Origin of the sequence: uncultured Methanobrevibacter sp., assembly GCF_902769175.1 — an archaeon.
Lineage (GTDB): Archaea > Methanobacteriota > Methanobacteria > Methanobacteriales > Methanobacteriaceae > Methanobrevibacter.
This window is the reverse complement of sequence record NZ_CACXNW010000030.1, coordinates 1-57,671: the sequence shown is the minus strand read 5'-3', so window position 1 is coordinate 57,671 and position 57,671 is coordinate 1. Positions and strand designations below refer to the sequence as shown.

The window sequence follows — 57,671 nt, the reverse complement described above, 5'->3', positions numbered from 1 at the left end:
AAGCGCCAACCTCAATAGAAGATTATAATGCTTTGCATATTCCCATTTCATATCCAATATATAATAGGTCAGTGCTTGCAAAACATTATAGCGGATATGATGGTGGATTGACAGTGGTGGAAGATGTAGTAAGCGGATTCGTAGGTCCTTTATAATAGGGGCCTTAAATCCAAAAAAAACGGATTTGGTTAAGCCAAATCAATAATCAACTAAAAGGTGATATTCATGCCAAAACAAATAGCAATTTATGGAAAAGGTGGAATAGGTAAATCCACCACAACTTCAAATTTATCTGCAGCATTATCTGATTTAGGTTATAGCGTAATGCAAATAGGCTGTGACCCTAAAAACGATTCAACTACAACATTAAGAAAAGGTAAATCCATTCCTACAGTATTAGATACTGTAAGGCAAAGATCAAGCGATTTGGACAATCTTGTACATGAAGGATATAATGGAATTTACTGTGTTGAAGCAGGAGGTCCAGAACCAGGTGTTGGCTGTGCCGGAAGAGGAATTATTGCAGCTATTGAATTATTGAACAATAATGGAATCATAGATGAATATAGTCCAGACATCATTATTTATAATGTTTTGGGAGATGTAGTATGTGGTGGTTTTGCAATGCCTATACGTAAAGGAATTGCAGACCAAGTGTATACTGTAACTTCATCTGATTACATGGCGATTTATGCTGTGAATAACTTATTCAAAGGTATTTTAAAATACTCCAACAATGGTGGTGCTTTACTTGGAGGAGTAATCGGAAACTCCATTAAGTCATCCCTCCAAGAGGATATGATAAAGGATTTCACAGAACAGACAAACAGTGATGTAATTCAGTTTGTTCCAAGGTCTCCTACAGTAACCAGATGTGAATTGGATGGAGTGACAACTATTGAAGGAGCACCTGATTCCAAACAAGCTGAAGTTTACAGAGAGCTTGCCAGAAAAGTAATTAATAATAAGGATAAATACTTGCCAACCCCATTTGATAATGATGATTTAGCCGATTGGGCTTCTGGTTGGATTAATCAGTTATTATTAAACAGAAAAGTTGAAGTAGACAATATTCAAGAGGAAGCATCTGGAATTTAGTCTTAAAAACATGATAATTAAATATTCGTTCCATATTTAATTATCCTTGCTCATTTTTGTTAACCTCCTTATTTTGCATTGCAAATAGTATTGATGTGAGTAATGAAAAAAATAATTTAAACCCATTTTAATCACTTATCCCCCTATTCACATCAAACACCTCGATTAAAAACTTTTTTTGAAAAAATAGTTAAAATGCATTATAATAATTAAAAAATGCTAAAAAAATTAAAAATATTAAAATAATTAAAAAATGCTAAAAAAATTAAAAATATAAAAATAATTAAAAATATTAAAATAAGAAAATTAAGAGCTAAACACTCTTAATTATAAAAAAATAGTCAAATTATTAGTTAATGACTAAAAATTTTGTTATAATCCTAATTTTTTATTTATGCTTCTTGCCTCAAGAGCATAATAAATGTAAAATCCTAACCAGAATACTGCAGCAAAGATGCAGGCTATTACAACCCAAGTGATTATTGGTCCAATGCCTAAGCTAATTGGCATCCACTGCAAGTAAACTGCCATTGCAAACAAAACACCCATACCTATTGCCATTTGGAATATGACTTGAAGCGGGAATGGAACCTCTTCCTTTTCATAAATCAAACCGCTTAAACTAAATGCCCATCCAACTACAATAGATCCTAAAAAGGCATTAATTACCTCCAAACCACTAAATGATACATTTTCAGGACCTGCAGCATAAGATCCTAAAACCATAACAAGCATTACAACAAAGCATCCTACAAATGCTCCCAATGCCAATCTTTCAATTAATTTAATTTCCATGAAACCACCTTTACACTAAAAAAAACTTATTAATCTAAAACCTATTTGAACTATTCTTAACCAATAACTCATAAATCTAAAGCCTTTTTGAAATCAGACAAATACTTTCTTGAAATATTATCCTTTAATCCGTTTTAAGCTCAATGAACATCATTCCCTTTAAAGAAGGAGCTACTCTCTTTATCTTTCTTAAATTAACAATGGCTGCTTTAGAAACCCTTACAAAATTAGAGTCTAAGCTTTCTTCAATTTGATAAAGAGGCTTTTTGATGACATATTCCTTATCCTCAGTATAGACTTTGGTTTGCTTGTCTTCAACTCTAATCATAAAAATGTCTTCAAAATCCAATAGGACGATATCCTGACCTTTCTTAACAGCTAAGATAGAGTTATCTCCAATTCCTTCTTCCTCTTTTTCAGATCCCTCATTCTCTAAAAGAACCATAGCCTTTTGAATATTGTCAGTCAATACATCAGTATAGATCTCTGCATAAGGCTCTTCCAAATCCTTTGAAACAAACAATTGCACTTTCATATAATTACCAAAAAATCTCTTTAAATATAAATAATTAAATAGATATTTGAAAAAAATAATATTTAAATTATTTTTTCATCTTTTCCATTTCCTTTTCAATCATTCTGTCTCTGTATTTTTCATCAAATTTTTCTGCAAAAATATGGGTTCTGACAAAATGGGTAACTAAACCTATTCCCCAAAAGAATGAAACCCATATAAACCACCAATGATCTGGTGAAAAAAGAATGTTTATAACAGCTAAAATCACATTTACAATAATGTAACTGTATAAATGATGGTAAAATCCGATTTTTTCATCAACTATCTTTTCTGCTCTACTGTACCTTTCGCTTTCAGACATAAAATCACAACTAAACTTTTTTAATAAATCATAAATCTTTTCTAAATTATAATGAAATTCCATTTGTCTTTAGATACTATTACTTAGTTGATTATTATATAAATGAATACTTATCCAAATTAACAAGATGCAAAAAATGCACACTGAAATGCAAATAAGCTAACTGAAATAAAAATAGAAAAACCTAAGATGCAAAAAATCGATACCAAAATGCAAAATAAGCTAACTGAAATAAAAAATGAAAACCTCAAGACGTGAAAAAATAATGCTAAAATGCAAAAAATAAGATATAAAAATAAAATAAAACCCAATATATGAAAAAATAATGCTAAAATGCAAAAAATAAGATATAAAAATAAAAAGATAAAAAGTTAAAAAAAGTTAAAAAATAAAAAGAAAAACTAAATCAAATCAATTTAAGCAATAATCGGCTCTATGAGCTTTTCATCAGAAGCGGAAACAGTAACTAAATCCCCTTTTTCTATATAGGAAAATACATAAAAGTCACCATCTTTTTTGAAATAGCCATCATGACCACTGATTGTTTTCTTAGTACCACCAGTTTCTTTTACAGCTTGTTCAGTTACATTTACACCATCATAATCACTTACAACAATTGCAAGGGCATCTCCTTTTTCATTTTCAAAACTTTGACCATTCATTGTATAAGAAACTGAACCTACTTTTGTAGTTACATTGTTTAAAAAGCTTTTTGGGTTTTTAGTATATTCCTCAGGGACAGTGAAATTGATTCCTTCAATGGTAACTTGCTCGGTAGGACCATTGGAAGAGCTATCTCCAAATAGAGAGCTTAAATCAAATGCACTTGCTGAACCTACAATTAATATTGCAAATAATGCAATCAATCCAATAAATAAAAATTTTCTTTTTTGCATATTCAAATCTCCTATTTTGAATTAAAAAATCTAAATTAATTAATAATATGTTAATTGTTATAATATTAAATTATCTATTTATTTTAAATACTGTTTACACAAAAAAAATTAATGGGATAAGTTTTCTTCATATGAAATATGATACCTGATTTTAATCAAAAAAACAGATTTGAAAAATTTAATATATCAATTAAAACATAGTAATATTTACCCTTATTTTTTTTTTAAAATTTTTATAAATTTTTAGAGATCATATTAAAAAAATCATCATTATATTCTATGAATTGGCTTGAATGGAGGTGTTAAGATAGAACCTACTGATATAAGATATTTTTACCGAAATATAGTAAAGTCTGGCAAGAAATATCGTATTAAACATAATAATAAGGATTATGGAGAATTCAGTAAATTATCTGATGCACTCTATGAAAGAGACTGTCTGTTTTTTTGCAACTTTGATTATGATCTCCTTGTGGAATGTGATTTGCCAAACAAATACGAAGATATGGATCTTCCCCCATTTCCAGAAAATCGTCCAAGGGGACGTATTGAAGGAAATCTGAAATTCAATAAGAAAGAGGCAGAAGGAGAAATCATCTTCGACCATAAGGAAGAGAAGTTCTGCGTTAAAAGAGGAGAAGAAGACTACGGCAAATACGATTCAATGGTAGAGGCGTATTTTGTTAAAAAGACCCTTATGGAACATGATTGGGACAGAGCAATACTTATTCAAAACAGAAAAATCAGAGAAGACATTTTTCTTAATCAGAAAGTCAAGCCAACTAATCCACAACTTCCTAAATACTGTCCACAATGTGGTAATAGGGTTAAGGAAGAAGATAAGATATGTAAGATCTGTGGTATAAAACTTTCTTAAAAAAGAAGTTGTTAAAAGTATTCTTCAATCAATATAATCTAATTATATACTATAAATCATCTCCACACAAGAAATCGATTATGTTTAAATGCCTTACTCCATCTTTAGAAAAGTCATGATTTTCAGTGGTTATTAATATTGATTCATATTTGTCAGGTATTCTTAATAAGGGAGCGATTTCACGGTTTAATGTTTTTTCATTGGATAACCTATAAGAAACTTGGACATATTTGTATCTGCCGGATTTTTCACATACAAAATCAACTTCACTATTGTCCCTGCTTCTGCCGACATTTACCTTGTATCCTCTTCTAAGCAGTTCAACATAAACAATGTTTTCCAGGATTTTAGTTACCTTCAACATGTTGTCTTCGATTAATGCATGATGAAAACCATGATCTGTCAAATAATATTTTCCAAGTATTTTCATTTCATTTCTTCCTTTTAATTCAAAGCATTTACATTTTGAAATGAAAAAGGACTGGTTTAAATATTCATTATATTTGAGCAAGGTATCCTGAGATGTATATATGTGATTGCTTTTTAAATAGTTCTTTATGCTTTTGGATGAAAATATTTCTCCTGTGCTGCTAATCATATACCTGCTGAATCTCTGCAGAAGATCAACATTATTTATCTTAAAGCGGGAAACCACATCCTCAAATAATATTGAATTGAAAATATCCTTAAGAGCAATTTTTCTAAATTCATCACTGCCTAAACTTAGAATACCTGGCATGCCTCCAAAGTTAAAGTAATCATCATACAATCTATTGATTGAATCCTTTGTTAATTCGATTCCTTCAATCTCATTTTTATATTGTAAAAACTCCTTAAATGAAAATGGATAAACGTTGATTGTAAGATATCTTCCAGTCAGCAGCGTTGCCAGTTCACCAGATAGTAGTTTTGAATTTGAACCTGTTATGTATATGTCGCAGTCAATGGAAACCCTGTATGTATTGATGGATTTTTCCCATCCATTTACCTGTTGGATTTCATCAAAAAACAAATATGCCTTTCCTTCAAGGTTTGCTGTTTTATTAAAAATGATCTCATCCAATTGTTGTGAATTGTCAATATATGCATATTCCCGTGATTCAAAGGAAATGAAAATTATATTTTCCTCCTTTATGCCCATTAACTTAAGCTCATCGATAATATTATACATTAAACTGGTTTTGCCTGATCTTCTAATTCCAATATATACCTTAACAAAATCAGAGTTAACATAATCTTTTAATTTATCAACATATGCATCACGCTTGATTAATCTATCTTCCATTTAAATCAACTCAACAAATTCATTAAAAATATAAAAAATTATATATGCAAAAGAAAAATTTACAAAAAATACAAAAAATTCCACCTACAAAAGAAAAATTTAAAAAAAATACAAAAAATTCCACCTACAAAAGAAAAATTTTCTTAATTATTAATATATTCCAAATAATATATAATACTTTCCACAACCCAAAATATGATAAATCAATAAAATATATAAATTTTGAAAGTATATCCACAAAATCACCAATATTTGAACAATTATCGACTACAATCTACAATATCATTGAGTTTAATGTAATTGTCTAAAAGAAACATATTTGTATAAAACCAGTAAAGGGATAGTCACTGCAGAAGTGTATTTGTCTGAAGACACCATATGGGCAACTCAAAAAGAAATTGCCAAATTATTTGATGTTAATGTAAGAACAATCAGCGACCATTTAAGAAACATAATCTAGGATGGAGAATTGGAAAAAAATTCAGTTATCCGAAAATCTTGGATAACTGCAGCTGATGGTAATAATAGATGTTATCGCAGTCCTTACTGAAAGCAAAGACCCCAATGCCTACTGGTGAAAATTAAAGCAAAGACGAATAAATGAAGGAAACCAAACCGTGACAAATTGTCACAGTTTGAAAATGCCAGCTAAAGATGGCAAAATGAGAATGACAGATGTGGCAACCAGCGAACAGCTCTTGCACCTCATACAGTCTGTCCCATCACCAAATGCAGAACCATTCAAACTCTGGTTGGCCCAAGTTGGAAGCGAAAGGCTTGATGAAATTATAATTAAAAAAAGTTTAAAATAAAAATAAAAAAAGAAATAGTTGGAAACTCCCAACTAGTAAAAAGATTTTGGTCAAGGTTTTATAGCCGAAGGCTATAAAAGCTTGTCTTTAATTGCATTATAACCGTTTTCAATAGCTTTTAAATTCATTTCATGGAATTTAGGAGCTAAATTGTTTTTCATTGCAGTTTCAACAGTTTCCTTTGAAAGTGGGAAACTCTCATTTGCAACAGCTGCACCTAAAAGCACCATATTCAATGCTAAGATACTGCCGGCATCCACTGCAAGACCATTTCCTTCGATTGGATAAACTGAATCAAAATTATCCTTAAGGTTCTTTACGATATCCTCGATTTCAGGATAGGTTTCTCCAGTTTGAGTCAATGTTGAAGGAACAATAGGGAAAGTATTGAAAATTAATGTAGTGTCCTTGTTTGCCTTATTCAATCCCCTTAAGACTTCAATAGGTTCAAATGCAAGAATCAAGTCTGCTTTGGATTTCTCTACAATAGATGACTTGAAATTGCCTATCTTAAGTTCAGTTGACACAGATCCTCCCCTTTGGCTCATACCATGAATCTCACTCATTACAACATCATAACCTTCAAGCATTGCAGCTTCTCCAATGATTACAGATGTTTTAATAATTCCTTGACCACCTACACCGGAAATGTAAATACTATAATTGCTGTTATCATTATTAGCCATCTTAATCACCTTTCTTTACTCCAATAGCTTTGTTTGGACAGACTTGTATACAAACTGTACATGACTTACAAAGGGCTTCATCAACAACTACCTTATCATTTAGATAAGAGATTGCAGGACATGCAAGAGTCTTTACACAGGTAAGGCATTTTACACAATTGTCCTTAATGACCATAGGTGCCTTTTTCTTTTGTCCCTTGATTAATGTACATGGGTATCTTGCAATTACAACAGCAACACCATCGTATTCAAGTGCTTCCTTGTAAATGTCAACAGTCTTTTTGATGTTGTGAGGATTTACAATCTTCATGAACTTGACACCGATTGCCTCTACAATATTTTCTATAGAGATTGCAGGAGCTTCATCTCCCATTCCATCAACTGGAATACCTGGGTTTGGCTGACCTCCAGTCATTGCAGTAATCCTATTATCTAAAATTGTAAGGACAAACTTGTTCTTATTGTGAACAGCATTGACAAGTGGAGAAAGACCGCTGTGGAAAAATGTTGAATCTCCAATGAAGCTCATTACATGCTGATTGGTTGCAACAGAGAATCCGCAACCGTCACCGACAGATGAACCCATTGCAAGCAAATAGTCAGCAGTTTCATATGGAGGGGAAATTCCTAATGTATAGCATCCAATGTCAGATGCAAAAATCATATCATCCTTAGCATAGCCAAGTTCTTCATAAGCCTTTACTGCTGCATAGTAAGCAGACCTATGGGAACATCCTGCACATAATGTTGGAGCTCTTGTTGGAATGTTTTCTATAAGCTGATTCAATCCATCGCTAAATTCCATCTTTTCGACTATTTCAATTAAATCTCCTTCGAAATCCTTGCCGTTTTCTGATTTGTATTCTTCTAAAAATTCCTTATCATCAGCTAAATCAGAAACTACCTTATTGATGGATTCCTTTACAATGTCTGGATTATATTCATGCACCATTGGGAAAGTTCCATCAAACTTGCCATAAACTGGGCAATCCAAATTGTTTTCACCAAGAACAGCAAGAACATCCCTTTCAAGTACAGGGTCAACTTCCTCTACAATAAATACTCCTTCCAAGTTTTTGCAGAAGTCATGAATCAGATCCTTTGGAGTTGGATAAGATAGTGCAATCTTTAATATGTCCATACCTAAATTCTCTTGAGAAACCACATCATAAGCGTAATTGAAGGCACCGCCTGATGAAATTACACCAAATTTGCCTTGAAGGGCACCTTCCTCAAACGAAATGACTTCATTGACTGGACTTTCATTTGCCACTTCTTCCATCTTTTCCATCTTTTCAGCAAGTCTTGAATGCATGGATAATGAATTGGCAGGTACAGGTACAAATTCACTTGGATTCTTAACAAAGTACCCTTTTAGCCAATGATTATCTGATTCTGCAGCTTTTGTAGTGGATTTAGGTTTTTCTATTTCACCACATTCAACAATTCTCCTCATGTGAGACACACGAGTGCTTGTCCTAAGTATTACAGGAATTCCAAACTGTTCAGATAAGTCAAATCCATAAACCATCATGTCCTTTACCTCTTGAGGAGAGGATGGTTCAAGGATAGGGATAGAAGAAAGTCTTGAGTAGTTTCTTGTATCCTGTTCATTTTGAGAGGAGAATAAGGAAGGGTCATCTGCTACAAGAATAATCATTCCTCCGTTAACTCCAGAGTAAGCAGTAGTCATGAATGAATCGGCAGCTACATTTAAACCTACATGCTTCATGAAGGTAAATGATCTAAGACCACTTGCAGCTGCAGTAGCTGCAACTTCCATAGCCACCTTTTCATTTGCAGAAAATTCAAAGTACATTTCTGCATTTTTAGCAACTACTGATAAAATATTTCCTATTTCAGAAGAAGGAGTTCCAGGATAAGTTGCTGCAACAGAGACACCAGCTTCAATAGCTCCTCTAACAGCAGCTTCATTACCTAAAAGGAAAAGTTTATCTCCTTTTTCACTAGTTACTAATTGATCATAAGCCATATAAATTCACCACACATGAGATTAATCTATTAATCTCTAAAGTTTTAATTAAATTGTAAATATAAGATAATAATCAAATTCTCTAAAATTTCATTACTTGTCAATTAAGATAATAATTAAAATTCGCTAAAATATCATAAAATTTTATAAAATTTCATAAATTATCATAATAAAGTATTAGTTTCTTTACCTATTTAATATATGGCATTTTTAAGAATAATTTTAAAGGGATTGGATGAAAAATTAAATTAAAAAAAGTGAAAGTGAAGTTTTTATCAAATCAAAAAAATAGTTCAGACACTAGATTCTATTTTCTATTTAATTGAACTTTTATTTTAAAAAAAAATAGTTCAGACACTAGATTCTATTTTCTATTTAATTGAACTTTTATTTTAAAAAAAATAGTTCAGACAATAGATTCTTTTTTCTATTTAATTGAACTTTATTTTTTAAAAAAAAAATAGTACAGATATAATTTTTATTATCTGTTTAATTTAACTTTTATTTTATTAAAGGACAATGCACAAATGGTTGATGCAATAACAATGAATAATGCTATTAATGTAACATATAAATCATTAAAAACAATGGATTTATTCACATATTTTATTAAAATCACAGTTATTGGAATTAAAAGCCATTGTGCAACATAAATTGCGGTTACATTTTTACTGACTAGCACAAATTTATTTTTCAAATTCTCTGGAATCCTTTTTGATAGCCAAAATGAAAATCCTAAATCACCATGAACCAATAATAAGCAGAATAGTGTTAGCAATGGTGACATGTAGAAGTAATATCCTTCTGGAAATGTACCAAAGGCATCATATATCAAAACCATGTAAACAAGGAAATATATGATTGAAACGATTATGAAAATTGGCCAAAACCTAAATAATTTGGATTTGTCTTTTGTCCTTATGAAGTAATGTCCATAGACATATCCTGCAATTGGAAATATTATCCAGCTGAATAATGGAAATGCTGTAAATTTATAGAAGGTTCCTATAAAGTATCCAAAGAATATATTTAGAGCTATGCTTCCAAAATCGCTGAACCTTAAAAGAAATCCAAGAACAGAAAAGATAATTCCAGCAAGCAATAGCTGCTTGTTTGAAAGGTTCATTTTCTTAAAAATCCCAAGAACAATAAATGCCAATCCGGCAAATTCTAAAATATCCACATAAAACAGTATCAATCCGCCAAAAATAGGCATTAGGTTACCTGCATTAAAAATGGATTGCAATAGAAAATGTGGAATAATGAAAGACAACACATTGACTAGAAGACCTAAAAGGAATAATTTAACGCCTCTTTTAATCATTGCGTTTGGCTGGGAGTGCCTTGAATATATTATTCCAATCCCCATACAGAACATGAATACTGGAGCACTGAATAGTCCTCCTAATATGCTTCCAACAATTACATAGTATGGGTCGCTAATCGTATTGTCAAATAGCATTGCAATAGTGATTGTGTGGATAAAGATCATGAATATGATTGATAAACTCTTAGCGATATCCAGTTCTATTTGGCGACCGGTATTTATTCTGTCTTTTGAAAATAATTCCTTCATAGTCAATGTTCTATTGAAACTAATTAAATAATTTATCGCTTTAATTTAATTGACCAATGATTGAAACTTTAAAACTGAAATTTTAAATAGAAATAAAAACTCTAAACCAATTCCAAAAACGATTGAAACTTTTAATCAAAATTTTAAATAGAAATAAAAACTCTAAACCAATCCCAAAAAGGATTGAAACTTTTAATCTAGAATATTAATGGAATTAAAAATTTAAAATCAATTTTTCAAAAATTTCAAAACTGGAAAGTTTTTCAAAGACCATAAAAATACTAACCTTTATAAAAACCAAAATAAAATATATAAATTACTATAATTTATTATATATAAAAATAAAAGCAATTAAAGGAAAATGATTATTATCATCAAAATCAATTGATAGTTTTAAAAAAGAATTTAAGAAAACGATTAAATCAATAAAATTGATAATATTAAAAGAGAATTTAAGAAAGCGATTAAATCAATTTGATAGTTTTAAAAAAGGGATTGCTATGATAACCGTTTATGTAAAAAGATCCAATAGGCAAACAGATGAAGAGCCTCATGTTGAATCTTATGAAATTGAAGAGTATCCAGGCATGAAAGTGCTGGATGCATTAGAAGCAATAAACAGAAAATATGATGCAGACATCAGCTTTAGAAGTTCCTGCTTAGCAGGCCAATGCGGTTCATGCGGTGTGAAAATCAATGGAAATGGTGCTCTTGCATGTAAGGCTGAAATAAAAGGGGACAGATTAATTGAACCATTAGACTTCCCAGTTATAAAGGATTTGGTTGTAGATAGAAGTTCAGCTGATGAAAAAGTAAAGCAATTGCAGTTAAGTTTGGATTGTGACAGCGAAACTTCCCATGAAAAGATCAATCCAAAAGACATCAAAGACACCAAAAAGGTTAGAAGCTGTATCGAATGTTATACTTGCCTATCAACTTGTCCTGTAGTGAAACACTTTAAGGAAGAATTCCTCGGACCTTACTACTTAAGATACATCTCCAAGTTTGATTTCGATCCAAGGGATGAATATGACAGACTTATAGAAGCTCTTGACAGCGGAATGTATGCATGCACAAGCTGTGGAAAATGCGGTTCAATATGTCCTAAAAACATCAACAGCTTTGGAGATGCAATAGAAAAGCTAAGAGCTATGGCTTATGCAAGAGACTTAGGACCACTTGATGCCCATAAGGTCTTTAAGGACAATGTTGTAGCTAGTGGACGTTCTGTAAGCAAACCTGAAGAACCATTTATTGAAACTGTTCATAAGAAATGGGATGAAGAAGGTAAATACTATGTTGATGAATATGAAAACAAGGAAAAAGTTGCATTATTCACCGGATGTATGGTGGATTACAGAGCCCAAAATGTTGGATATGCACTCCCTGACGTTTTAAAGGCAAACAACATAGAAATTGATATTCCTGAAGATCAAATATGCTGTGGATCCCCACTTTTAAGAACAGGTCAAGTGGATGTAGTACAAAAGCTTGTAGACAAAAACAAAGAGATTTTTAAGGATTATGATAAGGTAATCACTATCTGTGCAGGCTGTGGAGCAACCTTAAAGAACGACCATCCAAAATATGGATCAGAGCTTAATGTGCAAGACATCAGTGAGTTCTTGGTTGACAAATTAGACCCAAGCAAAATGAAAGAAGTGAACACTAAAGTGACCTGGCATGACCCTTGTCACTTGTCAAGAGGCCAAGGCATTAAGGATCAGCCAAGGGAAATCATTGAAATGATTCCAGGAATTGAATTTGAAGAGCTTGAACTTCCTTGCCAATGCTGTGGTGCAGGAGGAGGAATCAAATCTGGAAAACCTGAAATTGCATTAGAGCTTGCTAAAGACAAGGCAGAAATGGTTAGAGTGACTGGTGCAGATTATGTTACTACAATATGTCCATTCTGTCAAATCAACATTCAAGACGGATTGAATGCAATTGGTTTAGAGAATGTGAAAACATTAAATCTTATCCAATTACTTAAAATGGCTTATGAAGAATAAAAAATAAATCATATTCAATTACTTAAAATGGCTTATGATGAATAAAATTTAATCTAAACCACTTAATTCCTAAAAACAATTATAATAAAAAATTAATCCTATTCAATTATTTTAAATGACTTAAATAAAAATTACCAACAGATTCGAAGAGATAACATGAAACATAAAAACAAACCAAGTGATAGAGGCAAGCTTAAGGAAATAGTCGAAGATGAAGAGACTGTCAGACTTAAGGAAAACATCTATGTTGTTTTTGTAGAATGTGAATCTCCTGGAAATGTTGGCTTTTTAGCAAGAACCATGGGAAACTTTGGACTGCACAAATTAGTCCTGATTAACCCATGCACTCTCAAGGATGAAGCATATTATCAAGCTATGCATGCAAGGGAAACTGTTGAAAATGCATTGATTTATGATACAGTTGAAGACTTTGTAAAGGACCAAGAGATTGATTTTATAATCGGATCAACAGGTGCCCCTGGAGGAAGCTATAACATTTCAAGAATTCCAGTAAAGCCTGAAGAGCTTGCAAAGTCAATGAATTACAATGACAGAATAGCTATCCTATTTGGAAGAGAGGGAAATGGCCTTACAAATGCAGAAATAGATATGTGTGACATTACTGTAAGCATTCCAACTGACCCAAGCTATCCTATAATGAATATTTCCCATGCTGCAGCAGTCATTCTTTATGAAGTCTTTAAAAACAGAAGCAATTATCCTGTTGAAGGATTGGAAGAAAGCACTGCACTTGAAAAGGAATATTTAATAAGTGATATGAAAAAGCTAATCGATTCCTTGTCAATTCCAGACCATAAAAAGAAAAACGGATTGAAGGTATTTAAAAACATCATAAATCGGGCTTTTATCACTGGAAGAGAAGCACATACATTTAAAGGCATTTTAAGACGTTTGAATAATAAGATAGAAGAATTGGAAAATACAGACAATGAGAATGAATGAATTATTATTATCTACAATAAATAATATTTCATTAACAGTGACAACAAATATTTTAAGTATAAGTTACTATTATATTATATATTTGATAAATTAATAAAAAAAATTGAAGGGCTAAACTATGGATGACAAAGACAGACGAAAAGGATATTATGAAGATGCAACCACCACATTTGTAAAATACTTCTTCCACACAAGATTTTTCCTTTCTCGATTAACCAGAAGGTCTAAAATTGCTAAAAAAATCATCGATAAGATGCTTTTTGAAGATGATGAAGTTTATGTCCTTCCAAATAAAAATGCAATCAATAAAACCAAAAAAGATACAATCACTGCAAACATTGAAATCAATCAAAGCTTCCAGAAAGATGATTCTGAGTTTGTGCCAAGCCAAATCATCAAGGAAGTGATTAAAGAGGCTAGCGATATTGTTATTATGCATAAATGCCTTTGCAGAAGCTCTGCAAACTGTCAGGATTATCCTCAAGACTTCGGTTGTATTTTCATTGGCCCAGCATCACGTAAGATAACTTCAAAATACGGAAGAACTGCAACAGTTGAAGAAGCTTTAGCACATGTTGACAAGGCAGATGAATTAGGATTAAGCCATGTAATAGGTAGAAACAAAATCGATAGCGTTTGGATGAATGTAAGACCTAAAGAGAAACTATTAACAATCTGTCATTGCTGTCCTTGCTGTTGCTTATGGAAAGTTCTTCCAGATTTAGACGAAGACATAAGCAAAAAGGTAATGAGGCTTGAAGATGTTGAAGTTCATCCAGTAAACGAAAATTGCAGAATGTGCAAAAAATGTTTAGGAGATGATGTTTGCTTTGGTGGAGCAATCAGCCTTGTAGACTGCAAAATAACCATTGATCAAAACAAATGTGTAGGCTGTGGACATTGTGTTCAAAAATGCAATTTTGATGCAATTGAATTGAATTACAGTCAAAAATCTATTGATTCTGTATTGAATAGAATTGGAGAATTAGTTGATTATAAAAAATAATTAACTAAGATTTTCTTTTTTTTAAAATAAAAAATAGTAGCATTAAAAAAATATTTACTAATTTTCTCTTTTTTAAAAATAACAATAATATGGAATATCATAATATTTTATAATTTTCTCTTTTTTAAAAATAACAAATAATATAGAATATCATAATATTTTATAATTTTCTCTCTTATAAAAATAAATAAAATTAAAAAACCTATTTTTCTAAAAACTTAATAATATTAAAAAAGATATATAATAATGATAAATCTTTAACAATCATTATCAAACAATTTAAAGAATAATGATTAATTTAATAATCCAATTAATAGAGGCTAAAAATGGCTATTTTAAGTGATAGAGATATTAAAAAATATTTAAAGGAAGGAAAAATTGTATTTGACCCTTTAGAGGATGAAAAGCAAATACAGCCATCATCTGTTGATATGAGATTAAGTGATGAGTTTAAAGTCTTTAAAGTCATTAGAAAACCTTACATTGACCCTAAAGATCCAGAAGACCTTGCAGCATATATGGAATCTACAGTTGTTCCAGATGGGGAAGCATTCATAATTCACCCAAATGAATTTGCATTAGCTGTAACCCATGAATATGTTAAGATTCCTGATGACATTGTAGCAAGAGTTGAGGGCCGTTCCTCAATGGGAAGGCTTGGAGTAACCATGCATGTTACAGCAGGCTTTATCGACCCGGGATTTGAAGGAAGGATAACACTTGAAATATCAAATATTGGTGCAATGCCTGTTGCATTGTATCCTGGTCAAAGAGTGTGTCAAATCGTGTTTGAAACTATGACTTCACCATCTGAGATTCCTTATGGACATCCAGAACGAAACAGCAAATATATGGGTCAAAAAAGACCTGAAAGCAGTAGAATCAAATACGATTATGAATTGAAAAAAATAATTTTAAATCAATCTTATCACAAAAATAGCTATTCAAGTTTATAAATGTATTTATAAAAAGATTTGTTTCTATTAATTAAATCAAATTCCAAATAGGAAACTATTATGATAATATAAAATCATTCCATTTAAAGAAAGAATATTTATGGAGAAATATTAATGAATCACGAAAAAATGTTTAATATAGCACGTAAAAGAGGTTTTTTATGGTCATCATTTGAAATATATTCTGGAGTATCAGGATTTACTGACTATGGCCCTCTTGGAGCAAGCTTAAAAAACAACATCATGCAAAAGTGGAGAAAGCAATACATTGCAGGAGAAGGTTTCCACGAAATCGAAGGACCTACTGTAATGCCTAAAGAGGTATTGAAAGCATCAGGACACGTTGATAACTTTACTGATCCAATGACAAAATGTCTCGCTTGTGGAGAAGTCTTTAGAGCAGACCATATCCTTGAAGAGGCAATCGGCGAAGATGTGGAAAGCTTGGAAAATGAAGAGATGGATGCTATTGTAAAGGAAAACAACATTAAATGTCCAAGCTGTGGTGGAGACTTGGCAAACATCTGGAATTACAATTTAATGTTTAAAACAGAAATCGGAGCAAAAGGAGACAAAGTAGGTTACATGAGACCTGAAACCGCTCAAGGAATATTCATCTTATTCAAAAGATTATCCAGATTCTTTAAAAACAAGCTTCCATTCGGTGCTGTACAATTAGGAAAAGCATACAGAAATGAAATTTCTCCAAGACAAGGAGTTATCCGTCTAAGAGAATTCACTCAAGCGGAAGCGGAAATCTTCCTTGACCCTGAAGACAAGACTCACCCTAAATTCAGCCAAATAGCTAATGAAAAATTATACTTATCTTCACAAGATGTTCAGTTAAACGATAAGGAAACCTTGGAAATCACAGCACAGGAAGCCTTAGACCAAGGGGTCGTATCTTCTGAAACATTGATTTACCAATTATACCTTGCAAGAAAATTCCTTAAGGAATTGGGAATCCCAGATGAAGTTTTAAGATTCAGACAGCACCTTCCTGGAGAAATGGCTCACTATGCCCTTGACTGTTGGGATGTTGAATGCCTAACTGACCAATACGGTTGGGTTGAAATCATCGGTATTGCAGATAGGGGAAGCTATGACTTAACTGCACACAGCCAGTTCAGTAACGAGGAATTAAGCATTTACATGGAATATGATGAGCCTAAGCTTGTTTCTAAAACCATTGTAAAGCCTAATTTAAAATTATTCGGACCTGCATTTAAGGGAGATTCTCCAAAAATCAAAACCTACATTGAAAACCTAAGTGACGATGAAGTCATCGCCCTTAAGGAAACCATTGAAAGTGAAGGAAAATTCATCCTTGAATTAGACAGCACCTTTGAGATTCTTGCTGATCATTTGATCTTTGAGGATATTGAAGAGGAAGTCAAGGGAGAAAGAATCATTCCTCATGTAATCGAACCTTCATTCGGTATTGACCGTATCCTTTACTGCACATTATTGCATTCATTTAAAACTGAAGATGATGGATTCGAAAAGGAATACTTTAAGTTTGCAAAGGAAATTGCACCAATACAAGTAAGTGTCTTCCCATTAATGAATAAGGAAGGATTAGGAGAAATAGCTACTGAAATCACCCACAGTTTACGTGAAGCAGGTTTTACTGTAGATAACGACACTTCAGGAACCATTGGAAAAAGATATGCTCGTGCTGATGAAGTAGGTGTGCCAATAGCTATTACAGTAGACTTTGATACAAAAGAGGGCAATACTGTAACAATAAGAGATAGAGACACTGAAGAACAAGAAAGAGTAAAAATAGAAGATTTAAAAGAAGTTATTGAAGCAAGACTTCAATAAACTTTTTTAAATTTTTTTTATTTCCCAATAGAATACTCATTAAAAAAAATCGCTTTTTTAAATACTAACCATCAATTTACCAAAAATAATTATAAAAAAACTTATTTTACATCTTAGAATATAATCAAAGAATATGAAAAAAACTCATTTTACACCTTAGAATATAATCAAAGAACCTTTATGGACTGCTCTACAAATTTATCAAACAAAAGATTAGCCCAAACTATTCCATCTGCAGTTTCATTGTAAATGCAGCAGGAATTATCAAAAAGCCCATCAATGAAGAATAGATTTAAAGCCACCCCATTATTGCAAAGTATTAAAAATAACTTTAAATCACCATCCAATTTTCTTATGGATACCTTTCCTTCCTTTGAATAATCCACTAATTTCTTATAATATTGCGAATCCCTTAAAGAAGACAATACTTGATTATTGGTTATCAAAACAAGATTGCTCCCCTTTTCCAAATTATCTAAAATTATCTCCAAGTGATTATCCATAAATATAGGCAATATTATTTTCATGTCCTTGCAGGATCCTAAAAGGTCAAGGTATTTCATCAATGGCTTAGACAAGTTCTGTTCATCCGATTCAACAAAAACAGAATCCTTTAGCAAATATGCATTCTTAAATGATTCCTGAGGAATTGAATCAATGGAATGGCTTAGCCAAAAATCCTTATTTGACTGGAAAATATACAAATCTTCAAATAGCTTTTCCAAACTTGCAGAACATAATACTCCCTTGGAAGTCAAGGAATAGTTTTTAAAATTTTTCTTAATCATGTTTGCACTTTCCAATTCCTTCAATCCATGCAATATTGAAGCGGAAGGCTTATCCAAATCCTTTCTAAATCCATTTAAATCATAATCAGACTTGGATAGGAGCAAAAGCAACTTAGGCCTAATCTTTGATGCCAACAAAAAGCGAACTATTAGAAAATCACCATATTTCTTAGAAACATCTTCATCATCATAAAACATTAAATCACCACCAAAATAAATTCAAACAGATAGCAAAAATAAAATCAAACAGTCAAAATCAATTAAAAGTCAAATGACTTCCCAAAAACATTAAAATCAGTTAAAAGTTAGTCATTGCATAATCAAACAAATCAATTAAAGCCAAAGGAAACTCCATAATCATCATAGGACTTGAAAAGATTCAATCCCCATGCAATTGCCTTTTCCTTATTAGATAAGAGCAATCTGTTTTGATCATAGGTTCCATCTGTCTTGAATAATCCAACTGATACAAACTTATTGGAAATGGCTAAAGCAATCTTAATATTCTCATCCAAATACTTCAATGAGAAATTGCCATCATCCAAACCTTTCTTAACAACATCCTTTCCAATATCTTTTACAAATGCTGTTAAAATCCCTTTTGAAACAATCAATTCAACTTTAACTCCCTTTAGAATAAGTCGCCTAATCAGTTTCGGATATTCTGGGTGAAGATATGGAAAAATAACTTTCAGATGCTTGGATTCCTTAAAATCCGCTTAAATTCCTTGTGTGTCTTGTAGATATCAGCATAATTGCATTTTATAAGTTCTGAACCTTCCAGTGAGGATAATTTCTTCAAATCCCCAATATATAATGAGCTGATATCATGATCTAACCAAAAATCAGAAAAATCGCTGATTGTCTTTATCACATCTTGAAAATCCAAGAGCACTGTAATATAAATTCTTCCTAAGTTGGTTAGCTGGAAGCTGTTGTGAATCTTTTCAACATAACCAACCTTACATAACTTATGCACATTGCTGGAGACTGAACTATAGCTTAATAGGGAATTTCTATTGATGTCCCTTATTTTTAAAGGACCATTCAATAAATCCACCAAGACATTTAGACGAATCTCCGAATTAGTCAAAAATTTCAATTCATCTTCAATCATTGAGAAATAAAACATTTTACCACCAAATATTAGTTATCAAATAAAAAAATTGAAATATTTCAATTTATCAAATCATAAGTTAAACATAGTTAACTCAAATAATAATTTTCTTAAACCCATATATAAACATATAAGAAAAAGGTTAAATGAAATTACAATGTAATTTTAATATTGATATCAAACTGTTAAAAATATTTAAAAAAAAGGAATTTCGCATAAAATCTAAACTTATGGTGCAGCTAAAAATAAGAAGACATCTAAATAACTGACCACATAAAAAGTTAGTTACTTATGCAACAAAAAATTGCAGAAAAACAAATGTTAAAAATGACACCATATACAATAAACATACTGCTTTAGCTAAACAATTGAAGAGCATCAAGCTATGGTTGATAATATTTATGAGAACACAGCCCTGAAGGAACTTTGTGTAGCTAAGCCAGTTGTTCGCAACCATGAAAGCATCTATGCCTACAGAACTGTTTACTGGCGCATTAAATCCAGAAAAACAGACAAACAGGACGATTGGAAAACCAATACTGATTGGAAAGCATTATACAACCTATGCTGTAAACATTGTGGTTACATAACCACAATTTTATTTTTTAAATTGCTATTTATATATAATGCTTTACATAATTTTAATTAACTATCAATAAAGGTGAGAACATGGGTTTATCTGATAAGTTTAAAACACCAAAATGGCAACATAAAGATTCGAAAGTAAGATTAGAAGCGGTAAAAGAATTAAATGATGACGATATATTAGTAGACATTGCTAAAAATGATTCTGCTACTGATGTTCGTAAAACTGCGATTAGTAGGATTAGTGATGAACAGTTTCTTTTTGACATTGCTAAAAATGATAAAGATCCAGAGATTCGAAAGATTGCTGTTCAAAATATCACAGACAAATCTGTTCTAATTGATATTACACAGAATAAAATGGAGAATGATGATATCCGTATAAATGCGGCTCGAAAAATTAATGACTTGTCAGTTTTAGTTGTTATTGCAAAGGATACCTCTTCACTTTCTGTTAGTAGAGAAGTTGCTAGAAGGATTTATGATAATAGTGTTTTAGAGGATATTGCAATGAATGCTACTGATCCTATCGCTCGAATGAATGCTATTAGAAACATTAGTGATAATGCTATTTTAGCGAATATTGCTAAAAACACTTTTAATTCTAAAGTTTGTCAAGAAGCAGTTAAGAAACTTAATGTTACAAATATAAATGACGAATATGTGTTGGCGGCTATAGCAAAAAATACTTCCAACGCTTCTGATTGTGATAAAGCAGTCGATAAGATTAGTGATTTGTCCATTTTAGCCGATATTGCAAAAAATACTTCTTATTCAAATGCTTATAGATTTGCTATTAAAAAAATTGATGATAATTCTGTTTTAGCCGATATTGCCATGAATGCAACTGATTATAAGGCTGTTGAAAAAGCGATTGAAAAGATTGATGATGAGGCTTCTTTGATAAGTATTGTTAAAAATAGTGAAGGAGTTTATCGTTATCAAGCTGTTGAAAAGATTAGTGATGAATCTGTCTTGATTGATATTGCTTTAAATGATGAAGATGCGCTTGTTCGGTATGTTGCTGTTGAAAAGATTAGTGATGAATCTGTCTTGATTGATATTGCTTTAAATGATGAAAAATCATTGTTTCGTAATACTGCCCGCCGAATGATTAGTGATGAGTCTGCTTTAGAAAAGATTTCTAAAAATGAAGAGAGAATAGAAGAAGAAATATTATCTAAATTAATGACTTGTGAGAAATGTGGGAGTAAAAATATAACTGTTGAATACCATACTATGACTGATCCTGGCTACAGTACCTGCGTATGGGGCAGAAACGATTATATTTGTAATGATTGTGGTAATATAACATCAAGACAATTATAAATTTTTCCATAGGAAATGGCAATGTATAAGAAACTTATTGTAAAAAAAAAAAAAAAAAAAAAAAAAAAAAAAAAAAAATGAGTTTTAACTTAAATGGAGGAAAAAATTATGGAATTGAAGACATTGAATAGAATATATAAAGAACAACCCTCAAATCAATGAAGATCTTATACAGAAATTCATCTTTGATAATCCTGCAGCATTAGGTCTTGGAGACTTGACTGCTATAATACACATTAATAGTGTGAGCAAACATTTACGATATTTAAGGGAAAAAGAATTAGCTTATTTGCTAAATCCCGACTACAAACGTGGCAGATTGTATAGAATTACCGATTTAGGTATTGATGTGTTGAATTTTTTAGAACAAAAACAAAAATAAATCATTAATAAATCATACCATACACAGCAAAACCCCCACCACTCATGAAAAATAGAGGTAGTGATTAGGGCAATATATTACCAATTTAAAAAAAAAAAAAAAAAAAAAAATATAAAATATATATGCATGACACTATTCAAAATTTACTATTTATCACAATACAATACAACAAGAATTTTGCTTTTTTTATGAAGTTTCAGCATATTCAAACAATTTGAAAATATCTCTTAAAATTATGTAAAAATTATATATCATTCCTCCAGAATATTGATTAACTCACTTTATAATTTTCTTAAACCCATATATAAACATATAAGAAAAAGGTTAAATGAAATTACAATGTAATTTTAATATTGATATCAAACTGTTAAAAATTTTAAAAGAAAATGAATTTAAGAAGTTTTTAGAAAAATAAATGACATTAAAACAAAAGAAAAAAATTACCTATTCATAAAAAAAGAAATGAAAAAAACACCAAAAGCAGAATATAAAAAAATAATTTAAAAAATAACTAAAAATAGAATATAAAAAATAATAAAAAAAGAGTTAAAATTTATTTTAAATAAAAATTAAAGGGAAGAAAAATTCTTCCAAAAATATTTTTTTCTATTTTTGACGTCTAATAGATATAGTTGAAACTAAAGCCATTAATACTAATAAAAGCATAGCAATTGGATTACCTGCTGCTACATTTTTAACTACAGTTGATGCAGGTTCTTCAACAGGATCATCCACAGCATCATCTACAGGACCATCTGTAGGTTCCTCATCAGGTTCATCATCTGGTTCCTCACTAGGTTCATCATCTAGTTCCTCACTAGGTTCATCATCTGGTTCCTCATCAGGGCTTTCATCATTAACAGTTATTTCAATAGTAGTTTCAGATGGGTTATAGTAGTCATTTCCTTCGTATTTAATGGTTGCAGTAGTGTTTTCAGTTAATTCAACACCTTTAAATGTAGCTTTACCATCTTTAACATCTGCGGTATAATCTTTACCATTAACAGTTAATGTAGCTGTTCCATTTTGAACAGGATCATTATTTTTATCAAGAATGTCTGCAGTAATGTCTACTTTATCTCCAACATTACCTGAAACATCTTCAGCATCAGTAGTAGTATCTAATGGTAAAACATTGAATTCAGCAGTACCAGTAGCAGGACCATAATATTCATCACCTGCAAAGGCCACTTCAACAGTGTATTTACCTGGAGCTAAACCAGATAAGTCAAAACTACCGACACCTTCTGAAAAAGAAATACCCTCCATTTTGTCAGTATAACCATTATCACCAGTGATAGTCGCATCGACAGTACCTTCCGGAATTAGGTCACCGTTGATAGAAACATTAAAGTCAATATGTTCAGTATCACCAACTGGAATATCGCCAGAAGGAGTTACCTCAACAGTAGTTCCTTCTTCATCAGAGACTTCACTAACAGCACCTAAAACATCAGAACTTGGTTCAGCTTGTACATCATTAGAAATACTTTCCGCTTCAACAGTTTCTATATCATTAGATAAATCAAAAAAAGCATCGTTTGCTCCAGCATCACTAATCTCTGCTGCAGAAATAGCTGAAACAGAGCATAATATAATGCTGATTAAGAGCATTAATAAAATCTTATTTTTCAATTTATCCATATTTGTTACCCCAAAGTTTTTTTAAAAAAAATAATCATTCAAACAAATATTTCATATTCATCTGAATAAAAATTTCTCACTCTAGGAAAAATGTAACTTCAATTAGAAGAAAATATTGTTTATCAAATCCATTTATCATTCAAAATCAACAGATTAATAAATCATTACTCCAAACCTAATCTCTCAAGGCAAAAATAATTTGAACATAAATATTTAAAACCCCTTAGTTACATTATATTCAGTTTTTAGAAAATATTAGATATTTTCAATTAGTAAAAAAACCAATTTTTACGAAAAATACATTATAAAAAAATAACATATTTCATTAAGTATTTTAATATACTACCACATATATATTTTACTAAAAAAAATTGAATAAAATTTAAAAAAAAATTAATATATAATAAAAAATATTCACAAATTTATACTTAAATTGGTTAATAATATAGAACATTTTAAATATGATTTACTAAAAAAATGTTAATTAAAAAAGAAGAATGACAAATATTAATTAAGCCATTTCTAAAATGATAAAGATGAGTAAATTTAAAATAATATTAATATTAGATAAAAATATAGCCCTATATAAAAGAAAAAATTAAAATCAAAAATAATATTCCCTAATTAAAAACAAGGATGATTAATATGATAGACACACATATGCATGCAGATTCCAGAAGCAGCGAAGACTTTGAAAAAATGTTCATCAGTGGAATAGACACTGCAATTACTTGCTCTTTCTACCCTTATAAAATTGATGACAATCCTGAAATCCTTTTAAACCATTTAAATAGAATATTGAACTTTGAACCAAGAAGAGCTGGAGAATATGGCCTTGACTTAAGGGTTGCCTTAGGAATTCACCCAGCAAATTCATTAAAGAACAATGAAATAATATTTGAGCAATTGGAAAAATGGATTGAAAACAAGGATATCATAGCAATTGGAGAAATAGGATTAGATGAAAATACAGATTTGGAAAAGGAAGTATTTAAAAAGCAATTGGAATTAGCTGAAAATACAAAATCCAAGGTAATCATCCACACACCAAGGAAAAACAAATTGGAAGTCCTAAAGGACATTAAGGAAATAGTTCTTGAAACCATCGATCCAAAGCTTGCTGTAATCGATCATATCAACTTAAACACAATTGAAGAAGTGATTGATGAAGATTTTACAATCGGATTAACAGTTCAACCTCAAAAAATGGAAGTTGATGAAGCAATTGAAATTTTAGACAAATACGGATTTGACAAATTCCTATTGAACAGCGACATAAGCAATAAGCCTTCAAATCCATTATCTGTTCCTAAAACTGTCAGAACATTAAAAAGATTAGGATATGATGAAAAAGAAATAGATAAAGTTGCTTTTAAAAATGCTGAAAAGTTTTTTAATATTTAATCTTTAAAAAAAAGAGCATTTAAAAATCCACTTACAAAAAAGAATATAATTAAAAAAGAGCATTTAAAAATCTACTAATAAAAAAAAGAATATAATTAAAAAAGAGTATTCTAAAATCTACTAATAAAAAAAGAATATAATGAAAAAAGAGTATTTTGAAATATAATCTAAAAAAAACATTAATTAAAAAAAGAAGAGTTAAAAATTACTATTTTTCATTAATCAACTCTTCTACAATTAATGTAGCAGATTCAACCATTTTAGGACAGACTTCAGTGAAAAGATTGTTTTCCCGTGTATATTCAACTCCTTCTTTAGTCCTTATATCACAACCTAATAGATCATTGCATATATAAGAACCGTTTTTAGCTTCAAACTCTTCAAGGAATCTGACGCAAACATCATCAGACCTTAACTTGCTGTCAACATCTCCCACTTCACTTTGACCATACTTTAATCCTAAAGCCATTAATGCTCCAGTGCATGCACCACAAACTTCACCTTTACGCATTCCACTTCCAAAGCATCCTCCAATCTTTAAAGCTTCCTTTTCATCAAGCCCTAATTCTTCAGAAAAGCTTGCAAAAACCGCTTGTGCACAATTGAACTTTAATCCAAACAATTCTACTGATCTTTCTACATGACTCATAATAAATCCCCAAAAAACAATATTTTAAAAAACATAAAATAATGATTAAAAAAAAGAATAAATAATGCTTATAAAAAAATAAAAAAAATAGAAACAGAAAAAAAGAATAGGAAAAACAACAATGAGTATTGTCCTAACTAATCTTTTCTAACTAATTTTACTCTTGACGGAGTAAGAATGATTAAGTTTTTGTCTTCAGTTTGAGAAAGTAAAATTGCTTCCGCACCATATTGGGTTCTTAAAAGCTTTAATATTTCTCCTGCTTGTCTAAAGTCTCTTTCACTTTGCTTTTGAAGGAACTTTAAATCAAGAATCACTGGATTGTTTTCTTCAACAATTTGGTCAAAGACATAATCCATATCATCAACTGATTTTGGTCTGATTAGAATGATTTCATAAAAAGTTTGTTCTGGAGAAATGGATAAAAAATCATCTTCTTCATCAGCAAATTGAATATCTTCTCCATAATCACTAATGCCATATGCACTGCCAAAGTTTTCCTCTTCAAAACCTAGGCTTTTCTTTAAATTATCAGTAAAACTCATTTTGATCTTCCTTTTAATTTAATAAATGAAATTGATTATAAATTTTAAATAAAGTTAAATAAATTTCAGAAATTTTAGATAATCTTATAAAAAATTCTTTAATTAATTTAAAAGTTTACAATACAAACTTTTGTTACATTAAAGTATATATTTTTTAATAAATATAAAACTTATTATTTTTTTAAGAAAAATGAAATATTAAAAATAGATTTAAAAAAAAATTAAAAATAGATTTGAAAAAATATATTAAAAAAATTAAAAATGATTGGAAAAAATATATTAAAAAAATGTTATAAAAAAAGAAAAAATAAAGTAATAAATAAAAATCAATTAATTTTTATCTAAATACTCTAAAATTGCATCTAATAATTTACCTGCTCCACCATGGTACATATCTGCTGCAGGTAAACCATATTTCTCTTCAAAGCTTTCTAAAGTCATATCGTCATCAGCATTTCTCATGTTGATAGACAATCCAACAACTTTAGTGGTAGGAACAACTGCTTCAATAGCCTTTACCTCATAATCGATACCTCTTGGTTCACGATATGGGTGATTTGGCCTATGACCTACAATAACTGCATCAGGATCTGCACCTATTAGAATACATGCAGACAATCCTCTTGGGTGAGGGTTTCCATCTTCAGTTAAGCTTGATTGTCCTTCAATAAATATTATGTCTGGGCTGTCATGCTCTTCCACATATTTCATGGAACTGAGTATAGCAGAAGGAACATCCATAGAGGATAAGCTTCCTGCTCTAAAGTTAAATGCAGTAGGCTTTTCCAAACCCATTTCATCAGTGGAAATAATGGAAGCCTTCAAGCCTCTTTTTTCTGCTTCAATACCAAGAGATTTGGTTGTAGTCCTTTTACCACATTCTTGGGAAGTTCCGCCAACAAAGACAACTTTAGCCTTAGGTTCATAGGAAATCTTAGGCAAGACTTCACAACATTTTTCAGGTGCTACACCACAAATCTTACGAACAACATCTAATCTTGGACTAATCTCTTTTATGCAAACATTATTTTGTTCAGCTAATTTCAATAATGATTCATTGTCAGATAAAGATAAAGACCTAAATGAAACAACTGCATTTTTGCCGTTTGCTAAAGCTTGAACTGTATATTTAAGTGCAGTGCCTTCAGCACCAATAGGCAACATGATTGCTACAGTATTTGCTTCAGTAGATTCGAATAAATCTGATAAGTTTGAAGCCACTTCAAGACCACAGAATAGTTTTCCTTGTTTTGCAGGGTTATCATCAAGGAATCCTACTGTTTCAATCCCTTCAAGGTTAGAGAATTTTTCTCCTCCACCTCCACATCCAATAATAATATAAGGATTCAATTCTTGAAGATCTTCAACAGAAGTTATAGAATACAAGTAATCACTCCTCTTAAAAAATTGTGTAATTTTGATAAAAATATAAATTGTGATAAATTTTTAAAATATTGAACTTTTTCAAAAATATTATTAAATCTAATGCAATAAATATTACATTATCCAACATTATAGAATTTATCTTATAGTAAGTATATATCTATTATTATTAATAAACATTGGCATGAAAATTATTAGTTTAGATTTTAATATGAAAAAATCTTTTAATGCTTAATATTAAAAATTATAAAATATAAAAAATAGAAAAATAATATAGATGTTAAAGTTCTAAATATTTTTTTGAAATAAAAAATTAAAAATAATTGAATAGTGAAAATTCAAATATTTTTTAAAAGAAAAAATTCGAAAAATAAAAATTAAAAAATTAACTCAATGATAAAATATAGTTAACTATATCTATCAATGAAATCTAAAATATACTTTTAAAAACAACTATCAAAAATATTGAATGTAGATATCATAATTATCAATAGCTATAATTCCAATATAAAAAATAATTAAGGAGAAAATCAAATGAATGTGGATGATGTAATTACTGGAAAAAGTGCAGAAATGAAAATAGATTGTCCAGTATGTGGAGGAAAAAATACTGCAACTTACACTACTCAAACTCATGAACTTGCATACTTTGGAGAAATTGTGGAATCAACTATCCAATGTGAAAAATGTGGATTCAGACACAATGACATTTTGGCAACTGAACAAAAGGACCCTGCAAAGCATAGCTTGATTATAAGCAAAAAGAATCTTGACTCAAGAGTGGTCAGATCACAATCAGCTACAGTATCACTTCCTGAAATTGGAATCAAAGTGGAGCCAGGTCCAAAATCAGAAGGATACATTTCAAATGTTGAAGGAGTTGTTGTAAGATTTATTGAAGCAACTGAAAGAGCATTGAATATGTTCAGAGATGACTTATCTCAAGAAAATGGTAAAAAAGTGCTTGAAAACATAAACAAGGTCTTAAATGGTGAAATGGAAACTCTTTTGCTTATAGAGGACCCATTTGGACAAAGCAAAATCATGGATGTTCGTGCAAAAACAGAACCTTTAACAGATGAGGAATTGAAACATCTTAAAACAGGATTTACGGTTATTGAATATTAATAACAGATAAGGAATACATCTTAAAACAGGATTTACTGTTATTGAAGATTAATAACAAATAACATCTGAAAACAGGATTTACTGTGATTGAACAGATGAGAAACTGAAACATCTTAAAATAGGACTTACTTCATTGAAGATTAATAATCCTATTATCTCTTTTTAAATAACATTTATTCCACCATTTAATTGAACAAAATAAATGAAATCATATAAAGAAACAAATATATGCTATTTTATATAAAGATTATATTGTTAAATATTATTTTTTGGGGGAAACTATGAAAAATAAAAAATTTATATATTTAGCATTGATACTTTTAGTTTGCATAATCAGCATATCTGCTGTAAGTGCAGCAGATGATAGTGCAAGCGACATTAACAGTGCTAATGAAAATGAAAATCTATTTTTAGAAGACAGACAAAATGAAGACACTTTGAATATAGAAAATGAAAATCTAATTTTAGAAGATAGTCAAAATGAAGACACTTTGAATATAGAAAATGAAAATAATCTATTAAGCACTCCAGGAAACTTCAGAGACCTGAATAGCCTCATTAATGACAATGATCAACCAGAAATAACATTAGACAGAAATTACACTTATGATGAGGACAATATGGAGAATGGTATCACCATTGACCGTGAGGTTACCATCAATGGAAATGGATATACAATCAATGCAAATGGCAAAGCACGAATATTCCGTGTAACCGGTTCAAATGTTGTATTTAAAAATATTGTGTTTATGAATGGATTGGCTGCCCAATCTGATAAGGGAGGAGCAATATGGGGAGACTCAACCGCAATAAATTGTACCTTCAAAAACAATGGGGCATATGAAGGGGGAGCAATGTATTGCGGAACTGCAAACAATTGTACCTTCATCAGCAACAATGCAATAAGAAATGATGGGGGAGCAATTTTAAATGGAACTGCAAACAATTGTACCTTCATCAACAACACTGCATATGATGAAGGAGGTGCAATGAAATACGGAACTGCAAACAATTGTACATTCATTGGAAATGATGCAATGTGTGGTGGAGGAATGAGTAGTGGAACCGCAAACCAATGTTTCTTCTTCAAAAACACCTATAGTGATGCTGGTGAAGCAATGTTTGAAGGAACTGCAAACGACTGTACATTCATACTTATCTTCTCATCCATAGGTGCAACTGCAGATGGTACTGAAGGTAAAGGCACTTGCAAGTTCATTCCTGCAGAGCTAATAGTTTCTAACTTCATGACTTCTGCCCATTCTTTCGAAACTTTGCCTTTCAACTTAAGCGCAATAGTGAATGATGAAGAAATGACTGCAGATGATATTAACACTACAATTAAAATCTTTAAGAATGAACAGTTAGTAGACACTTTTTATGCTTTAACTGGAGAAGGCTGGGAAGTTGATTTAGACAATGGAGATTATATAGCAGAATTTAGTATTGCAGAATCCCAAATTGAACCAGTAAATGTGACATTAAGCATTACAGACGGAACAACATTCACAGATTTAAACAGAACCATAAATGGAAATGAAAACAGTGAAATCAGCCTAGATAAAAACTATAAATATGATCCAAATATAGATTCTGCTTTTATAAATGGAATCATTATTAACCGCACCTTAACCATTAATGGAAATGGATTTGCAATAGATGGATTAAACATTGCAAGAACATTCCAAATAAATGGAGACAATGTTGTTGTAAAGAACATCAATTTTGTTTCTGGAAACTCAACTGATAAAGCAGGTGCTATTTACTGGCATGGAAACAATGGTTTTGTTGAAGGTTGTAATTTTACAAACAACAGTGCAAAATCTGGAGGAGCAATATACTTCGATAGTGATGGAACCGTTTCAAATTGTAACTTCAATGAAAATACCGTAGAAAAATCACACTTGACCAATGGATTTGGTGGAGCAATATTCTTCCAAGGAGATGGTAAAGTTGTCAGTTCTACATTTAATAATAATCAGGCAAAGGGACAAATGTATAATGGTCCTGATTTTGAAGCTTATTTTATTTTTGAAAGCGACTATAATCGAGGGGGAGCGATATTCTTCAGAAATGAGGGAGAAGTTATCAATTCCACATTTAATAAAAACGAAGCATCCTACGGTTCAGCAATTTTTTCAGCTGACAAAGCATTAGATGTGAAAGACAGTGCATTTATTGAGAATAAAGGAATCCTTGGTGGGTCTGTCAAATGGTATACAAGAGACATTGGAAATTCTTCTCAATTGAGTCCGAATAAACTTCAGGAATTCACTATAGGATATTCTTATCCAGGAAATAATTATATAAATGCAATTTATAATTTTGAAGATAAAAATCCTAAGTATTATGATATTACATTATCCAATGTTACTTACTGGGCAGGAAAAATAGTCAACAGCAATGACGGTTATCCTATCAAAAATCCTATATGCATTCAATTTAATTTAACCATAACCGATTCTGAAGGCAATGTACTGCTAAGTGATATTTTAATGACCAATTTATCTAGCGAAGTAAGTTTTGATCCGTTCCAGATACCAGATTCCTACAAAATAATAAACTATAACCTAACCCATTATGATGATGATTATTATTTCAGTGAAATTCTCTTTAGAGATCTTCTAGATAGGAATGAATCATCTGTTAAAATCAACACTGCTGAAAGCGAATTCTATTATGAGGACTGCACAATTGAATTCACTGTTGAAAATCGTACCGAAATCAACGTTCTGATAGTCAATGAAAATGGAGATATTCTATTAAATAAGAACACTAGTGATAATGCAATAACTATTGACTTGCTGGTATATGATGGATACTATAATATTACTTTATATAACTATGGAAATTTCTATTATGCTCCTAGTTCTGATTCCAAATTATTTAAGATATTACCGAAAAAATCAGAAGTCAATATTAGTCCAATCGGTGAAATTACATATGGCAATACCATAAATGTTGAAATAACTGGCAAATACCTGACAACACTTAATGTAACAGTATACGATTCAAATCAAGATATCGTATTCAGTCAAAACTTTACTGAAACTAATTTTGAACTTCCTATTTTAAATGTAGGAGAATATAATCTTACTGTAATCAATTATGGAAATGAAAGCATTGTTGGATGTGAAAACTCAACAATTTTCAATGTCATAAAGGCAAACAATAATGTTGTAGTCAGTGCTAAAGATGTTACCTATGGTGAAAACACAATTGTGACCATAACTGCAGACATCGATGGAGAATACAGTATAAACATTAATGGAACAGCCGAAAAAATCAATGGGGCAGATGGTGTTGGAAACATTTCCATCTCCCTAAAACCAGGAAGCTATTGGGCAAATGGAAGCTTTGACAATCCAAACTACAGCTCCAATATAACAAATGCTAGTTTCAATGTCCAAAAAATAACTACAAAAATCACTGCTGCTGCAGTTGCAACAACATACAATGTTAACAAAAACCTTGTAATAACCCTTAAGGACAACAAAGGAAACCCAATAAGCGGAGCACAATTAACAGTCAACCTTGGAAGCAACAAGAAATACACAACCGATAAAAATGGCCAAGTAAAAGTTGCTGTAGCTAAGCTTGTACCTAAAACATACACTGCTAAAATCAGCTTTGCTGGAAACAGCATATACAAAGCTTCATCTACAACTGCTAAAGTAGTTGTCAAAAAGGCAAGTCCAAAGATTACTGCAAAAGCAAAAACCTTTAAATTTGAGGACAAGACCAAAAAGTACACAATTACTTTAAAAGACAACAAAAATAAAGTAATGAAAAACAAAAAGGTCACCTTGAAAGTCAATGGAAAAACCTACACTGCTAAAACCAATAGCAAAGGAATTGCAACATTCAAACTTTCCAAACTGACCAAAAAAGGCAAATTCACAACAGCAATCACTTATGCCGGAGACAAATACTACAAAAAAGTCACTAAAAAGGCAAAAGTAACTGTCAAGGCACCTGCATGGAAAACTGTAGCAAAAGGAAGCAAAGCCAAAGCAACAGTCAAAAAAATCCAAAAGGCTTTGAAAAATAACGGATACTACTTGACCTACAAAGGCCACTACCTAAAAATAGACGGAATATACCATGACTGCACAGTAAGATCAGTCAAACAATTCCAAAAAGCTAAAACACTTAAAGTGACTGGAAAAGTAGACTACAAAACTGCTAAAAAACTAAAAATAGTTTCATAAACAAAAAATTTAAAAAAAAAGAGTATTTTTACTCTTTTTTCTTTTTTATTTTAAATGAAAAATTTCAATCTTTTTATTAAATAAAAAAAAATCTTTTTTTAAACTCTAATTTTATTAAATAAAAAAATTCTTTTTTTAAACCCTATTTACTGAACTTTCATTAACTGGGAAAGTGAAATAGGTATCTGGATATGGTTCATCTTCTAAAGTGAAATGCCACCATTCAGTAGCTAATGGCTTGAACCCATGGTCCATCATAGCTTGACGAAGTATCATACGATTTTTATACTGCTCATCAGTGATGTTTTTATAATCTGGATGACTTACTTCACCAAAATAATCAAATGTTCCACCCATATCAACATCCTTTTTAGTCTTCATATCAAATAAGGTCAAGTCAACTGTACTTCCTCTGCTATGACCGGAATAATTGGCTATATGTCCTTGGTCAAATAAGACAGACTTATCAAGTTCCCGATAGAAATAATCTTTCATTCGAGTATCTCCTGTATCATTTGCCCATCTTTCAAAATGATTGACAGCCTTTTGAGGACGATATGCATCATATATCTTTAATCTATAACCCTTTTTCTCCAAATCATCACTTACTTCCTTAAGTGCAGTTGCAGCTTCCTTTGTTAAAAGAGCTGTTGGCTGCTCATAACCATCTATCCTATCACCTACAAAGTTATAGGTGGAATAATATCTAATCTCTAAAATCACATTTGGATCTATATCAGTCAATACAACAAAATCAGAAGAGTCATTTGAATAGTTCAGTTTTTCTGGAACCTCTGCACTGAAAGATGCTCCTATAATGCAGAAACAAAAAATCAATATAAAACAGCTTAAAAAAAGTTTGCTTTTCATTCTCTTTTTCTCCTTTAAGTTTTTAGTTTTCTTATAATCTTTTTATTTTTCTTAATATATAAAAATAAAATTTAAATGATGTTTACTTATTTCTAAAAATATAAAAATAAGATTAAAGAGATTTAAATTTTCTTAAAATATTAAAATTAGAACTTAAGAAAGATATTAAAAATTAATAAAAATTTAAATAAAATTAAAATAATTTAAATCAATGAAATAAACAATAGATTTAAATTATAAAAAAAGGTAAAAAATAGCCACAATTAATAAAACAAATGAAAATAGCTATAAACAATTAATAAAAACTAAAAAAAATAACTTTAAACAATTAAGAAAAAAGTAAAAAAATAGCTACAATTAATAAAAAAAAAAACTAAAAAATAGCTTTAAACTAATAATAAAAACTAAAAAAAATAAAAAAAGTTAAAAGGAGAAAACTCCTTTTTTAAAACAAATTTATTGCTTTGAAGCGATTACCATTTTACCATAATTATGCAATTGCATTTCTATTCTTAAATCTAAAACCATTACAAGGGCTTCAGCACTTAATCTTCCATCCAACATACAATGATAAGTGGATTCTGGAATGAAGATTAATCCTCCAGATCTTACCTTTTTAATAATCTTTAAAAATATATGGGCAACCTTATCTGAACTGTTTTCAAGAATTGTTTTATTCAAATTGACAACAACACATTTAAAGTCCCCTTTCACATTATTGAGTTCATCTGGAGAAACCTGTAAACTATTAACATCATCAAAAACTTGATCAGTTACGAAAAGAGTTGAACCAAAAGCAGTGACTCGATTTAAAATTGACTTAACATCTTCACGTGCTTGCTTTTCATCAACAACAGTCTTTTTATGTGCATCATCACTTAAAACCAAATCAAATGCATATCTTTCAACACTGCATAAAAAATCAATATCCTTTTGAAGCCTATATCCATCCTCATGAACCAAATAAGCATATCCGCCAGTAGTTTCAAAATCTTGAGTCTTGACAAATAGATTATTTCCATCAATAGTATCTTGATCCAATTTATAAAAGCTTTGCAATTTATTGCAGATATGAGTCATAGGAGAAGAACTTGGAATGATATCCTTAGGAACAATAAATGGTTTTAAACATCCATGAGCATATAGCTTATATCCCCTATCACGTTCATAATAAAAATTATCAGGATTCAAATAAGCATCAAGAATGCTGTCAGTTTCATGCTGACCTGAAATCATGTCTAAAAACTCAGCATCCATAGATCCGCCAAAAGGACGACAATTGACTTCAATCAAAACAGGTCCTTTTTCATCTACCATATACTCTCCATGAACAGCACCATACCTAATGCCTAATGCATCAGCACCATCATAAGCATAATCAACGATTTCAGCCTCACCAAGACCTAACTCATTTATAGTGCAAATGGAATCATAAATGTATCCACCTTCCTCGGTTTTCACTTTGGTGTACTTCCACATAAGAATTCTATATAGAAAGTACAGGTGTTCCACAATTAAGTTTTCACTTTGGTGTACTTCCACATAAGGGTAACGCGATGGTCTCCATTGTAGGATACTGTGTTGACAAAATATTCTTCACCTTTAATGCGCTCTTGAACAACCATTTCAGTGATTTTATTACCAAAAATGTTTACCTCATTCAACATTTTCTTAATGGAATCAATCATTTCATCTTTATTTAAGCATATTCTAACGCCTACAGAACCTGCACCGATAATTGGCTTAACTACAACTTCAGTAAATCCCGACTCATCATAAAACTCAATTGCCTCTTCAACAGACTTTACTACACGACCTCGAATATGCCTAAGACCTGCTTCAGCAATTTTCTCCTGCATCTTATTCTTTAATGTCATTGCATCAAGATTTTCAATAGGATTAGATAAAAGGCCTAAATCGTTAGATAATTTTGTAGCTAATCTTACACCTAATTCAGAACCTGGAACAACCAATAGAGGGTCATATTCCCTAATCATTTCAAGAGTCTCATCATAAGTGTCCTTTTCTTCAAGGAGTTCAAAATCTACATCAATGTGTTTTAAGCTGTTGTTAACCAATTTTTTATATGCCTGACTCTCTTCAGAACCATCACCTTTTATATTTAAAGCAATAGGATAAAAATTTCTATTTACTATATCTCTAATAAAATTAAAACCGGTAGAACTAGCTTCTACTACAACAATATTTCTCATATTTACATCCTCTGTAATATTAGAAATATTATTTTAAAATCATAAACTTAGTTTAAAAAAAGACTATCATTTAAAAATATATCTTGCAACAGAAATACATTAAAATCATAACCTTAGCTAAAGGTCATCATTTTAAAATATATCTTGTAACAGAACATATTTTAAAATCATAATCTTTCCTAAAAAAAAAAGATTATCATTTTAAAATAATATCTTTTAAAAAACATATTTTAAAATATTAATCATCAGTCTTTAAAAATTTAACTCTTTACATATTAAGTATAGTGAAAAACATATATAAAGTTTCTTGAATGTAAGTACTCACTTACATTTAAATGAATTAAAAAAAGGATGAAAATAAGTATTTTAATAAAATAATTATAATTAATTGGATATAGTTCCATTAGAACAATAAAAATCCTTTAATAAGGATATAAAAGCTGTAAAAAGATAAAAAAAATTCTAGAAACTTTACAAAAAATGATAAAACAAATAAAATTTTTGTAAAAATAATAAAAAAATAGTAAAAAAATCAACATTACCTAAAACAAAAAAATAGTTAAAAAATCAACATTACCTAAAAAAATAACAAAGAACAATAGCAAAAAAATAGTTAAAAAATCAACATTACCTAAAAAAATAACAAAGAACAATAGCAAAAAAATAGTTAAAAAATCAACATTACCTAAAAAAAATAATAAAAAACAATAGTAAAAAAAAAAAAAAATCAACATTACCTAAAAAAAAAATAATAAAAAACAATAGTAAAAAAAATCAACATTACCTAAAAAAATAATAAAGAACAACAGTAAAAAATAGTGAAAATTTTGTTAAAAACCAGCAAAAAAATTAAAAAAAAATAAAGTAATAGAAGAATTATTCTTCTACTTCTTCATCATCATCTTCTTGTTTTGACATAGATAAAGGAGTGAATTTGTCTTCATCTACGACATCTTTTAATTTGAGAGTCTTTTGTACATCCATAGCTAATGCATCACAGTCTGCTTTAATAGCGTTTAAGTGTAAAAGGATTCTTTCTTTTTCTTGGTTGATCCTTTTGATGTTAGTGTATGGATAGGTTGATTCCTTAAGCATTTCGTACTCAATAGTGGTGTATGGGTATTCATTAAGTTGTTCACAAACTTGTTTAAGAATATCTCCTAAGAATTTGTTCATTTCAACTTTTACTCTTTCCCTAATCATTTTGTCACTATCAAGGTTTTGTTTCATTAAACGAACAACTTCTGCTTTAGCGAAAGGTAATTCCTCTTCTTCTTTTTCTTCGATTTCTTCTTCATTGAATTCTTCTTCAGCCATATTAAACAACTCCATAAAAATAAAATAAAATAAAATTTTATTAATAAATAACTGAATTATAACTGGCTAATGCAATAATTTAGTTCATAAAAATTTATTATCCAATAAAATTTAATGAAATTTTCCTATAGTCTCCAATAAGAAAATTCATGAAATGAATCATCATAAATAATAAAAATTTAATTATTAATAAAATTTATTTAAATTTAGTTTAAACCATGAAAAGCAATTGAATATTAAATTTAGATTAAAAATTCAAATTATTTTTTAATAAAAAATGATTTAAAATCTAAAAAATTCATTTGCCCATCTAGGGTACAATAATATATTTGTTAAAAGAAATATATAAAGGTTCCCATTATTTTAATTTTATGATTAATTTTACATAGGTTTTTATTGTAAACTATGTGAATTATTATAGCAAAAGTTGATAATTTTGATGGCTAATAAAAATTGAAAAAACCCTTTTTTAAAATTATGAATTTTATAAAAAACATTGAAATTATTAATTGTGAAATTAATTAAAAATGTTGTAAAAAATAGAAATATCATGACCTAGTTGAAACAATACTAATGAATCAGCATGAAAATTTCACAAAAAAATTGTGAAAAACAAAAAAGTAAAAATTCAAATGAAAACTAAATTTTCATAAAACATATTACTCCTTTTCTAAGATAAAAGCAATACTTTAGGAAAAAATCCAATATGAAAAATATTCAAAAAAAATACATCGTTTATAAACTAAATCAAAAAATAGCAACTATTATATAATTACTAAATATATACCATATAACAATTAAAAAAATAAATTAATGAGGAATGAGGAAAAGATGAACAATGAAAAATATGTGTTTTTTTTTCATTAATTATTCTCATTGGAATACTTTCAATTTCATTTGCAAGCGCCAATGAAAATATGATTTTAAATGAAAACACACAATCAATTGAAGAACTCTCTTTAGACAGTTCAAATGAAAATCTAATTTTAAACGAAGACAATACGTTTATAGATCATACTGATGAAAATCTAATTTTAAACGAAGACAATACGTTTATAGATCATACTGATGAAAATCTAATTTTAAAGGAAAATGACGACAGTGGGTTTATAGACACTAATGAAAAGACAAAGCTATCAGATCCAAATACATATTCATTTGCAAAATTGAATGAAACCATTAATAGTGGAAATACTGTAATTGACCTAACAGACAATTACAAGTATAGCGATGGAGATGAAGCATTTGTACATGGAATAGACATTAACAATAGCATAACCATAAACGGTAATGGCATAACCATAGATGGTTCAAACACAGCACGTATTTTCAATATTTTCGCAGACAATGTAATAATCAACAACATAATCTTTACAAACGGAAACTCAACTGGAAACAGTGAGAATGATCAATCTGGCGGAGCCATCATTTGGAATGGAAACTATGGTATTGTAAGCAACTCCACATTCAACAACAACAATGCAGATGATGAGGACAATTACCGATGAAACTAATGCTATTGAAGGAGCAGAATTCAACAACAACAATGCAGATGATGAGGGAGGAGCTATCGAATGGAAGGGTGCAAATGGTATCATAAGCAACTCAGCATTCAACAACAACGCAATATTGGGAGGAGCTATCCTATGGAGCGGTGAAAATGGCATCATAATCAACTCAGCATTCAACAACAACACCGCAGAATCTATATTAAAAGGGTAATATTCAGCATTTTAATCAAAACTCAGCATTCAACAACAACACCGCAGAATCTGGAGGAGCCATATATTGGCATAGTGAAAAGGGTACTGTAAACAACTCTACATTCAACAACAACAATGCAGATGATGATGGAGGAGCCATATACTGGAATGGTGAAAACGGTACTGTAAACAACTCTACATTCAACAACAACACCGCAAAAGATTATGGAGGAGCCATATACTGGAATAAGGAAAATAGCACCATAATCAACTCCACAATCAACAACAACAGCGTAGAATAGGAAGGGGGAGCTGTCTATTGGTATGGTGAAAATGGTACTGTAATCAACTCCACATTCAACAAGAACACCGCAAAACATGGTGGAGCAATCTATTGGTATGATGTAAGTGGTACTGTAAACAACTCCACATTCAACAGCAACGATGCAGAGGAGGGAGGAGCCATATACTGGTATAGTAAAAACGGTACTGTAAACAACTCCACATTCTACAACAACCATGGAACAGATCGTGGAGGAGCCATATACTGGAATGGTGAAAAGGGTACTATAAGCAACTCCAGATTTAACGACAACTATGGATACGAATATGGCGGAGCAATCTATTGGTATAGTGATGACGGCACCATAAGCAATTCCACATTCAACAACAAAGTATCTTATTATGCAGGAGCAATCTATTGGGATGGTGCAAATGGTACTATAAGCAACTCCACCTTTAACAACAACAGCGCAGATGAGGGAGGAGCAATCTATTGGAATGGTGATTACGGTACTATAAGCAACTCCACATTCAACAACAACACCGCAGAATCTGGAGGAGCCATATACTGGCATGATTATTATGGTACTGTAAGCAATTCCACCTTTAACAACAACACCGGAAAATCATTTGGTGGAGCTATCATATGGAATATGAATTACGGTACTGTAAGCAATTCCCTATTCTACAACAACAAAGCAGAATCTGGAGGAGCCATCAACTGGTATGCCGATGAGGGTAATGTTTTCTCTTGCCTATTCGTAAACAACACCGCTACAACTAACGGAAGCATATATCATAACGATTATGAGTTGTTTAGCCATTCCAATTTCACCAATAATATCCTACTAAATAACGGTCCAGAGGAAATTTATTACTTCATCTTTGAAGGTTCCAATACAGACTACAATTGGTTTGGAAACAATGGAAGCAATTATAATCAAAAACCATATAATAACTCCAACACATGGCTATTCATAAACGGAACAGCAAATCCAGACATAATTAAAGTTTCAGACATCTCTGAAATCATATTTAAACTATACTCCTATTATGGAAACGAAATAGCTGAATATGACGATAGCCTCTTATACCCTTTTAACCTTAGCTTAAGCTCAACCAAAGGCACAATAAGCAAGGATACCATAGGATTAAATGAAGAAATCACATTCCAAGCAGAAGACACTGGAATAGCTACTGTAAGTGGAAAAATAGAAAATGTGCAATCAGACATAACAATAAGAATTACAGATGGAACAAGCTTCTTGGACTTGAACAAAACCATAAATGACAATAACGACACTGAAATAACATTAGACAAAAATTATACATTCAATCCAGAAATGGACTCTGATTTCATAAATGGAATCATAATCAATCGTCAGGTAAGAATAAATGGAAACAGCAACACAATAAACGGATTAGACATAGCACGTATCTTCCATATTACTGGAGATAATGTTATCCTCAACAACATAAGCTTTACAAACGGAAATGCCAGTGGAAACGCCACTGCAGATCAATATGGTGGAGCTATTGAATGGGATGATGCAAATGGTACTGTAAGCAACTCCACATTCAACAACAACACCGCAAACTATGGAGGAGCTATCCAATCTTATAATGAAAATGGTAACATAATCAACTCTACATTCAACAGCAACAAAGCAAACTCCAATGGAGGAGCAATCTATTGATATAATAGCCATGGTACTCTAAGCAACTCTACATTCAACAATAATGAGGCAAGAGAGGGTGGAGCTATCTGTTTGTGGGGTGATAATATTTTCCTAAGCAATTCCACCTTTAACAACAACTCTGGAACTAATGGAGGAGCTATCCTATGGAATGGTAAAAATGGAACTGTAAGCAATTCCACCTTTAACAACAACATAGCAAGAATGTATGGAGGAGCAATCAGATGGGAAGGTGCAAATGGCGCTCTAAGCAACTCCACTTTCAACAGCAACAATGCAACAGAGTGTGGAGGAGCAATCACATGGAATAGTGCAAATGGTACCCTAAGCAATTCCACATTCAACAGCAACAATGCCAGCAAAGATGGAGGAGCAATCCTATGCACAGGTAAAAGCAGTGCTATAAGCAACTCCACATTCACCAACAACAAAGCACGTAATGGTGGAGCTATCGAATGGGGTGGAGAATATGGTAATGTGACTTCCTGTTTATTTGTAAACAACACAGCTACAACTAACGGAAGCGTATACCATAATGATTTTAGCAGATATAGCTATTCCAATTTCACCAATAATATCCTATTAAATAATGGTCCTGGTGAAATCTATTACATAGTCTTTAATGGTTCAAATGCAGACTACAATTGGTTTGGAAACAATGAAATCAATTATAACCAAAAACCATATGACAATTCCAACACTTGGCTCTTCATTAACGGAACAGTAAACCCAAATATGATTGGACTTTCAGACATATCAGAAATCACATTTAAGCTATACTCATATGATGGAAGCGAAATAAGAGAATATGACAATAGCATCTTATACCCTATCAACTTAAGCTTAAGCACAACTAGAGGTACTTTAAGCAAAGATACCGCAAGATTATCTGAAATCTTCACATTCCAAGGAGATAGTGGTGGAAAGACTGCTATAAGTGCAAAAGTGGAAGATGTTCAATCAGACATAACAATAATGACAATAATGGTTAGGGACGGAACAAGTTTCTGGGACTTAAACAGAACCATAAACGGCAACAACAACACTGAAATCACATTAAACAAGAATTATACCTACAATCCAGAAATAGACTCTGATTTCATAAATGGAATCATAATCAACCGCACACTAACAATAAACGGAAACAAGAACACAATAAACGGATCAGACCTTGCACGTATCTTCAACATTATCGCAGATGATGTAATCATCGACAACATAATATTTACAAATGGAAACGCAGATACTGGTGGAGCAATCTATTGGGAAGGGGACTATGGTACTCTAAGCAATTCCACATTCAACAACAATAACGCAAGTGAATATGGAGGCGCTATCTATTGGAATGGTGTAAATAATACTGTAAGCAACTCCATATTCAACAGCAACACCGCATACCTTGGTGGAGCTATCTATTGGGAATCTAGAGAAAGTGAAAACGGCACTATAAGTAATTCCACCTTTAACAACAACACTGCAAAGAATTTTGGTGGAGCAATCTGTTGGTATGGCAACTATGGCACTGTAAGCAATTCCACCTTTAACAACAACACTGCAGAAAATCAGGCAGGAGCAATCCAATGGAATGGTAAAAATGGTGTCCTAAACAATTCCACCTTTAACAACAACACTGCAAGAAATCAAGGATGAGCAATCCAATGGGATGGTGAAAATGGTACTGTAAGCAATTCCACCTTTAACAGCAACACTGCAAGGAAATTTGGTGGAGCCATCTATTATAATGGTGCGAATAATACTGTAATCAATTCCACCTTTAACAACAACACCGCAGAAAATGGTGGAGCCATTAGCTGGCCAGCTAGCTATGGAACCATTAGCAGCTCTACATTCAACGGCAATAGCGCAGGAGGTGAAGGTGGAGCAATCACATGGTATGGCAAATATGGAGCTATAAGCAACTCCACCTTTAACAACAACACAGCAGAGGATTGGGGTGGAGCCATCATATGGATTAGTGAAAATAGTATTATAAGCAACTCTACATTCAACAACAACACTGCAGAAAATGGAGGTGCAATCAGATTAGGTGAAAGAAATAGTACTGTAATCAATTCCACATTCAACAACAACAAAGCAAACAGAGGTGGAGCCATCACAGTATATTCACAATATACTCCAGTTTCCTCTTGCTTATTCATAAACAACACTGCTACAAGTGATGGAAGCGTTTACTATAATTATTTCTGGGGAAATAGCGATGCTAATTTCACAAACAATATCCTGTTAGGCAACGGTCCTAATGAAATCTATTACCAGAACTTTGAAGGTTCCAATGCTGACAACAATTGGTTTGGAAACAATGCAAGCAATTATGACCAAAAACCATATGACAATTCCAACACCTGGCTCTTCATAAACGGAACAGCAAACCCAAATATTATTGGAGTTTCAGATATCAGAAATCATATTTAAGCTATATTCATATGATGGACGCGAAATATCAGAATATGATAATAGTATTTTATACCCTATCAACTTAAGTTTAAGTAAAACAACCGGTTCTTTAAACAAAGATACCTCAACATTATCTGAAAAAATCACATTCCAATCTGAAAGTGAGGGAAGCGCCACTGTAAGTGCAAAAGTGGAAGATGTTCAATACAATAATGGTTAGGGACGGAACAAGTTTCTGGGACTTAAACAGAACCATAAACGGCAACAACAACACTGAAATCACATTAAACAAGAATTATACCTACGATCCCGAAATAGACTCTGATTTCATAAATGGAATCATAATCAACCGCCAGGTAAGAATAAACGGAAACAACAACACAATAAACGGGTTAGACATCGCACGTATTTTCCAAATTAATGCAAATAATGTAATCATCAACAACATAAACTTTACAAAGGGAAAAGCAAACGATGGTGGAGCTATCTATTGGGGAGGCAATAGAGGTACTATAAGCAATTCCACCTTTAACAACAACACTGCAAGAAATCAAGGAGGAGCTGTCTATTGGAATAGCATGAATGGTGCCATAATTAATTCCACATTTAACAACAACACTGCACCCTATGGAGGAGCTATCTATATCAAGGGTACAATGAGCACTGTAAGCAACTCCACCTTTAACAACAACACAGCAGACTATGGAGGAGCAATCAGCGGGTATGGTGCAAATGGTGCTATAAGCAATTCCACATTCCACAGCAACAATGCAGAATATGGTGGAGCCGTCAACTGGTATGACAGATATGGTCAGGTTTCCTCTTGCTTATTCATAAACAACACTGCCATAAGGAATGGAAGCGTATACTATAACGGTTTTAGTAGAGAAGGTCGTTCCAATTTCACCAATAATATCCTGTTAAACAATGGCCTTGGAGAAATCTATTACGAAGTCTTTAATGGTTCCAATGCAGACTACAATTGGTTTGGAAACAATGGAAGCAATTATGACCAAAAACCATATGACAATTCCAACACCTGGCTCTTCATAAACGGAACAGCAAACCCAAACAGCATTAATATTTCAGACATATCTGAAATCACATTTAAGCTATACTCATATGATGGAAGGGAAATAAGAGAATATGACAATAACCTCTTATACCCTATCAACTTAAGCTTAAGCACAACTATAGACACTTTAAGCAAAGATACTGCAGGATTAAATGAAAAAATCACATTCCAAGCAGACAATATTGGAAATGCCATTATAAGTGCAAAAGTGGAAAATGTTCAATCAGACATAACAATAGAAATCATAGACGGAATGAGCTTCTGGGACTTGAACAGAACCATAAACGGCAATAACGACAGTGAAATCACATTAAACCAAAGCTATAGATACAATCCAAAAATAGACTCTGATTTCATAAATGGAATCATAATCAACCGCACAGTTAGAATAAACAGAAACAACAACACAATAAACGGATCAGACATCGCACGCATTTTCGATATTACTGGAGATAATGTAGTCCTCGACAACATAATCTTTACAAACGGAAACGCAACCGCTGATACCGTTTATGATTTTGGCGGAACTATCCTATGGAGTGGTGCAAACGGTACCCTAAGCAACTCCACCTTTAACAACAACACCGCAGAGTATGGTGGAGCCATCTTTTGGGATAATAAAGACGGTGCTGTATGCAACTCCACATTCAACAACAACAATGCAATAATGCATGGTGGAGCCATCAATTGGAATAATGTAAATGGTGCTGTAAGCAACTCCACATTCAACAACAACACAGCAATCAAAGATGGAGGGGCTATCCTATAGAATGATGATTATGGTGCTGTAAGCAACTCCACATTCAACAGTAACCATGCAGAAAATGGTGGAGCCATCAACTGGTATGGCAAATATGGTAATGCTTCCTCTTGCTTATTCATAAACAACACTGCTACAGATAGTGGTAGCGTGTATTATAACGATAATGATGAGAGCACTTACTCCAATTTCACCAATAACATCCTATTAAATAATAGTCCTGGTGAAATCTATTACGAAGTCTTTGAAGGTTCCAATGCAGACTACAATTGGTTTGGAAATAATGAAAGAGATTATATGGAGAACCCATATGAAGAATCCACTGTATGGCTCTTCATAAATGGAACTGCTGACCCTGAACAAATCTCTATTTTAAGCACTTCAAAAATAAGATTCAAGTTATATGCTTATAATGAGGACACAGGAGAAATAACTGAATTCGATGATCAAATGCATCCGGTCAATCTAAGATTGATTTCAATCAATGAAATCCTCAGCAACAATACTGTAGGCTTAGGAGACAATATCACATATTCTCCAGAAATCACTGGACCAGGAAGCGTAATTGCAATCATAGAGAATGTAAGATCAACAATCACAACTGAAAACGTTAAGGGAAATGCAGGATTGGAAGTTTCTCTCGAGACCAAGATAATTGATTATGGTGAAAACGCAACTATAATCCTTGAATTCGATTCAAGAGTAACAGGAACAGTCAATATCACACTGACAGGTAAAAAATATGAAATAAACATTACAGATGAAGAATTAAAAGAAGCAATCCCAATTTCAGGATTAAATCCAGATAAATACACAATCACAGTTTCATACTCAGGAAACAGCAATTTCAACCCAGAGACAAAAACTGCAAGCTCAACATTAACTGTAAACAAAGCAACCCCTACAGTTAATGTCCAAGATGCAAGTACAGAATGGAATGTTCCTGTAACAATTCCAGTATCTGTTGAAGGCATTGAAGGACTTCCTGCTACAGGTATGGTAATAGTAACTGTAGACTGGGCAGAAGACAGCGAAAGCAAAGTATACTACCTTGAAGATGGCATAGAAAATGTCACATTCAAAATCGATGAGACTGTTGGAAAATGCAAAATCACTGTAATGTACTTAGGTGATGAAAACTACAATGAAGCAAATGCCACTGCAACCCTAACCATCACAGGTTCTTCTGACTTGAAATTAGAGGTTACTGCTAACGAACCTGCATTTGGGGAAGATGCAATCATTACCATTAAAGGAAAAGACGGTGAAGGAGCTAATGTACCAATCGTCAAAGCAAACATTACAATTAATGGCGAAACCACAGAAGTTGACGTTGCTAGAAATGGAAGGGTAAACCTCGGCAAATTAGCTGTTGGAAACACTGAAATCACAGTAGATGTAAATGATGGCATACATAAAGCTGCCCAAGCCAAAGTAACTGTTACAGTTGTCCCTGCAGGAGGCCTAAATATAATAGTCGAAGCAGAAGATTACCTAATCACAACTGATGGTAAATTGACAATCACCCTTAGCAATGAAGCACATGAGGTCATCTCAGGAACTGCAACTATAGAAATTGATGGCAGAATCTATAAAGAGGATGTGACAGTTGAAAACAACAAGGCAACAATCCAATTAACTGGATTAGCAGCTGGCAAACACATAGCCAAAGCCACATTTAGCAGCCCTAACTACCAAGCTGTTGACAACTTCACAAGATTTGCAGTAAGCAAGGCAAGTCCAACAATAAGCGTTGAAGACACCACTACAGAAGGGAATGTACCTATAACCATTCCTATTTCTGTTGTAGGTGTTGACGGAGTTCCTGCTACAGGCACTGTAATAGTAACTGTTAAGTGGCAAGATGATGATCTAACTGAAACATATGAACTTGAAGATGGTGGAGAAGGGGCTACATTCAGAATCTATCAGACTGTTGGTGACTGTGCTGTTAGTGTAAACTATTTAGGTGATGAAAACTACAATGAAGCAAATGCCACTGCAAAATTAACAATCCCCGAATCTACAGACTTAATTGTAGAAGTGACAGACAACAGCCCTATTGAAGGCCAAGACTTAATAATAACAGTCACTGCAACTGACGGCAGAGGCCAAGATGTTCCTATCACCAAAGTCAATGTAATCATTGACGGTGGAGAAGCTCAGGAAGTTGAACTTGATGAAAATGGAAATGCAAACCTTGGAATATTGCCAGAAGGCCCACATACAGTTGTCATTAGCGTAAATGATGGTGTCCACAAAGAGGAAACAGTTACAAAGGAAATATTCGTAAATCCAACTGAAATCACAGCAACTGAAATTGTTGTCACTGTAGAAAACATTAGCTATGGTGAAAAGCCAACAATTGAATTTACATTTAAAGACACAAAAGGAACCCCATTAAGCGGAAGCCTTAATGTAACTGTTGCAGATAAGGAATACCCAGTTAGAGTAAATGCAGAAGGCAAAGGAACACTCATTATTCCAGAGATTTTACCTGCAGACACTTACCAAGTTGTAGCCGTCTTTGCTGGAAACAAAACTTATGGAGAATCCATAGGCACTGCATACTTCAATATAGCCAAGAATGCAACCATGATCATCTTTGAAAACATGCAAACCAAAGCAGTTGATCCAAAACTAGATGGAAAAACAGGTGAATGGTTCTACTTCACATTAAAAGATGCAAATGGAAACCCAATAGCAAAGGCACCTATGGAAATTGGATTCAATGGTGTTGTATACACCTATGAAAAAGATGGAATCTGTACCGATGAAAATGGTGTTGCCAAATTGCAAATCAATCTTGGATACAAAGGGAATTATACATTTGCAATATGCTACTTAGGAAACCAAAGCTATAATGCATCTTTTGTTGTTGCTAAGATTTCAGTAAGCTGTCAAACTCCAACAATTACAGTTCCGAACAAATCCTATGCAGCAAGTGCAACAACCAAAACATTAACTGCTACATTTAAGAATGAACATGGAAACCTCATTGTAGATAAGTGGATCAGCTTCACAGTAAATGGCAAAACCTACAAAGCCAAAACCAATGAAAAAGGTGTAGCAAGCGTAAATGTAAGCATAAGCCAGAAAGGAACTTATACAGTTGTTGCAAAATGGGCTGGAGACTCAACCTACAATGCAGTAAACAAAACAGCAAAACTAACAATAAAATAAAAAAAAAAAAAAAAAAAATCAAGACTAGAGTTATTATGCTCTAAAAAAGCTTGATTAAAAAAATACATATTTTTCTAGGGGGAACAAAATCCCCTCCCTTTTTTTTAATAAACTCAAAAAATTAAACTTATTTTACAATTATTAACCTATTGAGTACTCGCCAAAAATATATTTTTATAAAAATTTGTTTCTTTATTTTTAAAATAAAGGGTTTTTAGAAGTTTTTTGAAATGATTTTTATTCTTTTGGCAGACACTCATATTATAAAAAAAATAGGGTGAAAAAATTAAACAAAATTATGAACCCATAAACAACAACGGAGTAATAGATTTGTTGCGCAGACAAAACGAAGGAACAATATCCTATGAAAAAAAGCGAAAAATGGGAGATGTGAGATTCGAACTCACGAAGCAACTAATGCATTGGGACCTGAACCCAACCCCTTTGACCTCTCGGACAACCTCCCAATATGAAAAAATAGGGTAAAATAAATAAAACAAAATTTAAGCCCAAAAAAATCAAGCAAAAAAATAAAACAAAATTTAAGCCCAAAAAAGCAAGGAAAAAATAAATAAAATAAAATATAATTTAAATTTTTAATTTAAAATCCTATTCTACACAAGGGTCTAAATTAAACTTATATCTGTATTCCTGATTTACAATGTTGGAACCTTCAAATCTTCCATCGATTATGCTTGAAATCTTTTCAATTGCATCAAGGGAAAGTTCCTTTCCTTCTCCAATTCCGAAGAAGAAAGTGATGACATCATCAGTTACAAGATAATTTAATTCAAAATCTTCTTTTTCTAAATCTTCTTTAAATACTAAAGAAAGTTTATCTTCGATATTTTTATCAAGGTCTGTCATGATTTCACCTCAGTTTAGGGTAATATTACATTAAACAATAAGATTAATAAACTTATCTATCAACTTATAAATAACAAAATGATAATGTATACAAGTATTTTCGCATTCTGATAAAAATCAATCCATAGGGCTTTTAAAACAATGCGGAAAACATCAAAGCATAAATGATATTTTAAAGTATTACAAGAAAAATCAAATCATAAATGACATTTTAAAGCACTGGCAAAACATCAAAAAGATAAATGACTTTTTTAAATCACTACACCGAATATCAAATCATAAATGACTTTTAAAATCATTGCACCCCATCAAATCAAGGAATTACACACAAACCCCCATTTAATCCATATCCAAACTAAAGTTTAAGCTTGGAGTTGCATGGGTTAGTGAACCTAAGGAAATGATGTCCACATCCAAAGGAGCATAATCCAAAATGTTATCCTCTGTAATGCCACCGGAAATCTCAATAAGCACATTATCCCTTAATCCCTTCTTCACTAAAATGTCTAAAGTGTTTTGGGCTTCATCTGGAGACATATTATCAAACATTACAATGTCTGCACCATTTTCACAAGCGATTATTGCATCTTCAACTGATTCCACTTCTATTTCAATCTTTTTAGAGAAGCTAACATTTTCCTTTGCAAGCTTTAAAGCATCTTCTACAGAGCCGACAACAGCAATATGATTATCCTTGATCAAGACCATATCATCTAAAGCGGATCTATGAGGGTCCCCACCTCCAATGACAATAGCTAACTTATCAAATTTTTGAAGTGCAGGAGCAGTTTTACGGGTTCCTGCAACTCTGATTTTAGGATTCACTTCTTTCACTTTAGCTACAATTCGATTTGTTACAGTAGCTACACCAGACATTCTCATAAGGAGATTCAATGCTGTACGCTCTAAAAGAAGAATCTTTCGAGCATTTCCTTCAATCTCTAAAAGAATATCTCCTTTAGCGATTTTGTCTCCATCATTTTTAGAAGAAATAATTGTTATACCATATTCTAAAAACATCTCTTTAATTATTTCAATTCCTGCAAGGATTCCATCATCCTTTGAAATTAATTTAGCATAAAAAACTTTATTTTCAGGAATCAAAGCATTTGAAGTAATGTCTCCAAATCCTTCATCTTCTCTAAGCATGTATTTTATTATTTCATCCATTTTTACACCAAGATTTTAAAAACTGAATTTAATTAAAATAATATATGTTTGATAGCATTAATATATTTTATATATTTAAATTAACAAAATAATATTATAATAATAAAAACAATGAAAATAAAGGTCATTGGATTAATAATTGTTGGTTATTTTAAAAAATAATTACGAACTAAAGTTAAAATTATTTAAAAAATATTTTAAACTAAAATAAAAGTATTAAAAAAAATATTTTAAAAATTAAGTAAAAATTATTTAAAAAATATTTTGAAACTTAAGTTAAAAGTATTAAAAAGATAATTACAAACCAAAGTTAAAATTATTTAAAAATAAACTAAAGACTAAATTTTATAATATTTAAAAAAATTAAGTGATTTTATGGAAATTACATTCTTAGGAACATCATCTGCTGTCCCTACTAAAACAAGAAACCATGCAGGAATTATATTGAAATATTTTAAAGACACAATGCTCTTTGATTGTGGAGAAGGAACACAAAGACAATTGGCTTATGCTAAGATAAGTCCAATGAAAATAGACAAGATATTCATCAGCCATCTCCATGGAGACCATATATTAGGCTTGGCAGGATTGATTCAATCAATGGGCTTTAGAGGCAGAACTGCTGATTTGGACATTTACGGTCCTAAAGGAGTGGAAAGATTGATCTATACAATCTCCAACTATGGATACTACCAAATCAATTTTCAAATAATTCCTCATGAGATTGATGAAGGAACAGTTGTGGAAACAGATGAATATATCATAAAATCAATTCTTGCTGAACATAATATTGACAATATATCCTATTCAATCTATGAAAAGAAAAAGCCTCGTTTCTTAAGGGAAAAGGCCATTGAACTTGGAGTTCCAGTAGGACCTGCTTTTGGAAAGCTTCACAGAGGAGAGGAAGTTGAAGTAGATGGAAAGATCATAAAGCCGGAACAGGTATTGGGACCTCCAAGAGAAGGTAAAAAAGTATGCTATTCTGGAGATACAAGACCTTGTGAAAAGCTTATTGAACTTGCAAAGGGCAGTGATGTTCTAATTCATGAAGCAACTTATGAAGAGGCAGACAAGGACAAGGCAATTGAACATTGCCATTCAACTTCAAAGGAAGCTGCAGAAATAGCTAAAAAGGCTGATGTCAAATTATTGGTTTTAACACATATAAGCACAAGATATACAACTGACATAAATATAAAAAATGAAGCAAAGGAAGTATTTGAAAATACTGTTGTAGCAAATGACTTTACTGAAATCAATGTTGGAAAAGATAAGACAACAATCAATTTTAAAAACATATTGACCGTAAGCAATGATGATGAAGACAATAATGACGAATAATGAATAGGTGAAATAATGGATTACGGCTATGAAATATTAAAAATACCATTTAATCATCTTAGCATGGTGAATATAATTTATATTTTGCTTATCATAATCGGTGGAGTAATCATCTTTAGGATAGGGGACAAGATATTAAGCAAAATGGAGCATGAGTTTGATTTAAATCTTACTGCACATTATCTGTTTAAGGACATTTTGAAATATACAATTATCATCATAGGCTTTGCATGGATATTGCATATTTTAGGAATCAATTTGGAAAGCATTGTAATCAGTTTAGGTGTTGTAGGTATTGTAATAGGTCTTGCATCCCAAGACATCGTTTCCAACTTCATTTCAGGAATATTTATAATAAGCGACAATAAGATCCAAGTTGGAAGAGTAATCGAAATCAATGGGTTTAAAGGAACCATTAGAAAGGTTGGATTTAGAAACACTCACATGATAAACCAGGACAATTATGAAATAACCCTTCCCAATTCAGTCCTATCCAAAAACATCTATAAACTCTACAAGGAAACTGAAGACTACAGGCTAAGAATCAATGCAGTATTGCCTCATGGAATAGACATATACCAATTTAAGGAAGAGCTTGACAAAATCATGTACTCATATGATTGGGTTGTTAATGATAAGACATCTCTTTTTTCAAAGGATTACACGGAATGGGGTCCTAAGGTAGAGGTGAGCTACTGGATAAAAGAATACAAATACATTGATTGCGGCAAAGTAAGAATATTGGAAAACATCAATAGATTATCTGATGAATATAGGAAAAACAACTAATGAAAATTAAATAAAATTAACCAACTATACAAAAACAACTAAAATAAAAATAAATAAAATTAACCAACTATACAAAAACAACTAAAATAAAAATAAATAAAATTAGCCAACTATAAAAAAACACTTAATGAAAAAACAAATTAACAGTCAAATAGGAAAAATTAATGAAAATTTAAACAATCAATTAAAAATAATGAAAAAATTAATGAAATTAAATAATAACAATCGTTAATTTTTTATAAAAAGACTTATAAAAATAATATAAGGTAAAAATAAAATAATTTAATCAAATTAAAGATTAAAAAAAATAATTTAATTAGGTTAAACAATAAACAAATAGTTTTATTAACTTAAAAAATAAATTAAAAATAGTAAACAAAAAATTAGAATTATTTAAATTATCAAAACAAAAAAGGGTAATAACATGACAAATGAATTACAAAATGAAATTCTTCAATTAAAAGAGGAAAAAAATGCAATAATCCTTGCACACAACTACCAAACAAAGGAAATCCAGGAAATCGCTGATTTTCTTGGAGACTCTTTAGAATTATGCATTAAAGCCAAAGAAGTAGATGATAAGGAAATCATTGTCTTCTGTGGCGTAGACTTTATGGCAGAAACTGCCTATATGTTAAACCCTGACAAAAAGGTTTTAATCCCAGATATAGAAGCAGAATGTCCTATGGCACATATGCTCACTGGAGAACAAGTCAAAGAAGCTAAAGAGAAATATCCTGATGCAGCAGTCTGCTTATATGTAAACAGCCTTGGTGAAGCTAAAGCACAAGCAGATATCTTATGCACCTCTGGAAATGTTAAGAAAGTTGTAGACAGCATAGAACAAGATACCATTCTCTTTGGACCAGACACCAACCTTGGAGATTTTGTACAGCCATTCACTGACAAAAAGATCATTCCAATCCCTGGTGATGGACACTGTTATGTTCATAAGTTATTCCATAAGGAAGATATTGAAGATGCCAGGAAAAAATATCCTAATGCAGATATCATAATCCACCCAGAATCAAATAAGGAAGTTCAAGAAATGGCAGATTATGTTTTAAGTACTGGTGGAATGTTATCTCACGTTAGAGACAGTCCAAAAGACGAATTTGTCATTGGAACTGAAGTAGATCTCATTACAAGACTTAAATCAGAATTCCCAGACAAGACATATCACCCATTGCTTGAAGGTGCCATCTGCGGAACAATGAAACTCCATACTCTTGAAAAGGTAAGAGACTGCCTTAAAAATGAAGAGCCAATGATTGTTGTTCCAGATGATATAGCTGAAAAATCAATCAATGCAAATGAAAGAATGCTTGAAGCATCTAAATAAAAATAGTAAAAAATAATCATAGATAAAAAGAAAATTTCTTTTTATCATTCTCTTTTTTATAAAAATTTAAATCAAAAAAACTCTTTTTTAAATAAAACTCCTTTTAAAAAATATTCTTATTTATTTCCTAAAAAAGAATAGGATTTTCAAAATCATCAATACTTTTCAAAATGAATTTTGCTCTTATCAAAGTCTTTTTCGCTATATCCTTGTTTAAATTCTCCTTTACCTCCTATAGCTACAAGATTCAATACTGCAAAATCATCAGGAATATCCAATAATTCACGAATTTCCTCATCAGAAGACTTTCTCTTTCCAGAACGATTACGTATATGAACCCAGCAAGCGCCAAGACCATACTGTTCAATAGCAAGAAGAATATATGCAGAAGCAATTGCACCATCCTCTATCCAAAACTCACCACGATTAAGATTTACCATAACAACAACGACAGCACTTGCACCAATGATTTGACTTCCACCTAAACTTTTGCAAGTCGCCAATTCCCTAATGGTATCTGGGTCCTTAACAATGACAAATTCCACAGGACGATGACCAAAGGAACATGGTGCAGTAAGTGCAACTTTCATAATTTCATCAAGTATTTCAGAATCTATAGGTTCCCCACCATATTTGCGAATAGACCTTCTGGATGCTGCCAGTTCAAATAAATCATTTTTCATACAATAGCTCCAAATATTTAAAAAAAAAGTTCAATATATTTAAAATAAAAAAAGTAAAACCTATTTCATGTCTTCCAAAAAGCTTGCAATGAAATAAGTCATTTCAATCTCTTCATTTCATATCTTCCAAAAAGCTTGCAATGAAATAAGTCATTTCAATCTCTTCATTTCATATCTTCCAAAAAGCTTGCAATGAAATAAGTCATTTCAATCTCTTCTCTTTTTATAAAGTCATCAAGCTTAAAATGTGCATCATCTGAAGCGAATGGGAAGAATTTTCTAGAATAAAAGATATTAAGCAACAAATCACCATCTTCCACAACGGTTTCTCCTTCCAGATTATTTAATAAAAAATCCAGTTCCTTTTCAGTTAAACCAGATGCCCGATAAGTTACATAGTGCATTTCATCCCCAGTTTCGCCATAATCTTCAACTTTAACACTTAACATACTATCACTTCAATTACAATATAGAATATGGTTTTTTAAATTATAATAATTTTCTAAATTTATTTATATTTCAAAGATTTTAATTAAATTAAGAAGAATTGATTAAGTCCATAAGTCTGTAATAAACATAGGACTTGCATCTTCTGCCTTTTCAAATCCGCAATGTTCATAAAACTCTACTTCATCATTATAGGAAACGACAACAATACGTAAATAATTCTTATACTTATCAGTCACTCTTTTAAGCATTTCCTTGCCTATGCCATTTCCTTGATAATCAGGCCTAATCAACACATAATGAACATAGGCAGTCATGATTCCATCATCCATAGCGCAAACCATTCCTACAAGCTTATCCCCATCCCATGCAGAACAAACTGTTTCAAAGTTTTTCATTGCAATGACAAGCTTATCTGGAAAATGACCTGAAGACCAGTCAACTGATAAAAATAAATCCTTCAAATCCTCTTCATTAAAATCATGAGTATCTTTGTAAGTTATTTTCATAATAACACCATTAAAATAATTTAAATAAACTATTAGAATAAACTCTTTGAATAAATTATTAGAATAATTATTGAATAATATTGAAGAAAATAAAAAAAATCATTAAAATAAAAAATTAAAGAAATTTTAAAAGATCAAGCATCCCTAAATTCCTTGATGAACTCTTCCACATCATCTTTTATTTTAAACAATTCATTTGAACCTACATGTCCCATGCAAGAGTCAAAAATAAGCAACTTATTATCCTTAATCATTTTGCTCATTGGAATTGCATCCAAATTTGGTGGGAAATACTGATCTTGATTAATGGCTATTATCAATACCTTTGCAGTAATATCTCCTAATTGCTCAGTCAAATCATAATCCATTGAAGACTTGTTCATATAAATCAAATCATTAGGATCTTCCTCTAAGCTTTCCTCTGCAAATTCAGCCATAGCTTCCATGATTTCATCATTGCTCATGTTGTTTCTGTATTCCTCTCTTGACAATCCATAGCAATACATTGCATCTGAAGAAAGCTTTAGGCTTCTTTTCAATGAGTCTGAAAGAGGCAAATCATAGGCCCCACCATTATAATCAGGGTCTGACTCCAAAATATTATTCATTATCTTGGATAAAGCATAATTATGCCCACCTACCTTAAAGCTGCTTACAAGTGAAACAATAAAGTCAACAGAATCTGGATAAATGCATCCCCAAGTCAATACTTCAAATCCACCCATTGAGTTTCCAATAAGCCCTTTTACATGGGTGATTCCAAACTTCTCTTCAATAAATTGCTTTTGGAAGTTTACCATGTCTTCTACATCATATTCTGGAAATTCATTCATCAATCCAGTAGTGGAAGGGCTGGCAGAACCTGGAGAGCCAAGAGCACTTAAGGAAATGAAAAAGAACTTATCTGTGTCAAATATTTCTCCACTGCCCATATCTTCTGAAATGCGCCTTGCAGAGTGGCAACTTCCACTGGAACCATGGAAATAAATTACAGCATTTGAAATGACTCCATCTTCATCATATTTTGGAGTTCCAAAAGTGATATATTCAACGTTTGTATCTTTTAAGACTTTTCGGTTTTTAAATTTAAATTCATCAAGAGTAAAATACTCTGCTTCAATAGCTTCTACATCAAACATGATACCGACCATTAAAAAAGATTAGAAAAATAGGAATTCCTTATCATTAAAAATAGCTTTTTATTCTAAACCTAAAAGCTTAGCTGCATTTTCATAAAGAATCTTATTTCTTTCTTCATCTGTCAAATCTATCCTATTAAACATTTCCATCTCAGATTTAGAAGTCCACATGGGAAAATCAGTTGCCCACAAGACCTTTTCAACACCATAGCCACGAATCAAATCCCTTGCAGTTTCAGGAGATAGTGAATATAAGCTTGAGCTTGTATCAACATATAAGTTAGGCATTTTCGCCAATTCTTCTGTAGCCCTTTCCCACATGCTCCATCCAGCAAAATGGGCTCCGATTACAGTTATGTCTGGGAATTCTTCAAGGAATGGCTTTAGCTGTTCCGGATTGGAATAATTATATCTGAAATCACCACAGTGAATCATCATAGGCAAACCTCTGTCACTAATTGCCGCTCCCATCCTAAATGCCCTTTCAGCATTTAAGGCAAATTGCTGGAAATCTGGATGAACTTTAACTCCCTTAAGGCCAAGCTCAATTAAATAATCAAGGTCTCCTTCAATATCTTCACTGTCTGGATGCAATGATCCAAAACCTGTAAAAATATCTGGATGTGACTTAACTTCCCCAGAAATAAATTCATTGATTGATTTGACCTGCTTTGGAGTGGTTGCAACAGAATGAACTAAATAGTGTACAGCACCTACAGTATTGCCATCTTCAATTAATCCTTCAACAGTTCCATCTAAAGACATGTTCAAGTCATAAAAATCCTTTATTCCATCAACAGCCCTAGGTGCAATCTTAATTGGATAAATATGGCAATGAGAATTAATTACTTTTTGCATATTAAATTAACCGCCTATAAATCATTAAAAAAAAAACTTTTTAAAAAATATTCAATTATTTTTTATCCCTATTAATTAATATGTATCAAATCATTTAAAAAATTTTATATAACCATATTAAGTGATTTGATAAAAAAAAAAAAAAAAAAATAAAAAAGATTTGAGTTTTAGAATATTTAGAAT

At 31.5% G+C, this 57,671-nt stretch carries 54 protein-coding genes and 2 pseudogenes (1 of these 56 running past the window's edge); 29 read left to right on the top strand and 27 right to left on the bottom strand.

All coding sequences use genetic code 11. The features are described from left to right. Positions 1-155: the 3' portion of a nitrogenase component 1 gene (locus QZV12_RS10940; RefSeq protein WP_295621655.1), read on the top strand. It extends 1,216 nt beyond the left edge of the window; the window shows 155 of its 1,371 coding nt (coding positions 1,217-1,371); the start codon falls outside the window, past its left edge; it ends in the stop codon at positions 153-155. A gap of 70 nt (positions 156-225) precedes the next feature. Next, the gene (locus QZV12_RS10935) at positions 226-1,098 is read left to right on the top strand and encodes a nitrogenase iron protein NifH (protein ID WP_295621653.1); all 873 of its coding nucleotides are present in this window, start codon (positions 226-228) and stop codon (positions 1,096-1,098) included. A gap of 372 nt (positions 1,099-1,470) precedes the next feature. Here the strand turns inward: QZV12_RS10935 and QZV12_RS10930 are convergent, their stop codons facing one another. The 4 genes from QZV12_RS10930 to QZV12_RS10915 form a co-directional block, all read right to left on the bottom strand. After that, entirely contained in the window at positions 1,471-1,893 is a 423-nt protein-coding gene (locus QZV12_RS10930; protein WP_295621650.1) for a DUF3021 domain-containing protein, read from the bottom strand. 124 nt (positions 1,894-2,017) lie between these two features. Beyond that, positions 2,018-2,428 carry a LytTR family DNA-binding domain-containing protein gene (locus QZV12_RS10925; protein ID WP_295621647.1) on the bottom strand — a complete coding sequence of 137 codons (411 nt, stop codon included), beginning with the start codon at positions 2,426-2,428 and terminating at the stop codon, positions 2,018-2,020. Between the two features lie 67 nt (positions 2,429-2,495). Beyond that, positions 2,496-2,771 (bottom strand): 2TM domain-containing protein, encoded by a 276-nt coding sequence (locus tag QZV12_RS10920; RefSeq protein WP_295621644.1) that lies wholly within the window; start codon positions 2,769-2,771, stop codon positions 2,496-2,498. Positions 2,772-3,187: 416 nt separating this feature from the next. Continuing rightward, positions 3,188-3,667, bottom strand: a complete 480-nt coding sequence (locus QZV12_RS10915; RefSeq protein ID WP_295621641.1) for a hypothetical protein — start codon at positions 3,665-3,667, stop codon at positions 3,188-3,190. 289 nt (positions 3,668-3,956) lie between these two features. On the opposite strand from QZV12_RS10915, the gene QZV12_RS10910 reads away from it, so the two are divergent. Further along, a complete protein-coding gene (locus QZV12_RS10910) occupies positions 3,957-4,544 on the top strand; it encodes a zinc ribbon domain-containing protein (protein WP_295621638.1) in 588 nt (195 codons plus the stop codon). Between the two features lie 49 nt (positions 4,545-4,593). Here QZV12_RS10910 and QZV12_RS10905 read toward each other — a convergent pair whose 3' ends face one another. Further along, positions 4,594-5,829 carry an ATP-binding protein gene (locus QZV12_RS10905; protein WP_295621635.1) on the bottom strand — a complete coding sequence of 412 codons (1,236 nt, stop codon included), beginning with the start codon at positions 5,827-5,829 and terminating at the stop codon, positions 4,594-4,596. Positions 5,830-6,148: 319 nt separating this feature from the next. Between QZV12_RS10905 and QZV12_RS10900 the strand changes: the two genes are divergently transcribed. Further along, positions 6,149-6,289 carry a hypothetical protein gene (locus QZV12_RS10900; protein WP_295621632.1) on the top strand — a complete coding sequence of 47 codons (141 nt, stop codon included), beginning with the start codon at positions 6,149-6,151 and terminating at the stop codon, positions 6,287-6,289. A 136-nt stretch (positions 6,290-6,425) separates the two neighbouring features. Beyond that, on the top strand, positions 6,426-6,641 hold the full coding sequence (locus tag QZV12_RS10895) for a BRO family protein (RefSeq protein WP_295621665.1): 216 nt from the start codon (positions 6,426-6,428) through the stop codon (positions 6,639-6,641). Positions 6,642-6,712: 71 nt separating this feature from the next. Here QZV12_RS10895 and QZV12_RS10890 read toward each other — a convergent pair whose 3' ends face one another. The 3 genes from QZV12_RS10890 to QZV12_RS10880 form a co-directional block, all read right to left on the bottom strand. Beyond that, positions 6,713-7,327, bottom strand: a complete 615-nt coding sequence (locus tag QZV12_RS10890) for an indolepyruvate oxidoreductase subunit beta (RefSeq protein ID WP_295621629.1) — start codon at positions 7,325-7,327, stop codon at positions 6,713-6,715. Position 7,328: 1 nt separating this feature from the next. Further along, positions 7,329-9,320, bottom strand: coding sequence for an indolepyruvate ferredoxin oxidoreductase subunit alpha (gene iorA / locus QZV12_RS10885; protein WP_295621626.1), 1,992 nt, complete (start codon positions 9,318-9,320; stop codon positions 7,329-7,331). Between the two features lie 481 nt (positions 9,321-9,801). Further along, the gene (locus QZV12_RS10880; protein WP_295621623.1) at positions 9,802-10,896 is read right to left on the bottom strand and encodes a heparan-alpha-glucosaminide N-acetyltransferase domain-containing protein; all 1,095 of its coding nucleotides are present in this window, start codon (positions 10,894-10,896) and stop codon (positions 9,802-9,804) included. Positions 10,897-11,396: 500 nt separating this feature from the next. On the opposite strand from QZV12_RS10880, the gene tfrB reads away from it, so the two are divergent. From tfrB to glyS, 5 genes are all read left to right on the top strand, one after another. Beyond that, a complete protein-coding gene (gene tfrB / locus QZV12_RS10875) occupies positions 11,397-12,908 on the top strand; it encodes a fumarate reductase (CoM/CoB) subunit TfrB (protein WP_295621620.1) in 1,512 nt (503 codons plus the stop codon). A 156-nt stretch (positions 12,909-13,064) separates the two neighbouring features. After that, positions 13,065-13,871 (top strand): RNA methyltransferase, encoded by an 807-nt coding sequence (locus QZV12_RS10870; RefSeq protein WP_295621617.1) that lies wholly within the window; start codon positions 13,065-13,067, stop codon positions 13,869-13,871. Between the two features lie 118 nt (positions 13,872-13,989). Continuing rightward, complete coding sequence (locus QZV12_RS10865) at positions 13,990-14,877, top strand: DUF362 domain-containing protein (RefSeq protein WP_295621614.1); 888 nt, start codon at positions 13,990-13,992, stop codon at positions 14,875-14,877. A gap of 326 nt (positions 14,878-15,203) precedes the next feature. Further along, on the top strand, positions 15,204-15,833 hold the full coding sequence (dcd, locus tag QZV12_RS10860; RefSeq protein WP_295621611.1) for a dCTP deaminase: 630 nt from the start codon (positions 15,204-15,206) through the stop codon (positions 15,831-15,833). 114 nt (positions 15,834-15,947) lie between these two features. Beyond that, complete coding sequence (glyS, locus tag QZV12_RS10855; protein WP_295621609.1) at positions 15,948-17,660, top strand: glycine--tRNA ligase; 1,713 nt, start codon at positions 15,948-15,950, stop codon at positions 17,658-17,660. Positions 17,661-17,827: 167 nt separating this feature from the next. On the opposite strand, the gene QZV12_RS10850 is transcribed toward glyS, so the two are convergent. The 4 genes from QZV12_RS10850 to QZV12_RS10835 all read right to left on the bottom strand — a co-directional run bounded on the left by QZV12_RS10850 (position 17,828) and on the right by QZV12_RS10835 (position 20,022). Then, positions 17,828-18,646: a winged helix-turn-helix domain-containing protein gene (locus QZV12_RS10850; protein WP_295621606.1), complete on the bottom strand. Its 819-nt coding sequence runs from the start codon at positions 18,644-18,646 to the stop codon at positions 17,828-17,830. 131 nt (positions 18,647-18,777) lie between these two features. Further along, the gene (locus tag QZV12_RS10845) at positions 18,778-19,062 is read right to left on the bottom strand and encodes a transcriptional regulator FilR1 domain-containing protein (protein ID WP_295621603.1); all 285 of its coding nucleotides are present in this window, start codon (positions 19,060-19,062) and stop codon (positions 18,778-18,780) included. 77 nt (positions 19,063-19,139) lie between these two features. Further along, positions 19,140-19,580, bottom strand: a complete 441-nt coding sequence (locus QZV12_RS10840) for a hypothetical protein (RefSeq protein ID WP_295621600.1) — start codon at positions 19,578-19,580, stop codon at positions 19,140-19,142. A gap of 274 nt (positions 19,581-19,854) precedes the next feature. Next, positions 19,855-20,022 carry a hypothetical protein gene (locus tag QZV12_RS10835; protein WP_295621597.1) on the bottom strand — a complete coding sequence of 56 codons (168 nt, stop codon included), beginning with the start codon at positions 20,020-20,022 and terminating at the stop codon, positions 19,855-19,857. Between QZV12_RS10835 and QZV12_RS10830 the strand changes: the two genes are divergently transcribed. The 3 genes from QZV12_RS10830 (at position 20,021) to QZV12_RS10820 (ending at position 21,861) form a co-directional block, all read left to right on the top strand. Next, positions 20,021-20,155, top strand: a complete 135-nt coding sequence (locus tag QZV12_RS10830; RefSeq protein WP_295621594.1) for a hypothetical protein — start codon at positions 20,021-20,023, stop codon at positions 20,153-20,155. The two genes, QZV12_RS10835 and QZV12_RS10830, sit on opposite strands and share 2 nt — an antisense overlap. Positions 20,156-20,234: 79 nt before the next feature. Then, positions 20,235-21,479: a TFIIB-type zinc ribbon-containing protein gene (locus QZV12_RS10825; RefSeq protein WP_295621591.1), complete on the top strand. Its 1,245-nt coding sequence runs from the start codon at positions 20,235-20,237 to the stop codon at positions 21,477-21,479. A 244-nt stretch (positions 21,480-21,723) separates the two neighbouring features. Beyond that, positions 21,724-21,861 carry a hypothetical protein gene (locus tag QZV12_RS10820; protein ID WP_295621588.1) on the top strand — a complete coding sequence of 46 codons (138 nt, stop codon included), beginning with the start codon at positions 21,724-21,726 and terminating at the stop codon, positions 21,859-21,861. A gap of 606 nt (positions 21,862-22,467) precedes the next feature. On the opposite strand, the gene QZV12_RS10815 is transcribed toward QZV12_RS10820, so the two are convergent. Further along, positions 22,468-23,505: a hypothetical protein gene (locus tag QZV12_RS10815; RefSeq protein WP_295621585.1), complete on the bottom strand. Its 1,038-nt coding sequence runs from the start codon at positions 23,503-23,505 to the stop codon at positions 22,468-22,470. Between the two features lie 645 nt (positions 23,506-24,150). On the opposite strand from QZV12_RS10815, the gene QZV12_RS10810 reads away from it, so the two are divergent. Then, positions 24,151-24,909, top strand: coding sequence for a TatD family hydrolase (locus QZV12_RS10810; protein ID WP_295621582.1), 759 nt, complete (start codon positions 24,151-24,153; stop codon positions 24,907-24,909). A 208-nt stretch (positions 24,910-25,117) separates the two neighbouring features. Here the strand turns inward: QZV12_RS10810 and QZV12_RS10805 are convergent, their stop codons facing one another. The 3 genes from QZV12_RS10805 to QZV12_RS10795 all read right to left on the bottom strand — a co-directional run bounded on the left by QZV12_RS10805 (position 25,118) and on the right by QZV12_RS10795 (position 27,489). After that, positions 25,118-25,558, bottom strand: coding sequence for a C-GCAxxG-C-C family protein (locus QZV12_RS10805; protein ID WP_295621581.1), 441 nt, complete (start codon positions 25,556-25,558; stop codon positions 25,118-25,120). Positions 25,559-25,695: 137 nt separating this feature from the next. Then, positions 25,696-26,103, bottom strand: coding sequence for a cell division protein SepF (locus QZV12_RS10800; RefSeq protein WP_295621578.1), 408 nt, complete (start codon positions 26,101-26,103; stop codon positions 25,696-25,698). 330 nt (positions 26,104-26,433) lie between these two features. Next, entirely contained in the window at positions 26,434-27,489 is a 1,056-nt protein-coding gene (locus QZV12_RS10795) for a DUF1611 domain-containing protein (protein WP_295621575.1), read from the bottom strand. A 531-nt stretch (positions 27,490-28,020) separates the two neighbouring features. Here QZV12_RS10795 and QZV12_RS10790 point away from each other — a divergent pair. Together QZV12_RS10790 and QZV12_RS10785 are read left to right on the top strand one after the other, a co-directional pair. After that, positions 28,021-28,614: a ZPR1 zinc finger domain-containing protein gene (locus QZV12_RS10790; RefSeq protein WP_295621572.1), complete on the top strand. Its 594-nt coding sequence runs from the start codon at positions 28,021-28,023 to the stop codon at positions 28,612-28,614. Between the two features lie 281 nt (positions 28,615-28,895). Then, on the top strand, positions 28,896-32,825 hold the full coding sequence (locus QZV12_RS10785; protein ID WP_295621568.1) for a peptidoglycan-binding protein: 3,930 nt from the start codon (positions 28,896-28,898) through the stop codon (positions 32,823-32,825). A 135-nt stretch (positions 32,826-32,960) separates the two neighbouring features. On the opposite strand, the gene QZV12_RS10780 is transcribed toward QZV12_RS10785, so the two are convergent. From QZV12_RS10780 to QZV12_RS10765, 4 genes are all read right to left on the bottom strand, one after another. Then, positions 32,961-33,662, bottom strand: a complete 702-nt coding sequence (locus QZV12_RS10780; RefSeq protein WP_295621565.1) for a M15 family metallopeptidase — start codon at positions 33,660-33,662, stop codon at positions 32,961-32,963. A 489-nt stretch (positions 33,663-34,151) separates the two neighbouring features. Then, entirely contained in the window at positions 34,152-35,174 is a 1,023-nt protein-coding gene (locus QZV12_RS10775; RefSeq protein ID WP_295621562.1) for a hypothetical protein, read from the bottom strand. Between the two features lie 35 nt (positions 35,175-35,209). After that, positions 35,210-35,908 carry an ATP-grasp domain-containing protein gene (locus tag QZV12_RS10770; RefSeq protein WP_295621559.1) on the bottom strand — a complete coding sequence of 233 codons (699 nt, stop codon included), beginning with the start codon at positions 35,906-35,908 and terminating at the stop codon, positions 35,210-35,212. Between the two features lie 876 nt (positions 35,909-36,784). Then, entirely contained in the window at positions 36,785-37,225 is a 441-nt protein-coding gene (locus QZV12_RS10765) for a hypothetical protein (RefSeq protein WP_295621556.1), read from the bottom strand. Positions 37,226-38,142: 917 nt separating this feature from the next. Between QZV12_RS10765 and QZV12_RS10760 the strand changes: the two genes are divergently transcribed. The 10 genes and pseudogenes from QZV12_RS10760 (at position 38,143) to QZV12_RS10720 (ending at position 48,340) form a co-directional block, all read left to right on the top strand. Further along, entirely contained in the window at positions 38,143-38,733 is a 591-nt protein-coding gene (locus QZV12_RS10760) for a hypothetical protein (protein ID WP_295621553.1), read from the top strand. Further along, the gene (locus QZV12_RS10755; protein WP_295621550.1) at positions 38,714-38,947 is read left to right on the top strand and encodes a hypothetical protein; all 234 of its coding nucleotides are present in this window, start codon (positions 38,714-38,716) and stop codon (positions 38,945-38,947) included. The genes QZV12_RS10760 and QZV12_RS10755 overlap by 20 nt, the downstream gene beginning before the upstream one ends. Position 38,948: 1 nt before the next feature. Next, positions 38,949-39,230, top strand: coding sequence for a hypothetical protein (locus tag QZV12_RS13745; protein ID WP_366925564.1), 282 nt, complete (start codon positions 38,949-38,951; stop codon positions 39,228-39,230). A 42-nt stretch (positions 39,231-39,272) separates the two neighbouring features. Then, a pseudogene (locus tag QZV12_RS13740) lies at positions 39,273-39,761 on the top strand (hypothetical protein); the annotation flags it as partial. Between the two features lie 102 nt (positions 39,762-39,863). After that, positions 39,864-40,907 carry a hypothetical protein gene (locus tag QZV12_RS10745; protein ID WP_295621546.1) on the top strand — a complete coding sequence of 348 codons (1,044 nt, stop codon included), beginning with the start codon at positions 39,864-39,866 and terminating at the stop codon, positions 40,905-40,907. Between the two features lie 72 nt (positions 40,908-40,979). Then, complete coding sequence (locus tag QZV12_RS10740) at positions 40,980-42,557, top strand: hypothetical protein (RefSeq protein ID WP_295621544.1); 1,578 nt, start codon at positions 40,980-40,982, stop codon at positions 42,555-42,557. Positions 42,558-42,560: 3 nt separating this feature from the next. Next, positions 42,561-43,004, top strand: a pseudogene (locus QZV12_RS13735) (right-handed parallel beta-helix repeat-containing protein); the annotation flags it as partial. A gap of 304 nt (positions 43,005-43,308) precedes the next feature. Then, the gene (locus QZV12_RS10730; RefSeq protein ID WP_295621540.1) at positions 43,309-43,542 is read left to right on the top strand and encodes a hypothetical protein; all 234 of its coding nucleotides are present in this window, start codon (positions 43,309-43,311) and stop codon (positions 43,540-43,542) included. After that, complete coding sequence (locus tag QZV12_RS10725; RefSeq protein ID WP_295621538.1) at positions 43,535-45,166, top strand: hypothetical protein; 1,632 nt, start codon at positions 43,535-43,537, stop codon at positions 45,164-45,166. The genes QZV12_RS10730 and QZV12_RS10725 overlap by 8 nt, the downstream gene beginning before the upstream one ends. Positions 45,167-45,307: 141 nt before the next feature. Then, positions 45,308-48,340 carry an Ig-like domain repeat protein gene (locus QZV12_RS10720; protein WP_295621536.1) on the top strand — a complete coding sequence of 1,011 codons (3,033 nt, stop codon included), beginning with the start codon at positions 45,308-45,310 and terminating at the stop codon, positions 48,338-48,340. A gap of 609 nt (positions 48,341-48,949) precedes the next feature. Here QZV12_RS10720 and QZV12_RS10715 read toward each other — a convergent pair. After that, on the bottom strand, positions 48,950-49,207 hold the full coding sequence (locus QZV12_RS10715; protein ID WP_295621533.1) for a hypothetical protein: 258 nt from the start codon (positions 49,205-49,207) through the stop codon (positions 48,950-48,952). Between the two features lie 339 nt (positions 49,208-49,546). Next, complete coding sequence (nadC, locus tag QZV12_RS10710; protein ID WP_295621531.1) at positions 49,547-50,377, bottom strand: carboxylating nicotinate-nucleotide diphosphorylase; 831 nt, start codon at positions 50,375-50,377, stop codon at positions 49,547-49,549. Positions 50,378-50,752: 375 nt separating this feature from the next. On the opposite strand from nadC, the gene rnz reads away from it, so the two are divergent. From rnz to nadA, 3 genes are all read left to right on the top strand, one after another. Next, the gene (gene rnz, locus QZV12_RS10705) at positions 50,753-51,721 is read left to right on the top strand and encodes a ribonuclease Z (protein ID WP_295621529.1); all 969 of its coding nucleotides are present in this window, start codon (positions 50,753-50,755) and stop codon (positions 51,719-51,721) included. Positions 51,722-51,736: 15 nt separating this feature from the next. Then, positions 51,737-52,510, top strand: a complete 774-nt coding sequence (locus QZV12_RS10700) for a mechanosensitive ion channel family protein (protein WP_295621527.1) — start codon at positions 51,737-51,739, stop codon at positions 52,508-52,510. 424 nt (positions 52,511-52,934) lie between these two features. Further along, complete coding sequence (gene nadA, locus QZV12_RS10695) at positions 52,935-53,852, top strand: quinolinate synthase NadA (protein ID WP_295621525.1); 918 nt, start codon at positions 52,935-52,937, stop codon at positions 53,850-53,852. Between the two features lie 155 nt (positions 53,853-54,007). On the opposite strand, the gene QZV12_RS10690 is transcribed toward nadA, so the two are convergent. The 5 genes from QZV12_RS10690 to QZV12_RS10670 all read right to left on the bottom strand — a co-directional run bounded on the left by QZV12_RS10690 (position 54,008) and on the right by QZV12_RS10670 (position 57,488). Further along, positions 54,008-54,535: a nitroreductase family protein gene (locus QZV12_RS10690; RefSeq protein ID WP_295621523.1), complete on the bottom strand. Its 528-nt coding sequence runs from the start codon at positions 54,533-54,535 to the stop codon at positions 54,008-54,010. Positions 54,536-54,699: 164 nt separating this feature from the next. After that, positions 54,700-54,984, bottom strand: a complete 285-nt coding sequence (locus QZV12_RS10685) for a DUF5750 family protein (protein WP_295621521.1) — start codon at positions 54,982-54,984, stop codon at positions 54,700-54,702. A 102-nt stretch (positions 54,985-55,086) separates the two neighbouring features. After that, positions 55,087-55,491 carry a GNAT family N-acetyltransferase gene (locus QZV12_RS10680; protein WP_295621519.1) on the bottom strand — a complete coding sequence of 135 codons (405 nt, stop codon included), beginning with the start codon at positions 55,489-55,491 and terminating at the stop codon, positions 55,087-55,089. 134 nt (positions 55,492-55,625) lie between these two features. Beyond that, the gene (locus QZV12_RS10675) at positions 55,626-56,630 is read right to left on the bottom strand and encodes an alpha/beta fold hydrolase (protein WP_295621517.1); all 1,005 of its coding nucleotides are present in this window, start codon (positions 56,628-56,630) and stop codon (positions 55,626-55,628) included. 60 nt (positions 56,631-56,690) lie between these two features. Then, positions 56,691-57,488 (bottom strand): amidohydrolase family protein, encoded by a 798-nt coding sequence (locus tag QZV12_RS10670; protein ID WP_295621515.1) that lies wholly within the window; start codon positions 57,486-57,488, stop codon positions 56,691-56,693. Between the last annotated feature and the right edge of the window lie 183 nt (positions 57,489-57,671).

What these genes read in the sequence shown, in the direction of transcription:
- QZV12_RS10850 (WP_295621606.1), bottom strand. Translation starts at nt 18,646, where the DNA reads ATGTTTTATGATGATGAAGATGTTTCTAAGAAATATGGTGATTTTCTA.
- QZV12_RS10765 (WP_295621556.1), bottom strand. Translation starts at nt 37,225, where the DNA reads ATGGCTGAAGAAGAATTCAATGAAGAAGAAATCGAAGAAAAAGAAGAA.
- QZV12_RS10865 (WP_295621614.1), top strand. Translation starts at nt 13,990, where the DNA reads ATGGATGACAAAGACAGACGAAAAGGATATTATGAAGATGCAACCACC.
- QZV12_RS10815 (WP_295621585.1), bottom strand. Translation starts at nt 23,505, where the DNA reads ATGGATAAATTGAAAAATAAGATTTTATTAATGCTCTTAATCAGCATT.
- QZV12_RS10685 (WP_295621521.1), bottom strand. Translation starts at nt 54,984, where the DNA reads ATGTTAAGTGTTAAAGTTGAAGATTATGGCGAAACTGGGGATGAAATG.
- QZV12_RS10935 (WP_295621653.1), top strand. Translation starts at nt 226, where the DNA reads ATGCCAAAACAAATAGCAATTTATGGAAAAGGTGGAATAGGTAAATCC.
- QZV12_RS10700 (WP_295621527.1), top strand. Translation starts at nt 51,737, where the DNA reads ATGGATTACGGCTATGAAATATTAAAAATACCATTTAATCATCTTAGC.
- QZV12_RS10680 (WP_295621519.1), bottom strand. Translation starts at nt 55,491, where the DNA reads ATGAAAATAACTTACAAAGATACTCATGATTTTAATGAAGAGGATTTG.
- QZV12_RS10785 (WP_295621568.1), top strand. Translation starts at nt 28,896, where the DNA reads ATGAAAAATAAAAAATTTATATATTTAGCATTGATACTTTTAGTTTGC.
- tfrB (WP_295621620.1), top strand. Translation starts at nt 11,397, where the DNA reads ATGATAACCGTTTATGTAAAAAGATCCAATAGGCAAACAGATGAAGAG.
- QZV12_RS10830 (WP_295621594.1), top strand. Translation starts at nt 20,021, where the DNA reads ATGAAAGCATCTATGCCTACAGAACTGTTTACTGGCGCATTAAATCCA.
- QZV12_RS10675 (WP_295621517.1), bottom strand. Translation starts at nt 56,630, where the DNA reads ATGTTTGATGTAGAAGCTATTGAAGCAGAGTATTTTACTCTTGATGAA.
- QZV12_RS10715 (WP_295621533.1), bottom strand. Translation starts at nt 49,207, where the DNA reads ATGACAGACCTTGATAAAAATATCGAAGATAAACTTTCTTTAGTATTT.
- QZV12_RS10905 (WP_295621635.1), bottom strand. Translation starts at nt 5,829, where the DNA reads ATGGAAGATAGATTAATCAAGCGTGATGCATATGTTGATAAATTAAAA.
- iorA (WP_295621626.1), bottom strand. Translation starts at nt 9,320, where the DNA reads ATGGCTTATGATCAATTAGTAACTAGTGAAAAAGGAGATAAACTTTTC.
- QZV12_RS10670 (WP_295621515.1), bottom strand. Translation starts at nt 57,488, where the DNA reads ATGCAAAAAGTAATTAATTCTCATTGCCATATTTATCCAATTAAGATT.
- QZV12_RS10790 (WP_295621572.1), top strand. Translation starts at nt 28,021, where the DNA reads ATGAATGTGGATGATGTAATTACTGGAAAAAGTGCAGAAATGAAAATA.
- rnz (WP_295621529.1), top strand. Translation starts at nt 50,753, where the DNA reads ATGGAAATTACATTCTTAGGAACATCATCTGCTGTCCCTACTAAAACA.
- QZV12_RS10880 (WP_295621623.1), bottom strand. Translation starts at nt 10,896, where the DNA reads ATGAAGGAATTATTTTCAAAAGACAGAATAAATACCGGTCGCCAAATA.
- dcd (WP_295621611.1), top strand. Translation starts at nt 15,204, where the DNA reads ATGGCTATTTTAAGTGATAGAGATATTAAAAAATATTTAAAGGAAGGA.
- QZV12_RS10930 (WP_295621650.1), bottom strand. Translation starts at nt 1,893, where the DNA reads ATGGAAATTAAATTAATTGAAAGATTGGCATTGGGAGCATTTGTAGGA.
- QZV12_RS10915 (WP_295621641.1), bottom strand. Translation starts at nt 3,667, where the DNA reads ATGCAAAAAAGAAAATTTTTATTTATTGGATTGATTGCATTATTTGCA.
- QZV12_RS10755 (WP_295621550.1), top strand. Translation starts at nt 38,714, where the DNA reads ATGAGGACAATTACCGATGAAACTAATGCTATTGAAGGAGCAGAATTC.
- nadA (WP_295621525.1), top strand. Translation starts at nt 52,935, where the DNA reads ATGACAAATGAATTACAAAATGAAATTCTTCAATTAAAAGAGGAAAAA.
- QZV12_RS10925 (WP_295621647.1), bottom strand. Translation starts at nt 2,428, where the DNA reads ATGAAAGTGCAATTGTTTGTTTCAAAGGATTTGGAAGAGCCTTATGCA.
- nadC (WP_295621531.1), bottom strand. Translation starts at nt 50,377, where the DNA reads ATGGATGAAATAATAAAATACATGCTTAGAGAAGATGAAGGATTTGGA.
- QZV12_RS10690 (WP_295621523.1), bottom strand. Translation starts at nt 54,535, where the DNA reads ATGAAAAATGATTTATTTGAACTGGCAGCATCCAGAAGGTCTATTCGC.
- QZV12_RS10800 (WP_295621578.1), bottom strand. Translation starts at nt 26,103, where the DNA reads ATGAGTTTTACTGATAATTTAAAGAAAAGCCTAGGTTTTGAAGAGGAA.
- QZV12_RS10725 (WP_295621538.1), top strand. Translation starts at nt 43,535, where the DNA reads ATGGTTAGGGACGGAACAAGTTTCTGGGACTTAAACAGAACCATAAAC.
- QZV12_RS10840 (WP_295621600.1), bottom strand. Translation starts at nt 19,580, where the DNA reads ATGTTTTATTTCTCAATGATTGAAGATGAATTGAAATTTTTGACTAAT.
- QZV12_RS10745 (WP_295621546.1), top strand. Translation starts at nt 39,864, where the DNA reads ATGAATTACGGTACTGTAAGCAATTCCCTATTCTACAACAACAAAGCA.
- QZV12_RS10920 (WP_295621644.1), bottom strand. Translation starts at nt 2,771, where the DNA reads ATGTCTGAAAGCGAAAGGTACAGTAGAGCAGAAAAGATAGTTGATGAA.
- glyS (WP_295621609.1), top strand. Translation starts at nt 15,948, where the DNA reads ATGAATCACGAAAAAATGTTTAATATAGCACGTAAAAGAGGTTTTTTA.
- QZV12_RS10775 (WP_295621562.1), bottom strand. Translation starts at nt 35,174, where the DNA reads ATGTGGAAGTACACCAAAGTGAAAACCGAGGAAGGTGGATACATTTAT.
- QZV12_RS10890 (WP_295621629.1), bottom strand. Translation starts at nt 7,327, where the DNA reads ATGGCTAATAATGATAACAGCAATTATAGTATTTACATTTCCGGTGTA.
- QZV12_RS10870 (WP_295621617.1), top strand. Translation starts at nt 13,065, where the DNA reads ATGAAACATAAAAACAAACCAAGTGATAGAGGCAAGCTTAAGGAAATA.
- QZV12_RS10760 (WP_295621553.1), top strand. Translation starts at nt 38,143, where the DNA reads ATGATTTTAAATGAAAACACACAATCAATTGAAGAACTCTCTTTAGAC.
- QZV12_RS10810 (WP_295621582.1), top strand. Translation starts at nt 24,151, where the DNA reads ATGATAGACACACATATGCATGCAGATTCCAGAAGCAGCGAAGACTTT.
- QZV12_RS10770 (WP_295621559.1), bottom strand. Translation starts at nt 35,908, where the DNA reads ATGAGAAATATTGTTGTAGTAGAAGCTAGTTCTACCGGTTTTAATTTT.
- QZV12_RS10835 (WP_295621597.1), bottom strand. Translation starts at nt 20,022, where the DNA reads ATGGTTGCGAACAACTGGCTTAGCTACACAAAGTTCCTTCAGGGCTGT.
- QZV12_RS10825 (WP_295621591.1), top strand. Translation starts at nt 20,235, where the DNA reads ATGGGTTTATCTGATAAGTTTAAAACACCAAAATGGCAACATAAAGAT.
- QZV12_RS10805 (WP_295621581.1), bottom strand. Translation starts at nt 25,558, where the DNA reads ATGAGTCATGTAGAAAGATCAGTAGAATTGTTTGGATTAAAGTTCAAT.